Annotated in this window: 25 protein-coding genes and 1 riboswitch (1 of these 26 only partly in view); of the genes, 15 read left to right on the forward strand and 10 right to left on the reverse strand. The window is 34.3% G+C overall.

Annotation, left to right across the window (positions count from 1 at the left end; all coding sequences use genetic code 11):
• The 4 genes from DFQ06_RS15040 to DFQ06_RS15055 form a co-directional block, all read right to left on the reverse strand.
• Positions 1–13,496: the 5' portion of a T9SS type B sorting domain-containing protein gene (locus DFQ06_RS15040; RefSeq protein WP_133968584.1), read on the reverse strand. It extends 334 nt beyond the left edge of the window; only the first 13,496 of its 13,830 coding nucleotides appear in the window; the start codon lies at positions 13,494–13,496; its stop codon lies off the left edge, out of view.
• A 64-nt stretch (positions 13,497–13,560) separates the two neighbouring features.
• On the reverse strand, positions 13,561–16,275 hold the full coding sequence (locus tag DFQ06_RS15045; protein ID WP_133968586.1) for a PorP/SprF family type IX secretion system membrane protein: 2,715 nt from the start codon (positions 16,273–16,275) through the stop codon (positions 13,561–13,563).
• On the reverse strand, positions 16,275–17,717 hold the full coding sequence (locus DFQ06_RS15050; protein WP_133968588.1) for a T9SS type B sorting domain-containing protein: 1,443 nt from the start codon (positions 17,715–17,717) through the stop codon (positions 16,275–16,277). The genes DFQ06_RS15045 and DFQ06_RS15050 overlap by 1 nt, the downstream gene beginning before the upstream one ends.
• A 132-nt stretch (positions 17,718–17,849) precedes the next feature.
• The gene (locus tag DFQ06_RS15055) at positions 17,850–19,163 is read right to left on the reverse strand and encodes a hypothetical protein (protein WP_042504951.1); all 1,314 of its coding nucleotides are present in this window, start codon (positions 19,161–19,163) and stop codon (positions 17,850–17,852) included.
• A gap of 401 nt (positions 19,164–19,564) precedes the next feature.
• On the opposite strand from DFQ06_RS15055, the gene DFQ06_RS15060 reads away from it, so the two are divergent.
• The 13 genes from DFQ06_RS15060 to DFQ06_RS15120 all read left to right on the forward strand — a co-directional run bounded on the left by DFQ06_RS15060 (position 19,565) and on the right by DFQ06_RS15120 (position 32,991).
• Positions 19,565–21,733, forward strand: coding sequence for an endonuclease MutS2 (locus tag DFQ06_RS15060; RefSeq protein ID WP_133968590.1), 2,169 nt, complete (start codon positions 19,565–19,567; stop codon positions 21,731–21,733).
• A 17-nt stretch (positions 21,734–21,750) separates the two neighbouring features.
• Positions 21,751–22,197: a hypothetical protein gene (locus tag DFQ06_RS19485; RefSeq protein ID WP_133968592.1), complete on the forward strand. Its 447-nt coding sequence runs from the start codon at positions 21,751–21,753 to the stop codon at positions 22,195–22,197.
• Between the two features lie 34 nt (positions 22,198–22,231).
• A riboswitch (TPP riboswitch) is annotated at positions 22,232–22,334 on the forward strand.
• Positions 22,335–22,418: 84 nt separating this feature from the next.
• The gene (thiS, locus tag DFQ06_RS15070; RefSeq protein WP_042504945.1) at positions 22,419–22,622 is read left to right on the forward strand and encodes a sulfur carrier protein ThiS; all 204 of its coding nucleotides are present in this window, start codon (positions 22,419–22,421) and stop codon (positions 22,620–22,622) included.
• Positions 22,623–22,701: 79 nt separating this feature from the next.
• Positions 22,702–24,561, forward strand: a complete 1,860-nt coding sequence (gene thiC / locus DFQ06_RS15075) for a phosphomethylpyrimidine synthase ThiC (protein WP_133968594.1) — start codon at positions 22,702–22,704, stop codon at positions 24,559–24,561.
• A 159-nt stretch (positions 24,562–24,720) separates the two neighbouring features.
• A complete protein-coding gene (locus DFQ06_RS15080; protein ID WP_133968596.1) occupies positions 24,721–25,320 on the forward strand; it encodes a thiamine phosphate synthase in 600 nt (199 codons plus the stop codon).
• Complete coding sequence (locus DFQ06_RS15085) at positions 25,317–26,069, forward strand: hydroxymethylpyrimidine/phosphomethylpyrimidine kinase (RefSeq protein ID WP_133968598.1); 753 nt, start codon at positions 25,317–25,319, stop codon at positions 26,067–26,069. Before DFQ06_RS15080 ends, DFQ06_RS15085 begins: the two co-directional genes overlap by 4 nt.
• Position 26,070: 1 nt before the next feature.
• Positions 26,071–26,724, forward strand: coding sequence for a thiamine phosphate synthase (gene thiE / locus DFQ06_RS15090; RefSeq protein WP_133968600.1), 654 nt, complete (start codon positions 26,071–26,073; stop codon positions 26,722–26,724).
• A gap of 36 nt (positions 26,725–26,760) precedes the next feature.
• On the forward strand, positions 26,761–27,534 hold the full coding sequence (locus DFQ06_RS15095; RefSeq protein ID WP_133968602.1) for a thiazole synthase: 774 nt from the start codon (positions 26,761–26,763) through the stop codon (positions 27,532–27,534).
• A 7-nt stretch (positions 27,535–27,541) separates the two neighbouring features.
• Positions 27,542–28,654 carry a 2-iminoacetate synthase ThiH gene (gene thiH / locus DFQ06_RS15100; protein ID WP_042504938.1) on the forward strand — a complete coding sequence of 371 codons (1,113 nt, stop codon included), beginning with the start codon at positions 27,542–27,544 and terminating at the stop codon, positions 28,652–28,654.
• A 65-nt stretch (positions 28,655–28,719) separates the two neighbouring features.
• A complete protein-coding gene (locus tag DFQ06_RS15105; protein ID WP_133968604.1) occupies positions 28,720–29,139 on the forward strand; it encodes a thiol-disulfide oxidoreductase DCC family protein in 420 nt (139 codons plus the stop codon).
• A 93-nt stretch (positions 29,140–29,232) separates the two neighbouring features.
• Positions 29,233–29,664 carry a hypothetical protein gene (locus tag DFQ06_RS15110; protein WP_133968606.1) on the forward strand — a complete coding sequence of 144 codons (432 nt, stop codon included), beginning with the start codon at positions 29,233–29,235 and terminating at the stop codon, positions 29,662–29,664.
• 280 nt (positions 29,665–29,944) lie between these two features.
• Positions 29,945–32,395 carry a helix-turn-helix domain-containing protein gene (locus tag DFQ06_RS15115; protein ID WP_133968608.1) on the forward strand — a complete coding sequence of 817 codons (2,451 nt, stop codon included), beginning with the start codon at positions 29,945–29,947 and terminating at the stop codon, positions 32,393–32,395.
• Positions 32,396–32,487: 92 nt separating this feature from the next.
• Positions 32,488–32,991 (forward strand): hypothetical protein, encoded by a 504-nt coding sequence (locus DFQ06_RS15120; protein ID WP_133968610.1) that lies wholly within the window; start codon positions 32,488–32,490, stop codon positions 32,989–32,991.
• A 13-nt stretch (positions 32,992–33,004) separates the two neighbouring features.
• On the opposite strand, the gene DFQ06_RS15125 is transcribed toward DFQ06_RS15120, so the two are convergent.
• From DFQ06_RS15125 to DFQ06_RS15145, 5 genes are all read right to left on the reverse strand, one after another.
• Positions 33,005–33,235, reverse strand: a complete 231-nt coding sequence (locus tag DFQ06_RS15125; RefSeq protein ID WP_042504933.1) for a DUF6095 family protein — start codon at positions 33,233–33,235, stop codon at positions 33,005–33,007.
• Positions 33,225–34,043: an N-acetylmuramic acid 6-phosphate etherase gene (gene murQ / locus DFQ06_RS15130; RefSeq protein WP_133968628.1), complete on the reverse strand. Its 819-nt coding sequence runs from the start codon at positions 34,041–34,043 to the stop codon at positions 33,225–33,227. The genes DFQ06_RS15125 and murQ overlap by 11 nt, the downstream gene beginning before the upstream one ends.
• Positions 34,044–34,194: 151 nt before the next feature.
• The gene (locus tag DFQ06_RS15135) at positions 34,195–35,010 is read right to left on the reverse strand and encodes a DUF4249 family protein (RefSeq protein WP_133968612.1); all 816 of its coding nucleotides are present in this window, start codon (positions 35,008–35,010) and stop codon (positions 34,195–34,197) included.
• Between the two features lie 4 nt (positions 35,011–35,014).
• Positions 35,015–37,390, reverse strand: coding sequence for a TonB-dependent receptor (locus DFQ06_RS15140; protein WP_133968614.1), 2,376 nt, complete (start codon positions 37,388–37,390; stop codon positions 35,015–35,017).
• 58 nt (positions 37,391–37,448) lie between these two features.
• Positions 37,449–38,717: an MATE family efflux transporter gene (locus DFQ06_RS15145; protein WP_042504929.1), complete on the reverse strand. Its 1,269-nt coding sequence runs from the start codon at positions 38,715–38,717 to the stop codon at positions 37,449–37,451.
• Positions 38,718–38,800: 83 nt separating this feature from the next.
• On the opposite strand from DFQ06_RS15145, the gene DFQ06_RS15150 reads away from it, so the two are divergent.
• Together DFQ06_RS15150 and DFQ06_RS15155 are read left to right on the forward strand one after the other, a co-directional pair.
• On the forward strand, positions 38,801–39,790 hold the full coding sequence (locus DFQ06_RS15150; protein ID WP_074940459.1) for a helix-turn-helix transcriptional regulator: 990 nt from the start codon (positions 38,801–38,803) through the stop codon (positions 39,788–39,790).
• 102 nt (positions 39,791–39,892) lie between these two features.
• Positions 39,893–40,381, forward strand: coding sequence for a tetratricopeptide repeat protein (locus tag DFQ06_RS15155; protein WP_074940455.1), 489 nt, complete (start codon positions 39,893–39,895; stop codon positions 40,379–40,381).
• A gap of 82 nt (positions 40,382–40,463) precedes the next feature.
• Here DFQ06_RS15155 and DFQ06_RS15160 read toward each other — a convergent pair whose 3' ends face one another.
• Positions 40,464–42,674: an NADP-dependent isocitrate dehydrogenase gene (locus DFQ06_RS15160; RefSeq protein WP_133968616.1), complete on the reverse strand. Its 2,211-nt coding sequence runs from the start codon at positions 42,672–42,674 to the stop codon at positions 40,464–40,466.
• Between the last annotated feature and the right edge of the window lie 1,019 nt (positions 42,675–43,693).

Here is a 43,693-nt window from a genome sequence, read left to right on the forward strand (position 1 = left end):
TCTCCAGATTCGTAATAAATAAATGAAGTAGCACTACCGAAAGATTCACCGTTTAAAGTAAACTCGTAAGGTGCTTCTCCTCCTGTTGCTGTTGCAACAATTTCATTTAAACCACCAGCCTCTATACCTAATAATAAAGGTTGAATAGCATTAATATCGAAAAGTGCTGTACGCTTGATACAACCATTAGTATGTCTTACATCTATATAATGTCCAAGACCTGCAGGCACATTAGTAAATATGTTACTAGCTTGATATGCACCTCCATCTAATGAGTAGTCTAAATCGGTTAAATCGGTTATGCTTTCGTCTACAGAAACAGTTACTGTATTAGTAGATGCATTGTTTGAACAACCATACTCAACCTCAGCTTCTGGGTTAATTAATACCGCTTCTGGGAATGAAATATTCCATTCAGTTTCACAACCTAAATTATCACGAACATAAACAATATGATCGCCACCACTTAAGTTAGTAAAATCGAATTGTGTTTGAGTTGCTCCTCCTAATGTATAACCAGCAGTAAGATCGTCTAGAACAACGCTATATGGCATTTCGCCACCAACAAGGTCTACACTAAATTCACCATCCATATCACCATCACAAACTTCAGGGAAAGTAGAATTTGGTACAAGACTTAACACAAGAGGTGTAGCATCTTCAACTTCGAAATCTATAATTACAAAACAACCTAATTCATCTTGAACAATAGCTTGGTAAATTCCTGGAGCTAAATCATCGAAAGTAGGATCGTCAAAGAATTGATCTAATCTAGGTGAAATAGCATATTTAATAACACCTGTTCCGCCTGTTGCAGTAATATCTAAAACACCATCATCTGAAGCCGGACATGTTACATCTGACACAACATAACTTACAGTTAAAGGATTTGTAGGTCCTGTAATCGCAACTGGAATACTTGTTTCTAAACAATCTCCACTTTCAACCTCAACTAAATAATTCCCTTCAGTAAGTCCTGTGAAAACACCTGGACTATTTTGAGTTGGCGCTGGAGTAATATCGGTTCCAGAACCATCTTGTAAAGTATAGATATAGTTTCCTAAACCACCTGATGCTGTAGCAATAATAACTCCTGTAGTATCACCAGTACAATTAATAGCTGCATTAGTTGTATCTAAATCTACTTCTAAAGGAGGTAATGCATCTACAGTAATCTCGTTTGATACATTTGCTGTACAGCCGTTTGCATCTCTAACAAAATAAGCATAAACTCCTGGAGCAGCATCGAAAGTAACACTAGATACAAACGTACCTAATACTGTTGCAAAATTACTAGTTTCACTATATTCATAAGCCCCAGTTCCTCCTGATGCACTTAAAGTTAACTCGGCACTATCGATACACGTTGGTGATGTAGATTTTGCTAATACTGCTTCTACTTCTGTAGGTGCTGTAATTATAATATCTGCTGAAGTTTCACTACAACTATAACCATCGGTTACTGTTACATTATAAGTTCCTGCGCCTAATCCTGAGAACGATGTTCCCGTTTGTGGGCCAGATGACGTTACTGTTGGTGAAACCATATTAAGTGTATATGTGTAGTTACTACCTTGTCCGCCTACTGTACTAGTAACCGTTATAGTTGAATTACTATCTCCAAAACAGTTTAGCAAAATAATATCTGCACTCGCTGTTAAATTAATTGGCGTTGGGTTTACTAACAACACATCAATAGAATCTTCACAACCAGAGCTATCTTTTACAGTCACTGTATAATTTCCGGCAACTAAACCAGTAAAATTACTTTCAGCTCCAAACGGTACTACAACCGTTCCGCCTGTATTTGATAACTGGTATTCATAAGCACCTGGCCAACCACCTGTAGCACTTGCAGAAATAGAACCATCGTTATTACCCGTTACACAAGTAATAGCTGTATGTGTTTCTGATATAGCTAAAGCTGCTGTTGGTGCAGTAATAGTAAAGTTTTTATTTACTGTACAAAAAGGTGCATTTGTTAAAGTAGCCGTAATGCTATATGTTCCGGATAAAAGTCCTGAAATATTAACTGGCCCAGCGTTTGTTGCTGTTCCGGTTGTAACCGAATTACCTAAATAATCGAATACCTCATAATTAAATGCTCCTGCATTATCTACCGGAGTAGGTGTTCTATCAATAAATGTAACATCTACACTACCATCATTAGCACTAAAACAAGTAACATCAACTACATTATCTACAGTAAGATCGAATGTATCAGGGTTACTAACATAGTGTACATCTTGTACCATACAACCCGTATCCAAATTAACAACTGTAGCTAAATAATTACCAATTGATAAACCTGTAAAGTTTCCTGTTGTATTCACTTGGCTATAAACTCCGCCGTTTACACTACCAACAACATCTTCTAAAGTGAATTGTAAGTTTGTTGGCGTACCACCTGATGTTGTTACAGAAATTGTAACATCTTCATCATTTGTACATGTAATAGCATTATCAATAGTAATCGTTAAATCATCTAAAGAAATAAATGGATTAACCGAAGCCGAAGTAGAACCTAAACATCCTTTATCATCATATACATTTATTGTGAATGTTCCTCCTAAAGTATTCGTTACTGTGTAAACATTACTAGAATTAGATTGAACAACAACACCATCGGCATCTCTAATAAATTCATAAGTAATAAAATTACCAGAACCACCAGACACACCTGCTACCGTTATTGTTGCATAGTTTGATGTATTTGTATTTGCTATACAAGCAAACTCTTCAACTGTTGGTATTGGAACCACAATAGCAGTTGGCGTACCTACTGATACAATTTCTGTTTCGGTACAACCTCTTCCTGAAGTTACCTCAATTGTATAACTTCCTGTTGGTAAACCTGTAAATACATTTGAGCTTTGCGCAGTTACCGTTGTTGGTCCCGCAATAATAGCGTAAGTGTATAAAGGATTATCATTAGATGCATCTAAATCTACAGTAATAACACCATCGCTATCACCAAGACACGTAACACCTATTGCTGTTGCTGTAAAGCTAACCGGAGTTGCTTGATCTAAATTAACATCAACTGTATTTGTACAGTTGGTTACTGTATCTGTAATAGTTACAGTATAGTTGGTTAAGGCAGCAAGACCTGAAAATGTGTTTCCTGCTTGTGTTATTCCTGCTGAAGGATTAATACTGAATGCATAAGAACCAGAACCACCAGTACCTGATACTGTAATCTCTCCATCGTTTACATTACAACTTGGTAACGCTTCGATAGTAGATGTAACATCTACAACATCGTAAACAGTTATTGGCGTTGCATTTGTAAATGTACAACCGTTACCATCTTTAATAGTTACAAAATACGTTCCTGGATTGTTAACAGAGAATGTTGTACCTGCTTGAAAGCCTTCCCCTATAGAATACTCAAACGGCACAACACCTGTTGGATTGGTTACTGTAAACGAGTAAACATCCCCTGTTAAATTACATTGATTTGATGCTAAAGTTGGAACATCTACCGTTGGTAAAGCATCGGTAGTAATCACAACATCTATAAAATCTGTACAACCGTTGCTATCCATAACCCAAACATCCCAATTTGTGTTTGTTGCTGGGTCTAAAGTAGCGCTTGCACTATTTGTATAATCTCCTGTACTTGGTACCACACCGTCTTCAACAAAAGCATACTGATATGGAGCTGTACCATTACTTGCCGTTACACTTACTTGTGCACCAACATTACAATTTGCATTAATATTAGTTGCTTCTACAAGCGTTAATAAAGCAGGCTCACTAACATTAATAGTTGCTGTACTTGTACAGTTTGTAGCCTCATCGGTAACTATTATAGTTTGGTTACCAACAGACAATCCTGTTAAATTTATAGTAGAACTTGTTTGTCCTGTTACTGCTGTACCTCCATTTATAGTATAACTATAAGTGCTTGCAAAGTTAGCTACTGTAAAATCTACAGCGCCATCGTTTCCAGATGTACAACTAACATCGTCTACTAATAATCCTGATACTGTAATATTAGTAACTGGGTTTATAGTATAAGATTCTGTGTAATAACATCCACTAGCATCGGTAACTGTAAATACATAATCACCAACTGCTAATCCAGAGAAAACACCTGTTCCGTTTGATGCAACACTTGCTGCAGGAGATATAATTTCAAACGTAAATGGAGCAATACCATTTGTTACTGTTAAAGTTACCTCGCTTGTTGTAACATCACAAGTAATAGCTGTTGCAGCAAAATCTAAATCGGTTGGAGCATCTGTTGGAGGCACCACCACATCTATTGAAGTTGCACTAATACAACCATTGGCATCTTTTACAAAAGCTGAAACTGTTCCAGAATTGTAAGTATTAAATGTATTTGTAGATGTATAATTTGCACCACCATCAAAACTGTAAGTATAAGGTGATGTACCACCGCTACCTGTAACAGTTACAATAGCTTGCTGTGTTGCGTTTCCTGCCCCACATGTTAACTCTTGTGTTAAAACTCCAGAACCTGTAACAATTGTAGGTTCTGTAATAGTCACTGAAACTGGAAGGGACTCACAATTTTTGCTATCTCTAACAACAATATCGTAAGATCCTTGGCTTAAATTACTAAATACATTTGAAGCCTGAAAAGCACCACCATCGATACTATATTCAAAAGGTGCTACGCCTCCTGTTGCTGTAACAGTAATACTTCCGTCTGCACCTAGATTACAAGTTACGTTCGTTTCAACTGTAGTTAATGTTGGAATTATTGCATCTTCAACAACAATTACTCCAGATTCTGCGATACAATTTTGTGTATCTGTAACTCTAAATTGATATGTTCCACTTGTAGCTGCCGTGTAAGGCGAACCTGCTATAGCCGCATAACCAGTACTGTTATAATCAACTTCATAGGTATAAGTTCCTGTTCCTCCAGAAGGTGTTAAATCGATAGTAGCACCAGGTGTTACTGTACAATCTATTTCTTTTGAAAGATTAGCATCTAATAAAATTGGTGCGTTTACAACGTAAGTTTGTGTTGCAATACAACCATTTCCATCTTGGACACTTAAAGTATAAGTTCGCGCTGCCGTAATAGTAAAATTAGGACTAGATTGATATGCGCCACCAATGCTGTAAGTTAAAGGTGTAATAGCTGTACCAGTACCTTCAACTAAAGTTATATTAATTGGTGTTCCATCAAAACATTGCGGAGCCACTGTATTTAATGTTGGTTCCGGATCTTTAATAATAGTTTCTTGTTCAAACCTAACACAACCGTAAGCATCTCGCGTATACACATCGTAAACTCCTGCTGCTAATTTAAACGTATTAGAGGTTCCCCAAGCTGTATCATCTACACTACCTCCTGTTAAAACAGTCTGATATTCGTAAGGTGATGTTCCGTCTTTAGCTATAGCTGAAATAATACCCAACTCATTACAAGTTTCATTTTTTGTAGATGAAGCTGTTATGCTTAATTCAATAGCCGATTCTGTAATGTTAAATGAATTTGTAACCACACTACAACCTACGTTAACTCCAACAGTTTCTTCTATAACTATAATATAATTACCAAAATCTAATAGACCTAAATCTGTAACTGTTAAAGTACCATTGGCTGGTACAGTTCCTGTTCCAGATACACCTGTTGTTGTAACAGATTGAGAATTATAAATTTCATAATTAACAATGGTATCAATACCATAAATACTGTTAATATCAAAAGAGACGGTACCATCTGCACTACCTGTACAGGTAATGTTGTTAGGAACAATTGAAGTTGTTGTTAATGATGAGCTTGTTGGCACTGCTGTATCCGATGTTTCATAATAATAACATCCTGTTAATTCATCAAAAACAATAAATGTATAAGTTGCTCCTGGAATTAAACCTGTAAAAGTTGTTTTTTCACTACCAACAGCGTCTTCATCTTGCCATGGTCCACTTGTTGGTGACGTATACACCATCCCTGACCCTTCGTAAATGGCAAAATGGTAAGGTCCGTTACCCGTTAAAAGTGATCCTATCGATACCTCAGCAGTTCCGCCTGTCAAACAATCCGCAGTCGTGTTTATATCAATGTCTAAATTATCTGGTGGAGATGCTACCAATATATTTTGTTCAATTACAGAACAACCATTCGCATCGGTAATTATAATTTCATATAAACCAAAATCTACAACTTCAAAAACCTGACTTGTACCTGGTTGATTAGCTATTTCTACATCGTATCCATTTACACCTGTAACATGGTAAGAATAATTAGCTGTACCACCACTAACTGAATTTATAATAATTTGACCTAAAGAAACACCACCTGCTGCACAAGTAATTGGATCTACATCAAAATCTAAAATAATTGGATCTGGCTGTGCTATATTAATAGCTTCAGTATCCGTACAACCTTTAGCATCGGTTACTGTAATTGTATAATCTCCTGCTGCTAAACCTGAAGTTTGCGTTCCATAATCTGTACCTGTAGTTGTATTAGTTACATTTATTTCAAATGGCGCTAAACCAACCGACGGATCTATAGAAATATCTATTGCCGCAGTTTCTTCCGAAGAACATGCAATATCTTGAGTTTGGGTTACACTTAAAATTACTGGGTCTGTAGCTGGTGTAACTGTAACACTATTTGTTACAATATCACAACTGTTGGCATCTGTTATTCTAAATTGATATGTGCCTGCTGTAGTTGTTGTATAAGGTGAACCTGAAATGGTAGAGTAACTAGCACCACCATCATCACTTACCTCGTAAGTATAAGTTGCATTTCCTCCTGATACTGAAATATCAATAGATGCTTCAACAGGTAAAGAACATGTAAGATCTTCTGTTAATAATACACTTGCACTAAGTGGTGCATAAACATCTGTTGTTGTTGCACTTGTTGCTATACATCCATTACCATCTTTAATTGTGATAGTATAATTTCCTGGAGTATTTACTGTAAATGTAGGACTGGTTTGAAAAGAAGCACCGCCATTAATACTATAAGATAATGGAGCGATTCCTGTACCTGAAACTGTAAACGTAAATCCTGAAGCTGCAGTACATTGGTTAGATACCGCTGGCGCCGTAACTGTTGGACCTGTTTCTGCTATAATGGTAACTGTTGTAAATTCTGTACAACCATTAGCATCTTTAACATACACGTCCCAAATTAAATTGGCTGCCGTACTTGTATTTACAGTAATAACGTTACCACTATTATAATCTGCTGCCGCAGGTATTGCTCCTGTTAAAACTGCCGCATAAGTATAACTTGGTGTTCCGTCATTTGCTGTAACCGTTATTTGTGAATTATAATTATTACAATGTACATTAGTTGCAACTGCAGATAAAGATAAAGGTGTTGCTGGCTCCGTAATGTTAATGGTTTCGGTAGCTGTACAACCCGTAGTTTCATCTGTTACAACAATAGTTTGATTTCCAGCAGGTAAGCCTGTTAGTGTTATTGTTGCATTTGTTTGCGCTGTAAAAGCTGTACCTCCATTAATAGTGTAAGCATAAGTTGAGGCAAATTCCGCTACTGAAAACTGAACACTTCCAGTAGTATCGCCACTACAAAGTACATCGCTTAATTTTAAACCTGTAACGGTAATGTTTGTAACAGGATCGATAGTATAAGATTCTGTATAATAACAACCGTTAACATCTGTTACTCTAAACACATAAGTTCCTGCAGTTAGATTATTAAAAACATTAGATGTTTGTTGTGCTACAATAATTGGTGAAGGAGAAATAGTTTCATATTGTAAAACTCCTACTCCATTGGTAGCCGTTATAGTTGCTGTAGCTTCTGTTGCTAAACACGTAATATCGGTTACTGAAACAGATAAATCTGTTGGAGGGTTTAAAGGTTCAATAGAAATATTTTGAGCTGCTGTTAAACAACCATTAGCATCTTTAACAACATAAGAAAATGTTTGTGTTGTTCCGTTATCATTAATCGTTAATGAATTATTAGATGTAAACGTTGTACCACCATTAAAACTATACTGATAAGGAGATGTTCCCGTTGTTGGAACAGTAATAGTAATTGTGGCATCTTCTTTTGTATTAGTTGCACTACAACTAAACTCCGTTGCATTTGCTGTCGCTGTTAAAGTGGTTGGTTCTGTAATAGTAACACTTACCGTATTTGTACAATCTTTACTATCTTTTACATAAAAACTATAAGTACCAGCCGCTAAACCTGTAAAGGTGTTTGTTGCTGAAAACGTTACATTATCATCACTATAAGTATAACCACCAGATCCTCCTGAGCCTGTTAACTGTAATGATCCATCAGAATTACTGTTGCAAGTAACATTAACTTGAGTAGCTGAAACTGTTGGAGTTGATATCGCATTTACATTAATAACATTAGATGCTACAACACAACCTTCAGAATCGGTTACTTCAAATTGATAAGCACCGGCTATTGCTGTATCTAAGCTAAATGTGTTTCCTGTTAAAGATACCGTTCCTGTACCTTGTAATAAAGCAACTGTATATGGAGCATAACCTTGAGAAATAGTTCCTGAAATTGAAGCTTCTGGAGAAGTTGTACAATCTAATTCTTTTGTTAACTCTACTGCTACAGCTACTTGAGGCGCTATAGTTTCAGCAGGTAAAACAACTGTACATCCGTTAGCATCGCGAACTGTAACTGTATAGCTACCTGGTGCTAAATTGTTAAACGTATTGCTATCTTGATAAACTCCACTTGTAATACTGTATTCATAAGGAGTTTGTCCGCCTGCAGCATCTACAACTAAAGATCCGCCGCTTGTTGGATTATAGCAGAAATTAGAACTCGTACTTATTGTTGCTGTTGGAGCAGTTACACCAGATAGAGTAAGTGTAGTAGTAGCTGTACAATTGTTAGCATCGGTAGCTCTTATTGTATAATCTCCTGCTGAAATATTTGTTAAAATACCATTACTTGGGAAATTAGATACTAAATTTAAAGTTGCTGTTTCTAACAACTCGTAACTATAAGCCGCTGTTCCGCCTGAAGCCGATGCTGTTACTGTAGAACCAGTAATACATGTAATTGGTGTTCCTGAAGCGGTAACTTCAAAAAGCCCTGGCTCAGAAATAGTTTGAGAAAAAGGGAAACTACATGTTTCAAAGCGTATCAGCACATCATAAGTGTCTGCACCTAAACCTGTAATTGTATAAGGAGAAGTCATTTGGGTTGTCCAAGTCGCTCCGTTATCTGTAGAATATTCAAATCCTGTAGTGCTATCAAAATTTTGAGCAGCAATACTAATACTACCATCTGTTGCTCCGTTACAACTTACATTTTCAGATCCTGTTATACTTGCAGAAAAAGCTCTACCTGAATCTACAACAAAAGGAAATTCTACTTCTGTTACACAACTTCTTGGTAATTGATATACGGTAATATCATCAACAGCAACATCATTACCTCCATTTTGTTGCACATTAGATCTTAATATAAATCGTAAACTAGTGTTAGCTCCTGGATCTAATGTAATTGGTGTTTTTGGATACTCTTCCCATTGATTACTTTTTGGTATTTCTCCCGTACTGTAAGAAGAAATTTCATTACCAGATGCATCAATTAAAGCAACTGCTAAATCAGGATTAGCTCCTGATGTCCCTGATCTCAATAGATTTATAGCATAAAACTCAACATTAATAGGTTGATTTGGAATTATATTATCTATGAATTTTTCATAAAGTATTTCAGTTGCAGGTATGCTAGAACCAATATTTACAGCCAAATATCTACCATCTGCAGTTGCCGGTGTCGTCGCTGGTGTATGATCTCCAGGTTGAAGCCAAGTGCCATATGGTCTTACAATTTCAGCTGTAACAGAATAATCTCCATCTTGAATATTAATTTGACCTTTACATTCCGACCCTACTACCTGTCTTTCAAAACAATAATAAGTCGGGTTTATCCCAGGTGAAGAGGTATCTTCACCATATCCAAAGTTTTCATATAATAAATTACTATACGTAGTTACACTTCTTAATTGATAATCTACAGTAATAGTATGAGAACCATTTGGCACATCTAAAAACACAGTTGGATCTGCTGTATTTGTATTTGCTACACCATCTAATAAGTAGTTATAAGTAAACATATCTAACTCTGAGTTGGTAACTGTTACAGTTGCATTGGCTGTACCGTCACAGTTAAATTCAGGTTCAGAAATATCTATGGTTGGATCTACTGGCTCAGGATCTAAAGTGATTTCTGGCATTGCATAAATACAATCATTTGCATCCCTAATATATAATGTATAAGTTCCTGGAGTTACAAAAGCTTCGTTTGAAGTTATCCAACTTCCTTGATTATCAAAACTGTACTCATAAGGAGGTGTTCCGCCTTGTGGATTTGTAATACGTACTTTACCTTCTCCTGAAGGTCCACAACCAGCTAATTCAGACACTCCAGATGATGCTGTTAAAGCATTATCTGGTTGGCTTATTGTAATACTTTCTGGGGTTGAAAAACATTCCGACCCATCGAGAGAGTATTTTAGAATAGCTTCATAATCTCCTGTACTAAGATTTGAAAAAACAGGATTAGTAACGTAAGTAACTCCATTATCAATACTATATTCTAGAGTATATCCATTTGCGTTAGTGACATTAAACTCAATTTCTCCAGTATTATTATTGTAACATAAAATATCGTCATGACTTGTATTGAAAACTGGAGCAGGATTATCTTCTACCGTTATAGACGTCGTGGCAACACAGTTATTAGAATCTACTACTCTAATATCAAAAACACCTGCTGCTGTAAAATCTATAGTTGGAACGGTTTGAAAATCTGTTGCGCCATTTATAAAATAAAAATATGGTGCTGTACCTCCATCTGGATAAATTGTAATTTCACCATCAGAACATGTTAAAGGACTTGTTAACGCAGAAGTTGCTGTTAATAATTCTGGATTAATAATTTCTATAATTTCAGAATGAACACAACCATCTTCCGTAGAAATATTAACAGTATAAAAACCAGGGTTAAGGTTTTCAAACTCATGACTACTATCATTTATTGGCCCAACTCCGTTAATAATGGTAACTCCACTATAAATTGAAAAATTATATTGAGCTCTTACATCGTTAGCAGCAAGAATTACATTTCCTTTTTCACCGTAACAAAGTGGTTGCTCTATAATTACTGAAGTTGTAAAATCACGCTCTCTAATTTGTACATCTGGTACTGTAAAAATACATGGGTTTGGAGACACACCTACTTGTCTAATATAAACCGTATAAATATCTGCTGTTGTTACAGAAAACACATTACTATCTTGATAGTTTGTACCATCAATACTGTATTCGTATCCACTAGGTACACCACCTACTACTATTTCTCCTGCAGTGTTACAATATATATCGCGTGATGATACGTTAGGTTCTAATATATTTTCATAAACATTAAAATAATACTGACTGAAACAACCTCCAGCGTAATTTAAAGTTAATCGGTATTGCCCCGCAGTATCGGCATCAAAATTTGGTCCTGTTTGAACTTGATTCCATGTACAAGAATCACTTTCGTTAGCACAATCTTGATTTGTTACAGCATCACAACTAGCTTCGTTTAATTTTTCCCATATCATGGACGATGTATCGGAAATACCTGTTTGAATTGAAGTTGAATCGTTTGCACCACATAAAAAGATATTTGGTAATTCCTTTCCATCATTCGGACAAACAACAACCTCATCTGCAAATGGAATTACAGGGTTAGTAACCGTTGTTCCAAAATTAACAACTCTAAAAACCTGAGTAATAGATTGACAAGGCGCTACAGCCTCATTATAAACATAGTACGTTCCTGTTTCCGAAACCGTAATAGATTGTGTATTTCCTATAACCGGTGTTAATGATTCACTAGTAGACCATGTATAGTTGTTATAACCATCAGCGGCCACTAACTCAGTAGTGGCTCCACATAAAATAACTTCTTCTTCAAAAACACAATCGTTAATATCTGCAAGAAAATTAGTTGCTGCTGGATTTAATAAACAGCCTGTATTTTCAGAAAAACTAGGATCATCAGAAATTGTAAAAATCGGATTTAACGTTCCTTTATAAGTCGCAAAAGCCTGATTATCAATTAAATTAGAACAAGCATTACTTAATAAACTACAAGTTGCAACTACAGTTACTGCAAATCTAATTTCTTGAACCGGATCGTTTTCTTCTACAGCAGATGGATCTACTCTAAAAAGCAACTCTCTTGTAGCTTCGTTATAACTTTCTACCGAAACCCCTGGCGGTAATAAAGCAAGATCACTAGGGTAATCAAAAACCACATTGGTTGGTAATATATCTCTAATAAAAAGCTCGGTTGCATCATCATTACCAGTATTTTGGAAACCGATAACATAATTTAATTGATCACCAAGTTCTACTATTTGTCCACCAATATTAGCACCGGTATTATCTTCAACAATTTTAGTAAGTACAATTTTTGGTTCAATAATTTCTACAGCCATTGCGAAAAAGTATGGAAAATACGTGTCTCCACCAGTTTCTAGACGTACAACAGCTGAAGTTGCATCATTGGCAATAACAGAATTGGAAGGATTAGGAACAGACAAAATACCTGTATCAAAACCTAAAGTATTAGTACTATTTGGATTCCTGTTATTTACAGGTAAAGCACTTAATTGAGTAACAGAACTATTAAAAAAATTATTTGAAGGACGATCTACTGTGGATAAACTTGATCCATTAAGTCTTAAACGGTCACCTGTAATACGTTTATCCCCTTCTAATGTAGCAAATGCAAAATTAGCTCTTACAGGCGCAGGAGCAGGAACGGTTCTAAACCCACTAATTGAAATATCAGCAAAAGGGTTTTGGGCGGCACTAATGGCACTAAACCCATCGAAACTTGTTATTGATTTACCAGGTAATGTAGGATCTTCATATACGATAAAAAGAGACCAACCTGCTGACTGACCTGTTCCGTTTCCAACATTTTGAGATCTACCTACAGCAGATGATACATTGGCAACCGTATAAGTTCCCAAATCAGATACAGAGCCAAAAGCTGTAACAATACTAGTAACATCGGCATGGCATGCATAAGAATAACTATTACCTCCATCAACAGAACTTGTACCCGCATCAAAAATTACAGTACCTGTAATATCATTATACCCCCCTGTTGGACCTTTAAATTTAACATCTGTTATTGGTTCACTTCCCGGATTAACAGCCGCCCAATACAAATCTGCTCTAACTATACGATAACAATCTGGATTAGGAATAGCCAAATCTGCACTAGACGAACTAAACGTTGATGGATCACTATCAATATCAATATATTGCATATTGACCCTATTATTATATTCAAAATTGTTATTAAATGCATTATTACTCGGACCAAGAATATTATTACCAATTAAAACAATATCACCTTTAACATCTTGATCAAATCGAGATGAAAACGGCACATAGTTTTGGGCAAAGGTTTGCAAACTCAATAAAAATAGCAATATTGCTAAACCTTTGTTTTGATAAGTAGTTTTTTTCATAGGGGGTTATAGTTATTTATCTTCTTATTAGATAACTAATGAAGCTGTATAGTATACTTCTTCATTAGTTTTCAATTCTCACCATTGACATTTTACTGTTATATGGAGCGTTATTTTTATTCTTTAATGCTCTTGATGCCGTTTCGATATAATCGAATTTTTGAGAATAAATAAAATATTTACTGCTTGTAACATCATAAAAGAAATCAATATTAGATTGTCCTGCTGCAACTGCTTTAGTTAAAAAGGCATCTCTTTGAGCTTCATCTGCATGTACTGCAATTACCATATAATATCCACTTTCCGCTTTAGCAACATTTTTCACAATTTGAATATTACTTTGAACATCTCCAAAATCGAAATCGCTTTCGGTTAATGGTTCTGCACTTACAGCTGTAGATTCCTTAATATAATTTAAAGCAGCTCTATCCTTATTATATCGATCATCTTCGTTATCATAATTCGCTTTTTTAATACGGCGTTTTCTCTCAATATCTGTAGCAATTTTAATATCCTCTAATGTCGACACCAAACGCTCTTGAGCACGTTTTGCTTCTTGTTGTTCTTTATATAAAAGCTCAATAGCATCTAAATAAATAACATTAACTGGATCTTGCTTACTTTTTACTTTTTTACGTCTTTCGTTATATAATTTTTCAATTTCCTTAATTTTTTCGTCTCTGTTGGTTATAACATTTTCAACATCGGCCTTCAAGGCTTCTAAAGCAGCGTTTTCTGCAGTTACACTTTTAAATGGCTTAGGCGCACTAACAATACCTTGATCTCTTAAATCATTTTCTTGTTTTAATTCATCTAAATCCTTTTGTTTACTAGCCATTTTTTCATTTAATCGGCTTAGTAAATCTTCTTGAATAATTTTAGACTCATCGGTTAATTTTGTTAAATCAATCATTGATTGCGTAGCTACATCCATTGGGGCATTCCCTATAGCTTCAACGATTTCTTCTGCTCTCGATGAATTTTCTATTTGATTTTTAGCTACTGCGTCTGCTTTTGCTAATTCTTCTGCTCTAGCTTTTGCATCGGCCGCTTGTTGTGCTTTTGCTAACTCTTCTGCTTTTGCTTTTGCATCGGCTGCTTGTTGTGCTTTTGCTATCTCTTCTGCTCTAGCTTTCGCATCGGCTGCTTGTTGTGCTTTTGCTATCTCTTCTGCTCTAGCTTTCGCATCGGCTGCTTGTTGTGCTTTTGCTAACTCTTCTGCTTTAGCTTTCGCATCGGCTGCTTGTTGTGCTTTTGCTAACTCTTCTGCTCTAGCTTTCGCATCGGCTGCTTGTTGTGCTTTTGCTAACTCTTCTGCTCTAGCTTTCGCATCGGCTGCTTGTTGTGCTTTTGCTAACTCTTCTGCTTTAGCTTTCGCATCGGCTGCTTGTTGTGCTTTTGCTAACTCTTCTGCTCTAGCTTTTGCATCGGCTGCTTGTTGCGCTCTAGCCAATTCTTCTGCTTTTGCTTTTGCATCGGCTGCTTGTTGTGCTTTTGCTAACTCTTCTGCTTTTGCTTTTGCATCGGCTTCTTGCTGTGCTTTAGCCAATTCTTCTGCATTTGCATCAACTTCAACTTCTTCAGTAACTTCTTCAACTTCTGCTTGCTTCTCTTCTATATCGGCTACTTCCTCCGTTTCGCTTGGCGCTTCAGCTAACTGCTTTGCTTCCTCTTTAGCTTTGGCCTCTGCCTCAAATTGTGCTTTTCTTTCAGTCTTTACTTTTTCACTAGCAACTCTATTAGCTCTAAATCTTTCTTTATCACTTTCCGAAGTTGCTGCACTTGCTTTTCTTTTATTAACAGACTTTCTTTTTTTATTAGATGAAGAAAAAATTGAACCATCTTCCTCATCATCACTATAATTATATCTATATTTTTTATTGAATTTATAGGCCAAAGTAATTTCATGAGAATTTCCAAATTCAGATAATTCGCCCATAGATTGCTCGTAATTATATTCTACTGCTATTTGCTTACTAATATTTAAACCTATACCAGCCGAAGCCCCATAAAGCGTGTTATAACCAGCTTGTCCCCATATACCTTTTGGAACAGTAAGCATCATAACTCCTGAAATTACAGTTTGATCTTTTTTAAATTCCGATCTTACTAAACCTGAAAATTTACTACTATCGAAAAAACCACTGCCTTGTAAAAAGCCTGTATACATAATATGACCTTGTATACTTTGTTCTGGATTTTCTTCGATGAGCTCGGAAGTGTTTAAGTTATATGATACCAAATTGTTTACAGAAACACCAAAATCGAAAAACATGGTGCCGTAGTTTATTCCTGGATTTATGGTAACTACAGAGCTTTTTTCGGTATTATTTAATGCTGAATCTGGGAAATTTGAAACTATTTTACCTTGGTCTATGCCACTTTGATAAAATGCAACGTTGGTACCAAAAGTTAAATTACTATCCCTATCGAAAACGGCGTTGTATGCAAAGTTTAAAATACCACCAAAATTAGTATACACACCATTACTCTGTTGAAATAAACCAATACCAACTCCGGTATTTTCGCTAAATCGTCCAGAATAACTTACTAAATAATTTTCTGGTGCATTTTCGAACTGAGCCCATTGTTTTTTATTAGTAATACTTATGTATTTGTTTTGTTCTCTTACAAAACTGAAGGTTGGGTTTAATGCATATTTGTTAAACTTCAAAGAGTTTCTAACAGGCAGCGTAAACGCAACAACACCATTCTCTTGAGAATGGAGCTGAGTAATTAAACTAAAAAACAGGACGATATGTAGTATGCTCTTTTTCACTATTTTATGATCGTTATTGATCCCTTTTGCTTTTCACCAGTAGACGTTGTAATGATGTAATAATAAACAGGACTGATATTTGTAAAGTCTAATTGATCTACTGGCCAATTATTTTGATAATCATCACTCTTAAAAACAACTTTACCTTGCGTACTAAATATTACTACTTCGGCATTTGTGCCACTCACATAATCTTGTGGTATAACCCAAGTGTCATTCTCTCCATCATTATTAGGACTAACAATATTTGGAATTAATGCTACATCTGGAAATAAATCGATGGCCTTATCTACATCAAACAAAAAAGTTTTAGTTGAAACACAGCCCGAAGTTTGAGTTACCTCAACTTTATAATTACCAGATTGTGTAGCTTCATAAATATCAGTATTTGCGCTAGCTATAAGCGTTTCATTTAAGTACCACTTAAATTCAGGATCCACAGCTGTTGTACTTGCCGTAACAACTAAAGTTTCTTCCACTTCAAGACTATTAAATTCTGGTACATCTATACTTGCTGTAAAATCTGTATTTACTATTTCTATTGATGCACTACTAGAACAACTTCCAAGATCTACACTCACAGAATACATTCCTTCCGTATTAGTAGTATACATTTGGCTAGTTGCCCCTTCGATTTCTGTACCGTTTAAATACCATTGGTATGCATTACCATTTATAGCACTTAAAGTGGTTGGACCTTCGGTAGCACAATATGGAATATCTAAGCTTGAATTTATAGCAAATGTTGAATTGTTAGAGACTATTTCGCTAACAGTTACTCTATTTGAAAATGAATTTGAAGTACAGGTACCATAATTAGTTTCTACAAAATAAATGCCTGGAGTATCAACAGCTAAAGTGCTTCCCGAAGCAACAAAAACAGATGTTGTTGGGCTAGTTTCTAGATACCAATTAAAACTAAGTGATGGGTATTGTAAAGGAGAATCGTTCAGTAGACCACCGGGATTATCTATAGTTAATAAATAACTTCCGCCGGTACAATAAGAACCTGTATCAATTAAATTATTTATAGAAAAAGGTGTGTCTTGAATTTTATAATAAGCAGGAAATCCATTGGATGCCGAACTTGAAGCTACAGGAGCTGTACTTCTGATTTTAATTTTAAAATTTTCGCCTGTCGTTGTTGTTGGAATAGAAAACTCTAGTGTTGCTGGAGTTTTGATTACACTACCTGCATCTGAAATATAAATATCTGTGGAATTAGTAAAATCACCATTCTCATCAGAAAGTTCTATAATAAATTGATTCGTCGCTTCTAAATTTGCTTCTGGAGAAAAAGAAAACGTAGCATAATACGTATTGAACGAAGGCCCTGCACAAGCTTGAGAAAAACCAAGATTTGGCTTACTTATAACAATTTGAGCACTTACCATACTAGTAAAGCTCAAAACAAAAAAAGCAAAAACACTTAATCTTTTCATTCTATATTACTTGTTAATATTTTTATATAATTTCATATCACACTTAACTTCAGTTAGTTAAGAAAACAGTTTTAGCCCGACATAAAGACACCTTATAAATACAAAGCTTATTTTTATTGAGCTATAAACCAATTAGTCAGTACCAACATCGTGAGATGCTATAATTTTATTAATCTGTAAACGGTAATCTGGTCTACGCTCGTTTCTTATGTCAATAAATGTTTCTGCATTATGACTTTTAGAATAAACATTATAAAAAGCTGAGTTTCCGTACCAGTTTTCTAAATCTTCGTTATTAGAATTGTGTTCAACAAAAATGTTTCCGTTACAATTGTTGAAATACATGTTTGTGAATTTAATTTTATCTAAATTTTCTTGATTAATATTGATCTTATCTTGTAAAATAACAGCTGGATTAAAACCAGAAATAACACCTTTCTCCATATTTAAAGAAGCGCTCTCTCCTATATATACAGCCTCATTAACTAATCCTTGTTGAATATCGCCTTCTAAATTTTCACTATCATTAAGCATAGTAATGTTTTGAGCAGTTACCGATGTTCCTGGTTTAGAAAAATCTACCTCAGAAATCTCATCGAAACCTAAAACTTGAAAACATCTAGACCCCTCACTACTAGAAATATATGGAGATCTTACAGCTAAAGAATTAGTAAGTTTGCATTGCGCGCCGTAATTAAATTTAAAATCATTACTACTTGTTCTGAATGATACTATTTTATCTAAAGTAACATTACCACCCCATACTTCAATAGCATCTCCACCAGAATAACTTAACATAATATTATCAAATACCGTTTGGCTACCTACTCCTGCTAATAAAAGTCCGTTTAAATATCCAGCACCTTTAACACGTTTACCAGCATATTCAATACGAACATATCTTAAAACACCAGAACAACTTTCTGCATCATTGCCTCCAAAGTTTGTATAAGCATAATCGCTTTGGTTTAAATCCGAATAAAAAGTTGCTACAGAACCATTACCGAACTTATTGCTTGGCGCATCACCTAGTATAGTAATACCTCCCCAATCCCCAGCGCGTTTCACACTTCTATTAGAAGTAAAAACTATTGGGTCTGTTTCTAAACCATCTGCCATAAGAACAGCTCCTTTAGTAATGGTAAGTGACGCCTTAGAAGCATAATCACCAATAATAACAGTACCGGGTTCAATAGTCAATGTTGCATTGTTGGTTACAAAAACACTACCTACAAGAAGATAAGTATCTCTCTTACTTAAAGTCGTGTTTTCATTAATGTTACCTGTTAATATTTTGTTTGGCTCTCTATAGTCGGTTTGGTTTGGTTTAAACTCAGTCCAATTATCTAACCAATTATTAACACCTATGATACCTTTTTCTTGTTGCGCAAAAGCACTTCCCATCAAAAACAAAAAGAAAAGTAATTCTAAAGTAAATTTTTTCATAATAATTAAATTTTAAGCGTGAAACAGCAAACAATGCTTCTAAACTTTAAACAAAAATACAACAATTAAACTATGAAAAGATACATTTTATCGATGAAATGCATTTTTATGTCGTTTGACAGCTCTTTTTTATCGATGAAATGCACCTTTACTCGCTAAAAGCCCTGATAATCAACAAAAACGCAAAAAGCAAAAAAGGGTCATATTATAAGTATTTTCATCTATTTTTTATAAAAAACGAATCTACTCAAGCTAATTTACAAAATTTAACAAGAATATACTTACTCAAAAAGCACTTTAACCTATTAATTTTATATACCTATATAGTAACTCACAATTATCAATTAGAATATGTAAATTAGCACTCATTTTACGACTTAAAACACCCCATTAAACTTCGAATGATACACATTCACGAAAAAACATTACAAGATTTAGAATTTCAAACGGTTTTACAACAAGTAAGCGAGCTTTGCGTTACACCATTAGGCAATCAAAAAGCATTAGATATTACTCCTTTTAAAACAAAAGAAGATCTTCAAAGCGCTTTACTGCTTACAAACGAATTCTTATCTTCTTTTCATAATGATAACCGTATACCAAATCATGGTTTCGATACTATTATAAACGAACTAAAGCTTTTACGTATAGAAAACACCTATTTAGAGGTACATGGTTTAAAGAAAATTGTATCCATGTCTATTTCTGTAAATGCTATAGTAGTATTTTTAAAGAAGTTTCATGAATACTATCCAAACCTAAATGCATTTGCATCTCATATAGAAGTTACCAAAGTCCTTATTGAAAAAGTAGATGCTATTGTAGATCGCTTTGGAGATATAAAGGATAATGCATCAAATACCTTATTCGATTTAAGACAAGCCATAAACAGAATAAAAGGAAAAATTAATGCCAGTTTTAGTTCCGCATTGAATACCTATCATGGATTAGAGTATCTAGATGATATTCGCGAATCGGTAGTAGATAATAAACGTGTACTTGCCGTAAAAGCGATGTATCGCCGTAAGGTTAAAGGTGCCATAATGGGTGGCAGTAAAACCGGAAGCATTGTATATATAGAACCAGAAACTACATTACAATATTCTAGAGAGCTTAATAATTTAGAATATGAAGAGCACGAAGAGGTTATTCGTATTTTAAAAGATGTCACTAATTTTATTCGTCCTTTTTTAACACTTTTAGAAGATTACCAATCTTTTCTAATCGATATCGATGTTATTTCCGCGAAAGCGAAATACGCAAATTCCATGAATGCGATACTTCCGGAATTCACCGAAGATGGCAGCATGAATTTACGAGACGCCTACCACCCACTACTCTATTTAAATAATTTAGCAAAGGAAGAAAAAACATTTCCGCAAAGTATAAAACTAAAAAAAGACAGTCGCATCATTGTTATTTCTGGCCCCAATGCCGGCGGAAAAAGTATTACGTTAAAAACAGTAGGTTTACTGCAAGTTATGCTACAAAGTGGTATGCTTATTCCGGTGCACGAAAGAAGTACCGTAACTTTATTCGATAGGATTTTAAGTGATATTGGAGATAATCAATCTATAGAAAACCATTTAAGCACCTATAGTTACCGTTTAAAACAAATGAATTATTTCTTGAAGAAGTGTAACAAAAACACGCTTTTTTTAATAGATGAATTCGGAACAGGAAGTGACCCAGAACTTGGTGGCGCTTTAGCGGAAACATTTTTAGAAGAATTTTACCATCGTGAAGCCTTCGGGATTATTACTACACATTATTCTAACCTGAAAATTCTAGCAAACGAAATGCCACACATGTTAAATGCCAATATGTTGTTTGACGAGCGTACACTCGAACCTCTTTTTAAACTCGTTATCGGTCAGGCCGGAAGTAGTTTTACTTTTGAGGTCGCTCAAAAAAACGGTATACCTTATAGTTTAATAAACCGTGCCAAAAAGAAAATTGAACGTAGTAAAGTCCGTTTTGATGCTACCATTGCAAAACTTCAAAAAGAACGTTCTAAACTCGAAAAAACCGGGCAATCTCTAAAAGAAAACGAAAAGAAAAAAGGAGAAGAAGCCGATAAACTAGAAGAAATAAACACCAAAATACAAAAGAAACTAGAAAGCTATCAAGAACTTTACGATAGCAACCAACGCCTTATTTACTTAGGACAAAAAGTAAACGATATTGCCGAAAAATTCTTTAACAACAAGCAGAAAAAAGAAATGATGGGCGAATTGTTTAAAGTAGTTCAAATTGAAAATTCTAAACGCAAACGTGTTACTGTAAAAGAGAAAAAGAAAGTTAAGGCGAAAGAAATTCAAGTTAAAAAAGAAGTAGAAAAGAAAGTTGAAGTTATTCGCGAGAAGAAAAAAGAGGAAAAGAAAAAAGCTATTGAAGCACCTAAACCAAAAGCTATAATTAGGCTTGGCGATCGCGTACGCATGGAAGATGGTCGTGCTGTTGGAACTGTAGATAAAATAGAAAAAAATAAAGCGGTTGTAAATTATGGCATCTTTACTACTAACGTCAGTATCGACCAGTTGGAATTGGTGGAGCATATTAAGAAGTGATACTTTTCCTAAAAAAGATGAAGACGTATATCTTAAAGGATAAATTTTTACAACCATTATTAATAACGCTGTGTTACTCTTTTTTTTACATTGGTAAAAGTAATGATATGGTTTTCTTTGGTATCCTTTTTTTAATAATGCTTACTGTATTTTTCATTGTACATTATTTCAAAGCGGATCTTTATATTCAAAATTTCTCAATAGTAAACAACGCTCTCGAAATTCGATATCAAAGAAATTTATCTAAAAATGATGTAAAATCATTTTTAACACATTCTAAAACAATCAAATCCTTTTCCTTTAATTCAAAATCATTTTTAGACACATCACATAATATTTCTATTAAATATATAGATGAAGATGGACTTCATCTAAAAAAGATTTTTAAAACAAATAATGATGATACATTTACAAGTATAATTCATCATTTAAAAAATGAAAAAAAACAATCTCATTTTTTGTAGTCTAATCTTTCATAGTTTTATATATATTTGCGATAGTAAACTTTAGGAGTAATTAATTATTAAGTTAATTAGTTTGAGAAATATCCTTAGAACCTGATTTGGTTAACACCAACGGAGGGAAAAGTTAACAGTGTAACCACTGCCCTTTTTTCAAATTCCAAAATCTTTTATTGTTTACAAAATTGTTTGACTATTTTTTTTAGTCTCAAAACCGTTTTTGTATGATAAACATAAAAGTAAACAACCAAAATCACAAATTTAAAGTCAATAGCACGCTAGACCAGGTTCTAGAAATGCTAGATATTTCTCCTCAAGGCATTGCGCTAGCCGTAAACCAAGATATTATCACAAAACTACTTTGGTCAACACATACCCTAACAGAGGGCGACAGTGTTTTAATTATTACAGCCACACAAGGCGGTTAACCCCTACTCCAAAAACAAATAATCAAACAAAAATTTAACCATAATATACTAACAGTTACAGCGAAAAAAACCACAAGCCATGAAGCAAAAAGATACCGCTCCAAAACAAGACGGAATTACTAGAAATCCTTTTCCTAATTCTAAAAAAATATATGTAGAAGGCAAAATTCATCCACAAATTAAAGTGGCCATGCGCGAAATTTCTTTGAGCGACACCACCGATTCGATGACCAAAAAGAAAACGCCAAACGAGCCTGTAACTGTTTACGATACCTCGGGGCCATATACCGATCCAAACAAAAAAATAGACATCCACGCCGGTATCGAACGTATTCGTGAAAGCTGGATTAAAGAGCGTGGCGATGTGGAGCAGCTCGAAGCTTTTTCATCAGAGTATTGCAACCAACGTTTAAACGATAAAAGTTTAGACCACATGCGCTTTTCGCTTCAAAAAAAGCCAATGCGCGCCAAAAGCGGACAAAACGTAACCCAATTACATTACGCTAAAAAAGGTATTATTACTCCAGAAATGGAATACATCGCGATTCGTGAAAACCAACGTATCGACCAGATGACGGAGATTAGAAAACAACACAAAGGCGAACACTTCGGCGCTTCTATTCCCGATAAAATCACACCAGAATTTGTACGCTCAGAAGTAGCCAAAGGTCGCGCCGTAATCCCTTCAAACATTAACCATCCCGAAGCCGAACCTATGATTTTAGGACGTAATTTCTTGGTGAAAATCAATGCCAATATTGGTAATTCTGCCGTAACATCTTCCATTGAAGAAGAAGTAGAAAAAGCTGTTTGGGCATGCCGTTGGGGAGCAGATAATATTATGGACCTTTCTACGGGTGAGAACATTCACGAAACTCGAGAATGGATTATCCGTAACTCACCAGTTCCAGTAGGTACCGTGCCAATTTACCAAGCTTTAGAAAAAGTAAATGGCGTTGCCGAAAATTTAACTTGGGAAATTTTCCGTGACACCCTAATCGAACAAGCCGAACAAGGTGTAGATTATTTCACCATTCACGCTGGCGTTTTATTGCGTTACGTACCCATGACGGCAAAACGTGTTACTGGCATTGTATCTCGTGGTGGCTCTATTATGGCAAAATGGTGTTTAGCACATCATAAAGAAAGTTTTTTATACACCCATTTCGAAGATATTTGCGAAATTTTAAAACAGTACGATGTTGCCTTTTCACTTGGTGATGGTCTGCGTCCTGGCTCAGTTGCCGATGCTAACGACGAGGCACAATTTGCCGAATTAGAAACCCTTGGCGAACTTACACAAATAGCCCGTAAGCACGAAGTACAGTGTTTTATAGAAGGTCCTGGTCACGTACCAATGCACATGATTAAGGAAAATATGGAAAAGCAAATTGAACTTTGCGACGAGGCTCCTTTTTACACCTTAGGCCCTTTAACCACAGACATCGCACCAGGTTACGACCACATTACATCGGGCATCGGTGCCGCCATGATTGGTTGGTACGGTTGTGCCATGCTTTGCTACGTAACGCCAAAAGAACACCTTGGTTTACCTAATAAAGAAGACGTTCGTGTGGGTGTGGTTACCTATAAATTAGCCGCCCATGCTGCGGATTTAGCCAAAGGTCATCCAGGTTCTCAACATCGTGATAACGCCCTAAGTATGGCACGTTTCGAGTTCCGTTGGGAAGATCAATTTAACCTTGGTTTAGACCCCGAACGCGCTCGCGAATATCACGATGAAACCCTACCTGCCGAAGGTGCTAAAATTGCGCATTTCTGTTCTATGTGTGGTCCAAAATTCTGCTCCATGAAAATTTCTCAAGAAGTTAGAGATTTTGCCGCCGAAAACGACATTGTAAACAACGAGGTTATTGCAAAAGGTTTCGAAGAAAAATCGAAAGAATTTAAAGAAAAAGGATCCGAAGTGTATCTTTAACAAATAATTTGGGAGTTCCCGTGCTTTTTCGCAAAAGCACGGTCGGGCTTTCCGTTACAATCTTTTGCAAAAAAGCAAAAGGATTTCCACTGCAATCCCTAACTCAGTGTCACGGCATAGCGCTACGGCATTAGAAGTTACAAAACACAACCATAAAAAATGATAGTCTTAATTTCACCAGAAAACGATATTCCAAACGAAATTGAAATACTTAATCAGTTATTTCAAGAAGGTTTACAATACTATCATTTTAGAAAACCTGAAAAAAATTACGACCAGCATTGTGCTTATTTAAATCAAATAGAGGCGCAATATCATAACCGCATTGTGGTTCATTATTTTCATGAGCTTGTTAATACATACCCATTAAAAGGCATTCATTTTCAAGAACAAAAACGGAAAGACCACATTGATAATCCTGGGCAATATTTTAAAAACTTAAGCATGTATGGAAAAACCATTAGCTCATCTTTTCATGAAATTCAAGACCTTATCGACTGCGAATTCGAATTCGATTATCATTTATTAAGTCCGGTGTTTTCATCCATTTCAAAAGCAGGTTACGAAGGTCGTGGATTCGACGTTAATCATATTGACAAATTTATTGTTGGCATGGGTGGTATCAACATCGATACCTTATTAGAAACTTTCAAACTCGGTTTTAAAGGCGTTGGCGTTTTAGGTGGTGTTTGGAACGCCGAAAACCCTGTAAAAAGCTTTATAGAATTACAAACAGCACATAGCAGCATCAAACTTTGAAAAACAGACCAAACACATTAACCATTGCAGGTTTCGATCCCACTAACGGTGCCGGATTAACAGCCGATGTTAAAACATTCGAGGCCTTAAAATGTTATGGTTTATCTGTTTGCACGGCAAATACAGTACAAGATGATCAGGAATTTATCTCTTGCCACTGGATACCGGCTTCAATTATTTTAAATCAAATAGACGTTCTTTTTAATCGTTTTGAAATCAACTTTGTTAAAATTGGCATTGTAGAAAACTGGGATACTTTAGAAATTATCATCAATAAATTACAAAGCTTAAAACCTGAAATAAAAATCATATTAGATCCTATTTTAAAATCGAGTTCTAATTTTGATTTCCATAGTGATCATTCAGAAAAACTAGATATAATATTATCTAAAATCTATCTACTCACGCCTAATTACAACGAAATTCAACAATTATATCCAGAGAAAGATATCAGCGAAACTATTGCACATATTCAATCTAAAACCAATCTATTTTTAAAAGGTGGTCATCATCCCGAAAAACTAGGACAAGACGCGCTTCATCTTAAAAACAAAAAACATTTTATATTGAATACTAGGTCTAAAAATTGTACTGAAAAACATGGTAGCGGCTGTGTATTATCATCAGCAATAACAAGCTATTTAGCCTTGGAGTTCCCTATATTGAAAGCCTGTTTAAAAGGGAAACAATACACCGAAAAATTTTTAAGATCTAATACCTCATTATTAGGCTTTCATTCAAAAAAATAATATGAAAACGACATTACATTACATATCGCAAGGTACCACACCGCAAGACCATTTAAATAATATTCACAGTGCCTGCGCTGCAGGAGCCGAGTTGGTACAGTTACGCTTGAAAAAATCCAATCCTAAAACCATTTTAGAAACCGCAAAAAAGGCAAGAGAAATCACCAATCATTTCCAAACGCGTTTAATTATTAACGACCATTATAAAGTGGCTGTAGAAGTTAAAGCCGACGGTGTACATTTAGGTAAAAAAGATACTTGCCCAACCGTAGCTAGAAAAGCATTGGCTTCTTGGCAAATTATTGGAGGCACCGCAAATACGCTAAAAGATTGCCAAACACTTATCGATAAAAAAGTAGATTATATTGGTTTAGGCCCTTTTCGTTTTACCGAAACAAAAGATAATTTAAGTCCTGTTTTAGGAGAAAAAGGCTATGCTGAAATTATTACGGCTTTAAACACCAAAACACCAATTATTGCTATTGGTGGCATCACCTTAAATGATGTGTTAGACCTTATGATTACTGGTGTTTTTGGCATTGCAGTTTCAGGTGAAATTACCCGCGACTTCAATAAAATAACAAAATTTAAAGCACTAATAAACGGAGGAACAGCACCAGAACAACTTTGGAAACCTGAAGAACCCAAAAATTAAAAAAAGCTCAACCCTTTAATAAAAGTTACTTTTATTATGAATGATAAATTACAAATAGCAGATAAAACTTTTTCCTCTAGACTGTTTACAGGCACCGGAAAATTTAGTTCCTCGGCATTAATGAAATCCGCTTTATTGGCTTCGGAAAGTGAGTTAATCACTGTCGCTCTAAAACGCGTCGATGTTCAAGATAAAGACGACGATATTTTGTCGCATTTAAATCATCCAAGAATTAATTTATTACCAAATACATCGGGTGTTCGCAATGCTAAAGAAGCTGTTTTTGCAGCACAATTATCGCGCGAAGCTTTAGAAACCAATTGGATTAAATTAGAAATTCATCCGGATCCAAAATACTTATTACCAGATCCCATTGAAACTCTAAAAGCAGCCGAAGCGTTAGTAAAATTAGGTTTTGTAGTAATGCCCTATATCCATGCCGACCCAGTATTATGCAAACGTTTAGAAGAAGTAGGTACGCAATGCGTGATGCCTTTAGGCGCTCCAATTGGCAGTAATAAAGGTTTAAAAACTCAAGATTTTCTAGAAATTATAATCGATCAAAGTAACGTCCCAGTCATTGTAGATGCAGGAATTGGCGCACCATCACATGCTGCTTATGCTATGGAATTAGGAGCCGATGCCGTGTTGGTGAATACCGCTATTGCCGTTTCACAAAATCCAACTGCAATGGCCATCGCTTTTAAACTAGCCGTTGAAGCTGGACGCATAGCGCATCAAGCAAAATTAGCACCTATTGTCCATAAAAAAGCTGAAGCTAGTAGTCCGTTAACCAGTTTTTTGAATTAATAAATCCATGAGCAGCTTTACAAACACTTTTAATACATATAATTGGGATGATACCCTACAAAGCATTTTTTCTAAAACAGAAAGCGATGTACTGCGTGCTTTAAGTAATTCTAAACGCAATTTAGAAGATTTTAAAGCCCTAATTTCTCCTGCTGCAAAGCCCTATTTAGAAGATATGGCACAGCTTAGTAGAGCATTAACTAAAAAACGCTTCGGGAATACCATACAAATGTATTCGCCTATGTATTTAAGTAACGAATGTCAAAACATTTGTACTTATTGTGGCTTTAGCATGACAAATAAAATTCCGCGTAGAACGCTAACCGATGCCGAAATTTTAAAAGAAGTTGCTTATATAAAATCTAAAGGCTACGACCATATTTTACTGGTTACTGGCGAAGCGAATAAAACGGTTGGTGTCGAGTATATAAAAAATGCGCTTCAACTCATCCGTTCACATTTTTCGAATATTACCATTGAAGTACAGCCTTTAGACCAAAAAGACTATGAAGAATTGATAGACAACGGACTATTTGCTGTTTTAGTTTATCAAGAAACATATCATCGAGATGAATATAAAAAACATCACCCAAAAGGGAAAAAATCTAACTTCAATTATAGATTAGAAACGCCCGATCGCTTAGGTAAAGCAGGAATTCATAAAATTGGATTAGGAGCTTTATTTGGTTTAGAAGATTGGCGTGCCGATAGTTTTTTTACAGCCTTACATTTAAAATATTTACAAAAAACGTACTGGAAAACAAAATACTCCATTTCTTTCCCGAGACTTCGCCCCCATTCTGGCGGTTTAGATCCTAAGGTAGAAATGACCGATCCCGATTTAGTACAGCTTATTTGCGCTTTTCGATTATTAGACGAAGATGTGGAGTTATCCATGTCGACACGCGAGAGTGAAGTATTTAGAAATAATATTGTAAATCTTGGCGTAACCTCCATAAGTGCCGAATCTAAAACCAACCCTGGCGGTTATGCCGTGGCTCCAGAATCTTTAGAGCAGTTTGAAATTTCGGATGAGCGTTCTACAGAAGCCGTGGCTAGCATGCTAAAATCGAAAGGATTGGAAGTAGTTTGGAAAGATTGGGCTAATAATTGGGAATAAAATAAACGTTGCATTTAAGCGGTTTTAATTGCTTTGAAAGCCATTAAAAATGGTATTTTTGCATTATGAATTTCGGAGTCCCTAAGCAGAAAAAACTGATACTATTTGATGGGGTTTGCAACCTTTGCAACAGTAGTGTACAGTATGTAATAAAACGCGATAAAAAAGAACAATTCTTGTTTAGCGCACTACAGAGTGACACTGGAAAACAAATACTTAACCAGTATAAAATTGACACAGCCAAAATAGATTCTATTTTACTTTATACACCAGAAAAAGGGATTAATTACAAATCTACCGCAGCCCTAAAAGTAGCGACTTCTCTTGGTTTTCCTGTAAATTTAATGGCTATATTTTTTATAGTCCCTACTTTTATTAGAAATTGGGTTTACGATTTTATAGCAAAAAACAGATACAAATGGTATGGCAAAAAAGAATCTTGTATGATACCAACTCCTGAATTAAAAAATCGGTTTTTAGATTAAGCTTCTACTCTACCAAATTATTTACTTAAATTAAATATCACTTTTACACGCAACCTTTTTGTTATCTAACTATCTATAAATAAACATAAAGTTATGATGAAAAAAATAGTTTGCTTGGCTTTAATGACGTTATTTATGTCCTGCAACAATAGTGACGACGAACTCGATTGCTCGGCTGTCTTATGTGTGCAACCTTCTATTTTTATTAATTTGATTGACTCTGAAACCAACGAAAACCTTGTACTTCAAAATAATATTTCTAATGAAGATATTTTGATACTAAACAAAACAGAAACAGAACAAGAGTTTAATATTATAGAATCGAATGGTTTATTATCTATTCCGAAAAGTTTACTTACTGGGAGCTTAGATATTAATATAAACTCAGTACATGTAGCTTTTGTAAATTACGATACATCGATTCCGGAAACCGATACATGCTGTGATTCTGGAAATCTTATTAATGTTTCCGTTACCGATAAAACCTTTGAGTTAGATAACAATACGGTTACTATTTTTTTATAGCACTTACCTCTAGTAGAACTTCTTTTTTTTAGAAATTAAGCCTACAACCATGACGGATTGTTGCGGGAGCAATAGCAGCGGCATCCTTTTTGTAAAGCTTAAAATAGACCGAAACTTCATTCTTTATATAATTTTTAATTAATTGTTTAAATAATAAAATTGGTACTAATCTGCTTTATAAAAAGATACAGCGAATAGCGCGGTTTTTATTTTTCTTAAAAACCCGCCCAAAAAAATTTTGAAATTATGTATCTTCCTTTCCGATTTTGAACAATGATTAATGGCAGATAATAAAGAATTAGAATTGGCTTGGGAATTTGTGAACAACACAAATCGGTCGATTTTTTTAACGGGAAAAGCGGGAACAGGAAAAACAACGTTTTTACACCGACTAAAAATGGATTGCTTGAAGCGTTTAGTGGTGGTAGCACCAACAGGCGTGGCGGCAATAAATGCAAAGGGCGTAACGATACACTCGTTTTTTCAGATGCCTTTTGGTCCTATTTTACCAGACACCGACTTGAATGCCTCAAAAAGTTTTAATCGAAAATTTAATAAAACTAAAATTGATATTATTAGGTCTATGGACCTTTTGGTTATTGATGAAATTAGTATGGTACGTGCCGATTTACTAGATGGTATTGACCGTACTTTGCGCCGTTTTAAAGACAGAAATAAGGTTTTTGGAGGTGTACAAGTACTTATGATTGGTGATTTGCAACAGCTTTCGCCAGTGATTAAAGAAAGTGAATGGCATTTACTAAAACCGTTTTACAAAAACGGGTTCTTTTTTAGCAGCCACGCCTACCAAGAATGCAATGCCGTAACTATTGAATTAAAACATATTTACCGCCAAGATAACCCGACGTTTATTAATATTTTGAATGAAATAAGAAATAATGTGCTTTCGGAAGCTTCGGCAGCGGAATTAAACAAAAGATATATCCCCGATTTTACACCAGAGCCTGATGCTGGGTATATTTCGTTAACCACGCACAATAATAAAGCAGAGGCGACAAATATTACAGAGTTAAACAAAATTGATGGCCAAAACAGGTTTTACCAAGCCAAGGTTGAAGGAAAGTTTCCTGAGTATGCTTACCCAAACAATGAAGCTTTAGAGCTTAAGGTTGGCGCACAGGTAATGTTTGTAAAGAATGACAGTAGCCCTGAGAAGCGCTATTTTAATGGAAAAATTGGAAAAGTTATTCATTTAGATCAGGATGAAGTTATTGTACATTGCCCTGATGATGAGTTTAGCATTGTTACAAAACCTGAAGTTTGGGAAAATATAAATTACACCGTTGATAAGGAAACCAAAGCTATTTCGGAGAACAAAATTGGCTCTTACACCCAAATGCCATTGCGTTTGGCGTGGTCTATTACCATACACAAAAGTCAAGGTTTAACCTTTGAAAAAGCTATAATTGATGCGCAAGGTGCCTTTGCACATGGGCAAACTTATGTGGCGCTAAGTCGATGTAAATCGTTGGAAGGTTTGGTGCTAAAAAGTAAAATACATTCGAGACAGATTATTAGTGATGCCAACGTCATTACGTTTAATAAAAACGCTGAAGCCAATGAACCAGACGAAGCTGTTTTAGAGCTGTCTCAGAAAAATTTTCAACTGGATTTAATTGTTGAAATGTTTGATTTCTATCCGTTTTTATATCCTGCAAACCGTATTTTGGATATATATTATAAAAACCGAGGTAGTATTGAAGGACAAGTTGAAACTCCACTACTCACTGTAAAAACAGCGATTACTAACTTTTTAAAAGTGAGTACAGGTTTTAATGCTCAGTTAAAAGAGTTATCTAAAACAGAGCCTCTACCAGATATAAGTGATGTAATACAAGAACGTTTTAAAAAGGCCGTTGCTTATTTTAAAGACCAAATTGAAACGCATTTTGTAACACCCTTAAAGTCGTTTGGCTATACTACAGACAATAAAGCCATTGATAGCGATTTAGCTAAAGCAGTTGATTTATTGGAAGAATTACTGGCTGCGAAACTTTTATTTTTTAACGGTTTAACAGATGGGTTTTCGTCCAAATCATTTTTAGAATTAAGAGCAAAATCTAAATTTTTAGCGAAAGACAAACCTAAAAAATCAAGAAAGACTGTTATTGACGGTACTGCAAATGTAGAATTGTTTGAATTACTACGTGTGCTTAGAAATGAAATTGCAGAGAAAAACGATTTAATACATTACCAGGTTTTTAACCAAAAAACTCTTTATGAAATGTGTGAAACCTTACCTTTAAATAAAGCCGAATTGCTTGAAATAAACGGAATGGGGAAAACACGTGTGGAGAAATACGGTACCGATATTTTGAAGGTAATTAGAGGTTATTGTGATGAAAATGATATTGATACCTCTGCTGATAAAATAGATTTTACTGAGGAAAAAGTAGCAGAAAAACCTAAAGCACCAAAGGTTGACACAAAGAAAGTATCGTTAGATTTATTTAAATCTGGTAAATCTATTGATGAAATTGAAGATGAACGTGAACTTACAAGAACCACAATTCTTAGGCATTTATCTCATTTTATTGATTCGGGTGAAGTAAAAATTAGCGATTTAATGCCGATAGAACACTACAATGAATTGAAAAAAATAATTCCGAAGAACAAATTTGAAAGCCTAACGGAATTAAAACAATTAGTTGACGATAAATATACCTACGAAGAGTTACGTTTGGTATTAAGAGCTTTAAATGATGCTTAACTTAATAGCACGTATTTATTTTTTTGTAAGGAATATGATGTTTAAAGACTAAAAACAACTCATTTCGTACTTAAATTATTATTTTAGTGTCCATGGATATAATTATTGCATCAAGTTTAAAAACATTACAAAAGGCAGAACTACTATTACATAACTTATGCGATGCCAATTTATGTGATGCATCGGTTGCTCCATACTACTCGAGTATTGGCTCTCATATTCGTCATATTTTAGACTTCTATAATTGTATTTTTAATATGAATGAAAATAGTGAAGTTGATTTAACTGCACGATGTAGAAATACAGATGTAGAAAACCAATGCCATGCCGCTAGTAATTATTTGAATACGACTATAGAGCAATTAAAATCTTTAGATTTGGATGTAGCTTCTAAAATAACCGTTATAGACGATTTAGGCTTAGGTAAAACCGAAATGGCTTATACGTATGCCGCTTTATTATCCCAGGCCAATAGCCATACCATCCATCATTACGCCATTATAAGCTATATTATGAATGGTTTGAAAATTGAGCTAGAAGATTGTGAGTTTGGATACAACCCAACGACTCCAAAAGCGGTTTCAGAAAAATGTTAATTGATTAGCCTTGTTATTTTTTAAACATACTATTCATAATTAACCTGATGCCTTTAAAAATTAAAAACACAGCAAAAGCACATATTAAAAGACCAACAACTAAAAGCGGAATATAAAGCTTGTTTTCTGGTTGACTCAAGGCCATACTCAAAATTATTGGTCCCATGAAGAGTGTTAATACGGCAAAAATCATGGTTTTTACACCTTTATAAAGTAATACTTTGTCTGTTCTATTATCGTCCATTATTATAATTTTGAATTGCTAATCTTACGTTTTTGTATGTTTGAAGTAATGTTTCGGCTTCGGTTCTTGGAATATCAAGTTCGGCCATAATCATTTTTGTCCCGCGATCGAAAAGCTTGTTATTGCTTAACTGCATGTCGACCATTTTATTCCCTTTAATATGCCCCAACTGAATCATGGTTGAAGTCGTTATCATATTCAAGACTAATTTCTGAGCAGTTCCTGCTTTCATTCTAGAACTCCCCGTAACAAACTCAGGGCCTACAATAGGTTCTACAGCAAACTGAGCCGTTAGAGACAGCGGGCTATTTTTATTACAAGAAATACAACCTGTGATAATATTGTTCTCATTGCATTGCTCTAATGCAGCAATAACATAAGGCGTTGTGCCCGAAGCAGCAATGCCAACAACCACATCTTTATCTGTAATATTATGTTGTTTTAAATCTTCCCAACCTTGGGTTAGTGAATCTTCGGCAAACTCCACAGCATGCCTAATAGCATGATCGCCACCAGCTATAAGCCCAATAACTAGATCTGGGGATACACCAAATGTTGGAGGACATTCTGAAGCGTCTAAAATACCCAAACGGCCGCTAGTACCTGCTCCCATGTAAAATAAGCGTCCGCCTTGTTTCAATTTAGAAACAATTTGTTCTACTAATTTTTCTATTTGTGGTAATGCTTTCTCAACCGCTAATGGTACACTTTTATCTTCCTTATTTATACTATTTAATAATTCAGAAAGATTCATCTTTTCAAGATGATTATAATTAGAATCTTGTTCTGTAGTTTTTGTGAATTTCATCATATTTCAAAAATATGAATTATTGAGGTCTTAACCGTAAAGAACATCCTCAACTTCTATCTTTTTATCATTTATAAAATCATAGAGCTTAAGTTGTCTCAATATGTAATAATCTTGCCAGAAATTTTCAAGAGAATTTAATTTTTAAATATTATTCCACAGTATAATTCAGCACCGAAACTTCCGAAGCTCTAAAATACCCGAAAGGGTAATTATCTGGATTTGTTTCGTTTACACAATTTCCACGAACTGTAGCTGGTTGTGTTTCAAAAGGATCGCCACCAGTATCATCTGTTTGCTGTAATAAAACCACCATATACTCATAAAACCGTTCGGAAATTCCGTTATTATATACAGTTAATTCTGAGCCAGCCTCCAAATCTTCATCTGTGTAAAAAGCAAAAATCTCATTTCCATCTGTAAATTCATCATCATAAACTTCTAGACTTACACTATTAGTTTCCTGTATATCAAATTCAAATAAATAATAGTTACCCATACCTTCTGGGTCGGTATAATATGCTTTTAACTCTATTTCATCTCCAGAAAAACCGCCATCATTTTTTTGCTCAACGCGATCTATATCTGCCACAGCCATTAACTGCTCTGTGCCTCTATAAATTTCATCGTTATAATTAATACTAAGTGTATAAACGCCATTAATTTCTGGTATAAATGCATTATTGACATAAATACCGGTATCTCCATCTTCAATAAAGTTAAAGTTATTATTGTTTGTATCTGTAACCGTTACAACGGCACCATTTGCAGGCGGTACTTCTAGATCGTAAAAGGGAGCGCTTAATGTTAACCTTATAAATTGATTTTTACCGTCGGTACCTTTAATCCATTTAAGCGAAGCATCAATAACTAAACGTGGCTCGGCAGAGTTTAATTCTAAATCTATAACGTCTTCACAAGCTGTAAAACTTAAACTTATAAGTAATATATATATAATTTTCTTCATGATATTAAAATTTGAAATTGTAAGAAACTGAAGGAATAATTCCAAAAATGGCCAATCTATTCGCTTCATTAGCACCCGTATCTTGATTGGCACTAAAGGAAACAGAAGCTGCATTTTTTCTGTTATAAGCATTATAAATTCCAAAAACCCAATAGCTTTGTAAACCCGATTTCTTCTCTGGTTTAGCTGTATAAGTAGCTGAAATATCTAAACGATGATAAACAGGCAATCTATCTGCATTTCTATTATTGTAACTAGGCACAGTTACACCATTGTATTGATATTGACCATTTGGAAATGTAGCCGGTTGCCCAGTTTGAAATAAAAAGTTACCGTTTAATTTCCATTTTTCATTTAAATCATAACTTCCGGTAAGCGAGATATCATGTGTTTTATCATAAGGTGTATTGTACCAATTTCCATTATTAATTCCTATTTCATTGGAAGTCCTTCCTTCTGTTTGCTGTTCTGATTTAGACAACGTATAGGCTAACCATCCTTTAAAACGACCTTCATTTTTTCTGAATAAAACCTCTAAACCATAAGCCCTTGCTTTTCCGTTTAGCACCACTTGCTCAATGGCATTGTTGGCAACCAAATCGGCACCATCTATATAATCAATTCTATTCTTTATCGTTTTATAAAAACTTTCAACTTCCAAAGAATATTTACTATCATTAAATTCTTTAAAATATCCAACAGCATATTGATCTAATAATTGTGGTTTAATATATTTTCCACTCGGCGTCCAAACATCTAAAGGTGTTGGAGAATTTGTGTTGGAAAGCAAGTGCAAATACTGTGTCATTCTATTATAACTAGCCTTTACGGAAGACACTGTATTAAGTTGGTAAGCCACGGAAGCACGTGGTTCTAGATTAACAAAACGTTCTATAACATCACTCCTATCAAAGGTTTCAGTATCTATAGGGTTTGCCTTTTCGTAAATTTGAAAATCCTCATTAAAAACAACAGCTTGGTCGTTTTCATAAACATTAAGTTCATCTTGGCCTAAACGGTGAAACGTGCTTAAACGCAAACCATAAGACAATGATAATTTATCGGAAACCTTATGTTCAGCATCCAAATAGATAGCATTCTCAAAAGCATATTTTTGAGTTAATTTAAATGGGTTAATGCCAGAACTTTCTACCGTTGGCTTGATATCACCTGGATTAAAGGCATAATAAATACTATTTAAACCGTATTGTAATTTTATTTTATTGGTTAGATAATGTTTGAAATCGTACTTTAAATTAAAATTTTGAATGCCAGAATTCCAATCGAATTCTACAAAATTAAGTTTTAGTCCGTAGTAATAATCGGAATAAATTAGTGATAGGTTTGAAAATATTTTATCGGAAAATAAATGATTCCATCTAAAGTTTAAGACTGAATTACCATAGGTATTTTCGAAAGTATCAGCAATACTGAATACATCTCGTCCAAAATACCCCGAGAAATACACATTATTATTATCGTCTATTTTATAACTCAATTTGGTGTTTAAATCGTAGAAATAAGCTTTATTATCTAAATCAAAAAGTGGTAAAAACAAATGCGCATAACTAGATCGTCCTCCTAATAAAAACGAACCTTTATCTTTTTCTAAAGGACCTTCAAGCAATAATCGACTCGATACTATACCAATACCACCATTAGCATGAAACTCTTTACTATTACCTTCTTTTTGATAAATATCTAAAACCGATGAAACACGCCCACCATATCTAGCAGGAATACCTCCTTTATAAAGTTTTAAATCTTTAATTGCATCAGGATTAAATACTGAGAAAAAACCAAATAAATGCGACGAATTATAAATGGTCGCTTCATCTAAAAGAATTAAATTCTGATCGGCCGCACCACCACGAACATTAAATCCGGAAGCCGTTTCTCCAGCTGTTGTAACACCTGGTAACAACGTAATAGCTTTAATAATATCGGCCTCACCTAGTACTACTGGTATTTCTTTTATAGTAGTAGAACTCAATTTATTTACACTCATTTGTGGAGCTTTAATATTGAGCTTTTCGATGTTTTCGGTAATTACAACTTCATCCAAACTTTCTAAAGTATCAGTTAAACTGAAGTTTTTAACCACATCGCCAGTAAGTTCTACCGTTTCAACAATGGTGTTAAAACCTAAATAGCTTACCGCTAGTTTATAAGTACCTTCAGATAGCGTAATGGAATAAAAACCATATTCGTTAGTTGTGGTTCCTGACTGTATTTCGGGAAAAATAATATTGACCCCAATTAAGGTTTCATTACTACTTGCTTCAGAAATGGTTCCGCTTATTGTAAATTTACTTTGTGCATTTAGGGAAAGACTAAAAAAAGAACAAGCTATAATTAGCCACAAGAAAAGGTTTTTCATTAAGGGAATTTTTTATAAAAATAAATAAAAGCATCTAACTTATAATCATTTCCATGTATTATTTCGTTTTATTCAGTAAAAGCAACCACATATCTTGTCTGTAAGATTTAAATAAGAAAACAAACACAATATTGGTTACAAAATGACTTAATAAAAGTGCAAAAGCTGCTCCAATAAGATGATATTTTGGAATGAATAAAAAACACAACGAGGTATTTACTGCACAACCCAAAATAAAGCGGTAAACATTTCGATTTAATTTATTCTGATTCACCAAATGCTTTTCAAACAACATACCTACAAAAACAAATATAGGTGCCCAAGCAAAAATTTTTAGTGGGGTTTTGGCCGCTTCAAAGCTTTTATCATATTGAGTCGATATTACATAATCTCCTAAAAAAGTATAAAATAGCCCAATACAGATACCGAAAACACTAACCACTGTAAGCATAAACTTCAAGCGTTTGGCGTATAAAATTTTATCTTCTAAATAACATTCAGCTAAAGCTGGATATAAGCCATAGATAAAAGCTGCTCCGATACTCCATGTAATAAAAATAACCAAAAAATTTACCACGGAAAACACACCATTTGCTGCGCTTCCTAAATATGTGTTGATAAAAAAATCGTCTATAGCTAAGTAAAAAACTATTATAAAATTAGTGAGTAATAAAGGTAAAGCTGAAACCAATAAATCTTTAGCCAATGGAAAAGACCAAGATAATTTGGTAAGATTTAATTCTTTTGAATAGACAATAACACCAAAATAAATAAGGGTTTGCATAGCGAATTCAAAAAACAAAACTCCTGCAAAATAAAATGCACCAAAATTACGCTCCACTCCATAATACTGAACAATTAATACAAGTATTAATGTTATAACTTTACAGATAAACACGTATTTATATTTTTTCTTAGCAACAAAAAAGTATTCTATAACATCACTAATTCTAAACAGATAACTAAACGCTATAATTAAAACAATAAAAGTGATTTCACTTGTATTTGTAAAATAAGTATAGATTAATAAACACAGTGAAAGTAGCACAAAACTGCATAAGCGAAGTAGTAAAGTGGTGCCAATAATTTGGTTTTTCATTTTAGGTTTAAACACTAATTCACGAATACATATAGCCGATAAACCAAGAAAGAAAAAAGGCGCTAATACACCAACAATGGCCTTTGAAATTTCTAATTCGCCCGAATTGAACGCACCTAAACTATTAAAAATTTTAGGGGTAATATAAATCCCTACAATTAACTGACAAACTTTTTCTATGATATACCACTTGGCATTTGCGAAATCTTTTTTACTGAATAAACTCAACGGGCATTTTTTTGGCTAAAATAGCACTATATCATAAGTTTTCAACAAATTTTATTATCTTGGAAACTTCAAACCCCTATTTGATGACCCCAGATTTTATTAGAAAATTTCATATCTATGAAATATTAGCTACCACTTCTATCAATAATTGCAAGTCTAGAAAAGAGATAATCAGCATATTAGAAAAAATATATTTAGATTATCATCTTGGCGATAAGCTATACCAAGGTTTATTGGTAAGTAATGAAAAGACAATAAGCCGAGATGTAAAAGATATCGAATCCTTTTTTGGAGTAGAAATTGAACATATTAGGCACAAAGGCCATTATATGGTCAATCAATCGGTAATAACTAAAACGCACCGTACAGTTTTCGATAAAATGGAATTATTTTTAGCGAGCCACAAAGAGCGCCAATGGTCTCCTTACATTACCACCGAAGAATCCTCTTTAAACACCGAAATCAATATTTTAGGCTTAGTTAAAGCCATAGAACGTAAAGTTTATATTAAAATTAATTATGAAGGCTGGTATGACGACGACCGGTTTACTGAAATTAAACAAGCTAAAGTTCAGCCTCTACATATAAAAGAAGCCAATAAAGCTTGGTATTTATTAGTTTATAATGAAGCTATTGGCGTAAAAGTACTTTGCTTAGATAAACGTGTTTCTAATATTACAATTACTGAAGAATTTGTACAAGAACCTTATTCTTTTGACGAGTCTCTTTACTTTAAAGATGCCTTCGGAATTTTAAATAATGATATTAAAACCGAAACTATTAGACTAAAGGTAGCAAACCACCACTTTAAATATTTAGAATCTAAACCACTCCACCATTCTCAAATTATTATAAGCCGTCCCGTTAAAATGAATACTGACGTTTTAGATTATACAGACGAAGATATCTTTGGTGAAATTTTGGTAACTCTAAAACCAAATTACGAGTTCCTCATTGAGTTATTTAAATTTAATATGTGGGTAAAAGTTATAGAACCACACTGGTTAATAGAAACGATTGTAGAACAACATGATTTTATCTTACAACACTATTATTCTGATTTTATTCGTTAAACAACTTCTTATAAGTCCTCTTTTTTATTTCATTCCTTAACCGGACACGTATTGTCTAGTTGCTCTTTTTATTTGTACAATAAACACTTAAAAAGGATAGCTATGATAAAGTTATATAAAAGTATAACGTCATGCGTTTTGTTTTTATTACTATGTAATTGTGGTTCAAGATTTTCAGAACAAGACCAACTTAGGGTCTACGACTACTATATAAAAAAAGCAAATCAATATAATGCCATAGAAGACTATAGAACAGCAATTAAATATAGTGATAAAGCCATTGACATTACAGACACCTTAGCTATAGCTTTTAAAGTAAAAGGAATTGCTTTATATCACTTAAACGTTCTCGATGATGCACTAGTCAACTTTGATCAAGTTATTAGCTTAGAAGGCGAAAAATCAGATGTTTTTAAAAATCGTGCTATAATTCATTTAAAAAATGATGACACCTATTTTTTAAACGATATTGAAACTTACCTCGATACTCACCCCTATGATGATGAAGCTATAAATATGAGAGCAGCATATTATCAAGATGCTTTCAACTACGCCAATGAAATGGCCTTCAGAACTATTAAGTACAATTAGAAATCAAACCAATTTTTTATAAAACAAAAAAAGCACCCAAATGGGTGCTTTTTTTTATAATTTGAAACAATTTAAAATGCTCTTAGTTTAAAATAGCATTAAATGTTTTACTTGGTCTCATTGCGTTATTAATTAAATCCTCATTAGGCTCATAATAACCACCTAAATCAACAGATACACCTTGGATATCATTCAATTCTTTTACAATAACAGCTTCATTATCTACTAATTGTTTAGCTATTGGAGCAAACTCTGCTTTTAAATCAGCATCTTCATTTTGATTTGCTAATTCTTGTGCCCAATACATAGCTAAATAAAAGTGACTACCTCTATTATCCAACTCGCCAACTTTTCTAGAAGGTCCTTTTCTGTTTTCTAATAATTTATCAGTAGCATTATCAAGAGCTTCACCTAAAACTTTAGCTTTAGAGTTACTATTTGCTAAACTAAAATGCTCTAAAGAAACGGCAAGCGCCAAAAATTCACCTAAAGAATCCCAACGTAAGTGATTTTCTTCTAGTAGTTGTTGCACGTGCTTTGGTGCAGAACCACCTGCTCCAGTTTCAAATAATCCACCACCATTCATTAATGGTACAATAGATAACATTTTTGCACTAGTACCTACTTCTAAAATCGGGAATAAATCGGTTAAATAATCACGTAATACATTTCCAGAAACAGAAATAGTGTCTTTACCATCTTTTAAGCGTTCGCAAGTAAAAAGGGTAGCATCTATAGGAGATAATATACGTAAATCTAAACCAGTTGTATCATGATCCTTTAGGTATAAATTCACCTTCTTAATAAGTTCAACATCATGCGCTCTATTATCGTCTAACCAAAATACAGCTGGAGTTTCAGATGCTCTAGCACGAGTTACAGCCAATTTAACCCAGTCTTGGATTGGTGCATCCTTAGCTTGGCACATTCTCCAAATATCTCCTGCCTCAACCGTATGCTCCAATAAAGTAGCTCCAGAAGCATCAATAACTTTTACAACACCATTAGAAGGGATTTCAAAAGTTTTATCATGAGAACCGTATTCTTCAGCTTTTTGAGCCATTAAACCTACATTAGGCACAGTTCCCATTGTAGTTGGATCAAAAGCACCGTGTTTTTTACAGAAATCAATAGTGGCAGTATAAATACCTGCATAACTACTATCAGGAATTACCGCTTTAGTATCCTGAAGTTTACCTGCCGCGTTCCACATTTGTCCAGACGTACGAATCATTGCTGGCATAGACGCATCAATAATAACATCACTAGGTACGTGCAAATTAGTAATACCTTTATCGCTATTTACCATAGCTAAATCTGCACCATTTTCAAAAGCGGCGTCAATAGCTGCCTTAATTTCAGTTTGCTGTGCTTCTGGTAATTCTTTTAAACCATCAACTAAATTTCCATATCCGTTATTTACATCAACTCCAATTTCGTCAAAAGTTTCTCCGTATTTTTCAAAAACATCTTTTAAATATACACGAACTGCGTGACCAAAAATAATAGGATCACTCACCTTCATCATTGTTGCTTTCATGTGTAAAGACAACAATACACCCTCTGCTTTAGCATTTGCAAATTCAGTTTCAAAAAACTCAATTAAAGCTTTTTTACTTAAAACAGTTGCGTCGATAATTTCCCCCTTTAAAAGAGCCAAATTATCTTTTAACACAGTTACATTTCCGTTGGTATCGGTGTGCTCAATTTTTATACTCGTTGCTTCTGGTAATGTTACCGATTTCTCATTGTGAGCAAAATCGCCAGCATCCATAGTTGCTACATGTGTTTTAGAATCGCTAGACCACGCTCCCATTGAATGCGGATTGTTTTTAGCGTAATTTTTAACAGCTTTTGGTGCACGTCGATCACTGTTACCTTCACGTAATACAGGATTTACAGCACTTCCTTTAATTTTATCGTAACGAGACTTAACTTCCTTTTCTGCATCTGTTTTAGGCTCATCTGGATAACTAGGAATAGCAAAACCTTGGCTTTGTAATTCAGAAATAGCTGCCTTTAACTGCGGTATAGACGCACTAATATTTGGTAATTTAATAATATTAGCCTCAGGTTGTTTTGCTAAATCTCCAAGAAAAGCCAAATCATCCGAAACTTTTTGATCTTCCTTTAAAAAATCAGGAAAAACGGCTAAAATTCTTGCAGCTAACGAAATATCTTTCGTTTCAATTTCAATTCCCGCCGATTTTACAAAAGTTTGAACAATAGGTAAAAAAGAACGTGTTGCTAAAGCCGGAGCTTCGTCCGTTTTCGTGTAAATAATTTTAGACATTCGTGTGATGTTTTGTGAGTTATTATATCTAAAAAATGGATAGTAATAAAAAGATGCCATTTTTTGCGTTGCGAATATACAAAAATTGAGTTTTAAATTGCCTCATTTTTGACACGAAAGGAGATAAAGCATAGCAGATTTGTAACAATTCTTCATAAAACCCATATTATTCACAAAATAAAAATAAAGCAAAAAAAATTTAAGAATTCCACAATAAATCATTATTAAAAGTACGAGTTTTTAAGAAAAATTAAAAAACGCGCTATCCGCTACATCTATTTGTGCATTTACCTTTTCGTATAAGTATTTCGGCTACTTTACTCAATTACAAATAGTAACACTAAAACAGAATAAGCGTTTTACCCAGAAAGGATGTCACTACTATCGCTCTCGCTCCCATCTGCAAAAGTTTGATTTCTATCAAAAATTACAAGACGTTTTTGCTCAAAAAACCTCTTGTTTTTGAAAAGAATTAGCCTAATTTATACGCAAATTTTTCGCTTAATTAAATAACTAGATTAGCAAGAAAAAAACAATTTTTTAATTAATTTAAAAACAAAAAAAATATTTAGAATGAAAAGCATGGGGATATAATAAAATTTGATCAAAATGAATCTAATTATAAAAGCAAAATTACATTCTAATAAAATGAAATCATATAAACAACTTTACAATTAAGTTTGGAAGATTATATTACCTAGTATTCAAAATCATCATTAAGCTCCTTAAACGGCCTTATTAGCCCTCTTTTAGTTAGAAAAAATAAATCTTAAACTAACTTCCCTCATAATTAAACAATCTCATCAGGGTTGAACCTCCATGATTACGCAACAAACTCATATTGAAGAAAATAAAAAAGCAATTATAAATTATAAACAACTCATTCAATACACTTTACCTTTGGTTATTTAGGTTGAGTTTAGCACAAAAAAAATCCTCAACAAATAAATGTTGAGGATTAAAAAAGGCAACGACCTACTCTCCCACAAATGCAGTACCATCGGCGCTAATGGGCTTAA

This window comes from Algibacter lectus (assembly GCF_004368925.1).
Taxonomy (GTDB): Bacteria; Bacteroidota; Bacteroidia; order Flavobacteriales; family Flavobacteriaceae; genus Algibacter; species Algibacter lectus.

Bases quoted from the DNA above. Each gene is read 5' to 3' on its own strand.
- DFQ06_RS15050 (WP_133968588.1), bottom strand. From the start codon at position 17,717: ATGAAAAGATTAAGTGTTTTTGCTTTTTTTGTTTTGAGCTTTACTAGT.
- DFQ06_RS15110 (WP_133968606.1), top strand. From the start codon at position 29,233: ATGATGAAAAAAATAGTTTGCTTGGCTTTAATGACGTTATTTATGTCC.
- thiE (WP_133968600.1), top strand. From the start codon at position 26,071: ATGAAAACGACATTACATTACATATCGCAAGGTACCACACCGCAAGAC.
- DFQ06_RS15105 (WP_133968604.1), top strand. From the start codon at position 28,720: ATGAATTTCGGAGTCCCTAAGCAGAAAAAACTGATACTATTTGATGGG.
- DFQ06_RS15080 (WP_133968596.1), top strand. From the start codon at position 24,721: ATGATAGTCTTAATTTCACCAGAAAACGATATTCCAAACGAAATTGAA.
- DFQ06_RS15055 (WP_042504951.1), bottom strand. From the start codon at position 19,163: ATGAAAAAATTTACTTTAGAATTACTTTTCTTTTTGTTTTTGATGGGA.
- murQ (WP_133968628.1), bottom strand. From the start codon at position 34,043: ATGAAATTCACAAAAACTACAGAACAAGATTCTAATTATAATCATCTT.
- thiS (WP_042504945.1), top strand. From the start codon at position 22,419: ATGATAAACATAAAAGTAAACAACCAAAATCACAAATTTAAAGTCAAT.
- DFQ06_RS15115 (WP_133968608.1), top strand. From the start codon at position 29,945: ATGGCAGATAATAAAGAATTAGAATTGGCTTGGGAATTTGTGAACAAC.
- thiC (WP_133968594.1), top strand. From the start codon at position 22,702: ATGAAGCAAAAAGATACCGCTCCAAAACAAGACGGAATTACTAGAAAT.
- thiH (WP_042504938.1), top strand. From the start codon at position 27,542: ATGAGCAGCTTTACAAACACTTTTAATACATATAATTGGGATGATACC.
- DFQ06_RS15095 (WP_133968602.1), top strand. From the start codon at position 26,761: ATGAATGATAAATTACAAATAGCAGATAAAACTTTTTCCTCTAGACTG.
- DFQ06_RS15140 (WP_133968614.1), bottom strand. From the start codon at position 37,390: ATGAAAAACCTTTTCTTGTGGCTAATTATAGCTTGTTCTTTTTTTAGT.
- DFQ06_RS19485 (WP_133968592.1), top strand. From the start codon at position 21,751: ATGAAGACGTATATCTTAAAGGATAAATTTTTACAACCATTATTAATA.
- DFQ06_RS15150 (WP_074940459.1), top strand. From the start codon at position 38,801: ATGACCCCAGATTTTATTAGAAAATTTCATATCTATGAAATATTAGCT.
- DFQ06_RS15160 (WP_133968616.1), bottom strand. From the start codon at position 42,674: ATGTCTAAAATTATTTACACGAAAACGGACGAAGCTCCGGCTTTAGCA.
- DFQ06_RS15125 (WP_042504933.1), bottom strand. From the start codon at position 33,235: ATGGACGATAATAGAACAGACAAAGTATTACTTTATAAAGGTGTAAAA.
- DFQ06_RS15135 (WP_133968612.1), bottom strand. From the start codon at position 35,010: ATGAAGAAAATTATATATATATTACTTATAAGTTTAAGTTTTACAGCT.
- DFQ06_RS15155 (WP_074940455.1), top strand. From the start codon at position 39,893: ATGATAAAGTTATATAAAAGTATAACGTCATGCGTTTTGTTTTTATTA.
- DFQ06_RS15060 (WP_133968590.1), top strand. From the start codon at position 19,565: ATGATACACATTCACGAAAAAACATTACAAGATTTAGAATTTCAAACG.
- DFQ06_RS15120 (WP_133968610.1), top strand. From the start codon at position 32,488: ATGGATATAATTATTGCATCAAGTTTAAAAACATTACAAAAGGCAGAA.